The sequence below is a fragment of the Shewanella sp. YLB-07 genome (assembly GCF_009377275.1).
This window is the reverse complement of record NZ_VOQB01000024.1, coordinates 1-57671: the sequence shown is the minus strand read 5'-3', so window position 1 is coordinate 57671 and position 57671 is coordinate 1. Positions and strand designations below refer to the sequence as shown.

Genomic DNA, 57671 nt, shown 5'->3' with positions numbered 1-57671 from the left:
GGTCAAATCTAAACCTCTAAACATTTGACGCATACCACCATGGTGAGCCATACGATCGCTCTTCATATGATGCTGACCGTCATGTTGTCCATCTTCCGCGTATACAGCCGATGTCATAAGAGCCGTGCTTGCTACAATTGCGAGTAAACCTGCTTTAAATGTATTCATTTTCATTTCACTGACCTCTATCTGTGGGTGAGTTATCTCACGTCATTCAACACAATCTAGTTTAACGAGTTCAATGTAAGTCAGGGTTTATGCAAGGTAAATCACTGTAAATTTACTGAGTAATTATATTTCAATCTCGACTCAATCGACCTCTAATGCGATCTTTACTTAGACTTACATTGATAAACTGCAATTGACATCTAAAAAGGTATACTCCTCTTGTTAGCATATTGATTTAAGGTAAAGACACATATGAACCATCTGTTACTGATAGACGATGACTTGGGCTTGTCGGAGTTATTAGCACAACTTCTGGAATTGGAAGGCTTCGAGCTAACACTTGCCCATGATGGACAATCAGGCTTAGAACTTGCTCTGGATAAAGATTACGACCTGATTCTTCTCGATGTCATGTTGCCAAAGCTAAATGGTTTCGAGGTGTTGAAATCTCTCCGAGCTAACAAGCAGACACCTGTGCTAATGCTCACCGCTCGCGGTGACGAGATTGATAGAGTTGTTGGACTCGAGATAGGAGCCGACGACTATTTGCCTAAACCTTTCAATGATAGAGAGCTAGTCGCACGAATCAAGGCGATTATTCGTCGTAGCCATATTTTACCCAACGACAAGCAACCCAGTGTTTATGAATATGGCGATATCACGCTAGACCCGAGCCGTCAGGAAGTTTATTGTCAGGAGCAGCTACTCATACTTACCGGAACTGAGTTTGGTTTATTATTTGAAATGGTACAAAATGCAGGTGACTTGATAAGTAAAGATAGCTTGAGTGAGAAAGTACTCAATAAGAAGCTGATGCCATTCGACAGAAGCTTAGATATGCACCTTTCTAATCTACGTAAGAAGCTACCAGAACGTATGGATGGTAGACCCAGAGTCAAGACTATTCGCGGCAAAGGTTACATCTGGCTACCCTAATGACAGTGAGTAGACTCCCAAACCGCATATTTATTAAATTATTACTCGGCTTCTGGCTCTGCAGCTCCTTGATCATAGCCATTGTGGGTCTGCTACCTCTATTACAGCAAAACCATGACAGGGCACCGCTTCCCCCTCATCTTGCAAAGATGCTCGTCAGGGTTGCCGAACGGGTCAGTATACGTTTGGAAGACGGTCCCCAATCGATTAACAGCAGTCGATTTAAACGGCTCACTCATATCAGAGATAGAAACGACAAGCCTGTCCGTTTTTATATTGTCGATCATCAGGGCAGAGTCATTAACTCACACAAGGTATCTCGGGGTTTACGCCGCTTCATGCTGATGGCAGATGAGGCCGAACGGCCTATGACACATCAATTTAAGAGAGAATTGATTTTTGGCCCCTATGAGTTCGATGTCAAAGGAGAAAAATACTCAATTTATGGCAGACTAGCCGATCATCATCCACGCCCTTGGTTTTTCTTCTTCGCCGAAAATAAACTACTGACATTAAGTCTAGCCATCATACTCTCCGGCCTCTTATGTGGCCTGCTCGCCTGGCACCTGGGAAAACCGCTGCGAACATTGAGATTAAGCGCCGATGCACTTGCGGCCGGAGATTTAACCAGCCGTGTAGATAAGGCAACCACTAATCGCAAAGATGAGATTGGTCAGCTAGCTCTGGCATTTAACGGTATGGCAAATTCAGTTGAGAATATGGTTAAAAGCCAACAAAGGCTCATTAGTGATATCTCCCATGAGCTAAGAACACCACTGACCCGGTTACAATTAGCCTTAGCCTTGGCCCGTAAGAAGGGACAGGAATCAGCCGAAACGGAACGTATCGGCTATGAAGCAGAACAGCTAGAACAGATGATCGCTGAGTTGCTTGAGCTTTCTCGAGTAAAGCTCAACATTCACGATACTAAGCATCTAGTGTCGCTCAATGAAACCTTGAGTCAGGTACTCGATGATGCAGATTTTGAAGCTTCTCAGCAGGGCAAGCAACTCTTGATAGATATTGATGACGCTATCTCTATGCCAACAAGCCCTAGACCACTGGCTAGAGCAATTGAAAACTTGCTCAGAAATGCGATTCGCTATGCCGAGCAGCAGATCAATATCACGGCTCAAGCATCCGACACAGAAGTCACAATTATTATCTGCGACGACGGACCTGGCATCGAAAATGAACAAGATCTACATGCTATCTTCGACCCATTCTATCGACCTCAAACGGCTCGGGAGAGAGAGTCTGGCGGCTGGGGGCTAGGGCTGGCAATTACTAAGGCTGCTATTGATGCTCACCAGGGAGAAATAGTTGCAGATAACCTTACTCCCCATGGTCTTAGAGTCACTATCAAACTACCCAGCTAGCCATATTGAGTACATAAATAGTGAGACTAAGGATCATAATGGATGCTCACCAAGGAAAGGTAACCGCTGAGAACATTTTTCCCAGCGGCCTCAAAGTCAGCATTAAGCTACCGACATAAACATTTTTTGTTGATCATGCACTCGGTTATTGGCTGACAGCCAAGCTGAAAATTCAAGTTTAGTGGGGATACGTTTATCTGAGTGTCCCATCAGATGGGTTAGTGCGTAACTGAATTGATAGTACATCTGCACATCACCACTATGCTTATTAGCATCGTCGCTATTTATCATGGCGCCGCGTAAATAGTTGACCACGAGTTCAGCCCTGTCGAAACCGGCAACATCACCAACTTGGCTAATCAGGGCTTTATTCCACTGCTCATACTGAGAGTGAAGCTTCTCGAAGCGATGGCGGTAATACTCAGTCGCTTGCACTAAAATCTCAGCATTTGGCATCACACGCTCGATGACAAAACGTTGATTAAATAAAGTATCTCGCAGGCGCCAGCAGTGGTGAAATAAGATTCGCTTTAAAGGCTCGTTATAATTTAACTCATCTTCTTTAGCTTGAGTCAGCCAGCGGCTGTAATCGGCACACGCTACCGCGGCAATAAGATCGGCTTCTGAGGGGAAGTGGTTATAGATGGTTCCTTTAGAGATCTGGCTTGCCTTCACCAGATGTGAGCGACACAGATCGAATGTCTTATGCCCTTGCAGGCACCGTTGAGCGACCTCTATCAAGTAATTGCCACGCTGCTCCCAGTTACTCATCATCAACCTCATCACACTTCCAGTAAACAATCTAATTTCAACTTCACAATCATAAGGTAACAAGCTTCAATACAATTCGATATTGAGTAATACTGGTAGCACCATTTACTATTTCGATATCAACACACGGCCATGCTTAAGATTGAATTATTAGAAGGTTTTATCGCTGTCGCCGAGTGCGGAAATTTATCCAAGGCGGCGGAGAAGATCTGTCGGACTCAATCAACCCTGAGCCTGCAAATTAAAAAGCTGGAGGAGAGTGTGGGCCGGCCATTATTACTGAGGGATAATAAAGGTGTCACGCTGACAGAGTCAGGGGAAACCCTGCTTAACTACGCGTATAAGATGATGCAGCTAAATTCTCAAGCGCTCAATGAACTCAAAGATTGTCAAAACAAGGAAGTTATTCGCTTCGGTGTTCCTACCGATTACATTAATCGTTACCTCGATAGCTGCCTACTTGAGTTTATTCGCGAATTCACCTGCATCGAATTAGTCATAGATACCGATGTGAGTGGCAATCTCTATAACCGTCTGCATCAGGGCGAGTTCGATGTTATCGTCGCGACTCACTGGCAAGCACCAGCAGCAGGACATGGTGAACTACTGTTTGAACGCCGCTTTCACTGGGCAGCGGCCAAAGGCGGCAATGCCCACAAGCGCGATACCGTACCTATGGCACTCTACCCTGAAAACTGCCCTATTCGAGCCCAGGTCTTTGCCAACCACCAGATATCGATGCGTCCAATTAATGTTCTGCTTTCCACTCCCTCGCCAACGGCTCTGTGCATGGCAGTTGAGAACGATTTAGCCATTGCACCTATCGCAGAGTTTCGCATCAACGATAAGATGGAGATCCTCGATCCTATCGAACACAACCTGCCACCTTTGCCGGTATTTAATGAGTCCCTGTATCTCAATCCAGATACACAAACTAAAGCGACTAACCAGTTAATCACCTTGATTAAGGCAAACACTGAAAAGTACCAGAAATAACTCGTTCTTCAATTCTCACCCACAAAAAAGGAGGCTTTAAGCCTCCTTGAATTTTTCTTGAGAATCGTTGCTTCAGCAATAAATCACTTAACCCCAACATTCTAATTTTATATAGTTAAAGTGTATATTTAACCGAGAACGTCACTCGATTTAACTCACCGTCATCACCATTTTGCTTCGTGTTTTCAGCGTACATATACTCAACACCGACGGTCAAAGGCTTAACCGGTGAGTAGAGTAAATTCACATAACCAGAATACGATTCTTCATTCACTTCGCCACCCGTTAACGCGACATCATTATCGGCTTTAAAACCTGAAATAGTTAAACTTGAGCGCCACTTATCATTCCACCAATGACGATATGAAGCAAAACCACCGTAGGAACTAATGGCTTCAATATCACCCTCACTATTTAATACACCGGCATTGGCATAATTGAGCGCCATATAGCGGCCCATACCTTCACCCAGCGTAGCTGAAAGTTTGATATCGTCACTACCAACCGGAATGACACCGGTAAAACTGACACCGTAACCCATCTCCTGAGTATCCAGATCACCCAGCTCAATGTTTAGCTGTCTAGCTAAACCGGCAACGGTGAACTTAGCACCACCTTCCGTTTTAAAATTATAACGCGCAACGAAATCTGGCACCATGCCACTGCCGCTGGTAATACGAGGACCACCACCATATGGAGTCACAGTAGTCTCAGGATTCTCTAGTGCAAACTGGAAGCCTCCATTGGTATAACGAACCATAGATTGACGAACAAACGGCGTGCCTTCAGCCGCGCCGACAAAATCTAAGTTCTCAGGAAGCGCGCCAGGGTTTTGGAACGTACTCCAGGTCTGGCCCAGGGTCCAATTATCAAAACTGACGATGGCATGACGAATACGAGGAGAGTAACTATTTGAAATACGCTCATTACCATCTGCATGGGTCATGAAATCAAGTTCGATAAATCCACTTAACTTATGACCATCAAGATTTGTACTGGTTTTGAAGTTAAAACGTGACTCGCGAGCCTGAAAGTCGACAACTTGCTCGCCATTACCCTCTGCGCCATAAATAGCACCTGGCACATAAAACTGTCTGGAAATGGCCCCTGAACCCGGGGCACCATTGCTGTAATCACTGAACATGACGTCCGTTTTTACATACCCACCAAATTTGAATTCTGTATCTCCAGTTTGTGCAGTCGCACATGGAGTACTTAAGGCAACAACTACAGCTGTTCCAATTAAACTAAGTCTTCTTTTTTTTTGATTAATGAGAGTTTTCATCGACATATTTCTTCCTGAAAATATACTATTTTTCATCACATCACCGTTATATTCTTATTGTTAAAATGACCTTCCCTGAAAAGAAGTTAATTAAGGGAAGCTGTTTCACATGAGTGCCGCTCAACACTAATAACCGCATGAAGTCAGCTCTTAGGTTTATTGGCAAATCTAATTACCTAAGCCAAAGTCATTTCTTGCAAGGAACAAGCGACCAAGCGCTTGTCATTGTGAAAAAGCCAACCATATTCAGAAAACACAAACTAAATATGGCTGGTCGCTTCGGTTCAGACCGAAGGTGGGAAACTAACTAAACTTCAGCACACTACTCTTTATGCTTATCAAACTTAAAAGTATGACAATTGCTGCACATAGGCTTCTTAGGCTTATGTTCGCCATGACATTCCTGACAAGGAAGATCCTTACCATAGTGCAGATTATTATGTGGATTCTGCCACCGATCCTCTTCGCTACGTGCAGTCTGCTCGGCTAGGTCATCAATATCATGACACTGCAGGCAGGCTTGATCTGATGGAAATTGCTTGATGCCATTGTCATGACATGTCTTACAATCCTTACCAATCACCTCTTTATGATGGTCACGCATCTCTACCGCTTGAGCCGATAAACTCACTAAGCCAGTTAAGACCAGTGCGAGTACAATATTTAGTTTTTTCATTATTGATTCCTCTTATTACAGGTCTAATTAGGCTTTCATCATGCTGCGTGCAGCTGTCATACCCATCACCATACACTCTGGAATTGAGCAGCTACCGAGACGGCTTACCCCATGGATCCCGCCACAAACTTCACCCGCAGCATATAGACCTGAGATAGGTTTTCCCGTGAAGCTATCTTTAACCTCAGCTTCAGTATTCACCTGTACACCACCTTGGCAGTAATGCACTTTCGGCCATAAACGAACCACGGTAAATGGTGCTTGGATATACTTGTCCTTCGCCTTAGTCATGTTCTTACCGAACTGCGTATCTTCGCCGGACTTAACGTAGCTGTTGTACTCTTCGATCTGCGCCTTAAGCGGCTTCAGTGGTACTTCGAAGTGCTTGGCTAATTCTTCAATCGTGTCAAACTTCCAACCTACATTGTACTTAATCACTTTCTTGGTATTAGGATGCTTCTTTGAATCCTTATAGCTGGTGATCAAGATAGGAGGTAGCGCCTCACCTTTCTCATCTCGACAGCCCAACTCGGCATCGGCGCGAGTCTTACGGTCAGCAATTTCATTCATGAAACGCTTACCGGTCAGACGGTTGATCGCCATTGAATGAGGGAAATTATAGATAGAGTAGTTAGACACATAACCGAACCCACCTTCATCTGGTGATGCCCAAGGGCCTGATTGGATATGAGCCAAATGCACTGGGATTGCACCTAAACGGAACATCTCATACATACCTTCACCAGTCGCACCTGGTGCGTTAGTGCAACCCACTTCAGAAGTTAATGTCGGGTCTTGCGCCATACGCAGATCAATATTCTGAGCGAAACCACCAGTCGCCATGATCACACCGCGCTTTGCTCGGATCTTAATGACTTTACCTGGCTGATCTTCACCGAAATGGTAGTTTTCACGCATTTTAACGCCAAGAATTTCGCCTTTCTCCCCCACTAAGAAACCTTCGAACTTAGAGCGATTATGGGTCTTAACACCGATCTTTTTACACTCTTTATAGAGAGGTTGGGTGATACCGGCGCCACAGCTCACAGTAGTCTGGTAAGTACGGGCAACCGAATGACCACCTAACTGCTGTAAGTATGGATGAAACTCGGAGCCCGCATCCATAGTCATCTGTAGCGCTTCAACTGCATGCTCAGCCACATGTCTTAGTAGCGCCTCATCGGCAACACCACGGCCCGACTTCATCTGATCAGCAACCATTCTTTCTACTGAGTCCTGCACACCTTCTTTCTTCTGCATAGGCGTACCTGGAGCTGCAAAAAGGCCACCATTGATAGCTGAGTTACCACCGAAATATGACATCTTCTCGAAGATATGAACGTCTTTTGCACCTTTACGTGTGGCTTCGATTGCTGCAGCTAAGCCAGCAAAACCAGAACCAATAATTAGCACCTCAACTTCTTTATCCCATTTAACTCCGTCCGCTTTTTCAGAAATGGCCATTGCTGGTGCTGCTATTGCCACGCCGGCAGCAGCTCCCATTCCTTTTATGAAATTACGGCGTCCAAGCAGATTGTTATTGCTCATCTGTCATCACCCTTTATAGTTTTTTTCGACAAGATGATCATAAAGGTGGAATCAGTTCCAAAACGGGAGTTACAAAACAGTGTGCCAAAACATTTTGATAACATTGTGAAAGTTCAGACTAGGTTCAAATTCACGTAAAATTACAACTTTAGAGGTATTTTGGACTCGATTCCAAAGTCAGATAAAGAGCTCGAAAGGTAAGGAAAACCAAGCGTGGGGCACACCATGGTGTTAGTGTTATGAGAAGAAATACCTAAATAAGTGTGTATGGAACTAGAAGATATCTACCGGCAGGATCTAAGTTTGCTAATCGCATTACAGATCTTGGTTGAAGAGTGTAGTGTTACTCAAGCCGCTAAGCGCTTACATCTGAGCCAATCTGCCACCAGCAGAATTTTAGCTCGTCTGCGAGAAATGCTTAATGACCCTCTCTTTACCCGTGTAGGACAAAAATTAGTACCCACTCAATTCGCCCTAGATTGTTATTCACAGTTACAACAACCTACAGGGCAATTGATTGAGCTACTGACTCCCAAAGAATTTAACCCAAGTGAATGTCAGCAAAAATTCACCATCGCCGCCACAGACTATGCGATGCAGGCCCTAGTGCCTTTCGTACTACCAGAAATCTACAGTAAAGCCCCCAATATCAAACTCGAGGTCATACCGGTTCAACATAGGGAATTACAATCACAATTAAGCCAGCAAGGAGCTGACCTGGCTATCTGTCGGGCAATCGGTCAAACCCTCCAGCTCAGTCAAGAATTTCTCGGTAAAGTCGGCGTAAGCTGCCTATTATCGCCCGAGCATCCTTTGGCTGATTCAACCCTCACATTAGCAGATTACCTGCACTTCCCCCACGCGACCATAGCCATCAGCGATGGTGTGAAGGCCCTGGTTGATTCGGCTATTGTGGCACATCCCGATCGTAATGAGCTACTAAGAACCTCTCATCTAGACAGCGCGCTAGCTTTATTAAAATTTCATCCTTTGATCATCACCTTACCTGAGGGTATGGCTGAGCTTGCAGCATCGAAGCATAGACTCAGGCTTAAACCACTTCCTTTTGAGATCCCAGCATTAGACTACAACCTATTTTGGCATTCCAAATCTGAGCGGGATAAAGCCCACAAGTGGTTAAGGCAAGAGATAACGGTTTTAATTCGTCAGTTGCTTAAGCAATAATCCAGACAATAAAAAGCCCAGCAAAATCTGGGCTTAGATAGAAAAGCGACGGAGCAATAACGTTAAACTTTAACCAGTACTCGGCCAGTGACTTGGCCTTTAACTATCTTATCGGCATAGGTTGCGACCTCATCGAGTTCAATGGTCTGAGCCGCTTGCTGATAGTAACTTTCCGGTAATAGCTCTATGACTCGCTCCCAAGCTGCTTGGCGCTTTTCCAAGGGACATGAAACCGAATCGATACCGAGTAGGCTTACACCACGTAAGATAAATGGCATAACCGTTGTAGGCAGTGCAAAACCGCCTGCAAGACCACAAATAGCTGCGGCGCCGCCATAGTTCATCTGGGCCAGCGCCGCTGCCAGCACTTTATTGCCTACTGTATCGACAATGCCTGCCCAGCGCTGCTTCTCTAATGGTCTAGAATCTTGCTCTAGCTCGCTACGTTCGATCACTTCACTGGCTCCGAGTGAAATCAACAACTCGCTGTTTTGCTCGACTCGTCCAGAGCTCGCCACAACCTTATAGCCCAGTCTCGCAAGTAAAGATATAGCTACTGAGCCCACGCCACCGCTAGCACCTGTCACAAGAATCTCACCAGATTCAGGTGTGATCTTGGCATCTTGTAATGCCTGCACACATAACATGGCGGTTAAACCCGCCGTGCCGATCATCATGGCCTTCTTGGCATTACAAGCTTGTGGCATAGGGACTAACCAGTCGCCTTTAACACGAGCCTTTTCTGCCATGCCGCCCCAGTGATTCTCACCAACTCCCCAGCCAGTCAAGATAACCTCATCACCCTTTTTATAACGCGGATCGGCTGATTCACTCACCACACCGGCAAAGTCGATACCAGGGACCATAGGGAAATTACGAATAATACGGCCAATTCCAGTTACAGCCAGTCCATCTTTATAGTTCAACGATGAATAAGCGACATCGACTAACACCTCACCTTCGGGGAGATCAGACTCTTGGAGCTGAGTGATGTTTGCTAGAGTACTTTTGCCTTCCTGAGTTAAAACCAGTGCTTTGAACATGATGAACTCCTCTGAAATAATACTGCTAGCATAAAGCAAAAGTCATCATGCTTAAATTGCATTATTTGCATATGTTACATGCATGGAAGACATAGATATCAATTCCAAACCTTACCAAACAGAGTGCAACCGAGTGACAAACCAGAAGAGCGATTTGTCACTCTGATTCAAACTCCAACTTAGTTGTTTAAACTTATATTCAATAGCATTAAACAGAGTCTTTGATCGCTTTGAGTTTGTCGGCTTGGCCCCAGTAACGGGCAAACTCTTCCAGACTCATACCCGACTTATTGATTAGGCTCTCATCACATTCGTAAGAATAAAGCAGACTGACAATACGAAACTCAGCCTTAATCAAGGCCCCCATGATCGCTGTATTACCCCGTTTGTCTTGCACGCAAGCATTGGCCCCTCGCTGTAACAGCAAGTCGGTTACCGAATATTGTCCGGCATATGCGGCGACCATCAGAGCGGTGTAGCTCTTCTGATTAGCTTGATCTATGGGGAATCCAGCATCGATAAAGGTACTCAATACTTCAATGTCTCCCACTCTGGCCGCGGCGAAGAAGTAGTCGCTCAGCTGCTCAGGACTCGCCAGAGTCTCGGCGCCAGTGCCGACAGGTTTAGCATATATAGGCGTAGAAATGACAGCCCACAGAAACACAGATGATATGAAGCTATAGATATTCATGACGGTCCTTATTAATTTTTAGCAAAGAAATTTAAACGGTATTCATACTGACGTTGAGCCAGATATCTCTCCCATTGTGCCGGGCTAAAATGTGCCCTATCGGTTTGCCTCGAGCTCATGAGCTCACGATTCAGCGCATCGAGTCCCTGCCTGTAGCTCTGTACTTCCATAACCTGATGAGCTACTTGTTCTTGCCTGTGCAGGATAGATGTCTGTTGAATCTGGGTCAGGAACTTATCTCCCAGAGCCCGGGTCACAGACTCTCTGTCATAGGCCGAATAAGAATCGGGGATCAGAGTCAAGCCATGCCCATACTTAGCCAGATCAGACTCAAGGGCCATGCTGGCTAAATCATCATGCTGTTCCCTTAATAACTGCTCGTATGCGTCGATGAAGCCGGATGCATCTTCCTGCTCGCTTAATTGCTGACTCTTTAAAGTGAATTGGTATTGTGCATATTCATCCTTAAACACCAGCTCGGCATCGTCACCCCAGACTTGCCGATCGATATATTTGACCTTGGCTATTTTTTGCTCCAAGGAGATATCCTGGGACACTAGCTCCAGCCCCAATAGCTCCTCTCTGGCCTGCTCATTCTGTAAAAAGTGCTCCAGCAGCACATAACGTTCTTGGCTCAGATATCGCTTCTGCTCAAGCAAGTCCTGATCACAGTTATCTTTTGCCACACAATCCCGCCAGAATCGGGCTAAAAGAGTCACTAGATCCCTGCCGGCACTTTTCTCGATCTCCCTGCTGCCCTGCTTGTCCAACTGCAGTCCACTCGCAGACAAGAACTCTGATCCCATGGCTGCAGGGAACTCCTGTACTTGAGTCGAGGTTAACTTTGTATCTGTAATGCTTGAGTCTGTGGCAACTGGAACGAGTGGCAGCCCAACCTCCCCTGCAACAATCAGATAAACCGCGCCGCCCCCCAGAGTGGCGATGAGTAAGATTCCGATATATTTAGTGTTCAACATATTCAGTTAGCCTGCTAATACAAGACTGTGGTCACAGGAAAATGGTCCGACAAGTTCCAATGCTTCCACAATCGGGGATCTGTGGTTCTCGGCACTAATACCCGATTAGTATTATTCGGCTTGGTTAGATATTCATTGCTGACCACTATGTAATCCAGATATTCGACATTTTCACCACCCGAAGCTGGCGCACCGGCGAATTTATTGACTCTTGGATCGAAGGTCGACTCAGTATATCCAGCATACGCCGGCGCCGAAGCGTCTAAGTTGGCCAGCATATTGGCGTAGTCATCCTCAAACTTCCGCTTATTGACATTAAAATCACCACCATAGACAACCATTTCATTGGCAGGAATATTCATCGAAGAAGCAAACTCGCGTATCTGCCTGAACTGACGTTGGCGATAATCACGGGCCGTATCTGTATCGAATGAGGCTGTATGAGTGGCGAACAAGTGATAGGCCTTACCTCCCTTTATCACCTCGGCGTAATTGACCCCCTTATCGGTAAAGCAATCAGTGCCGGTGCAATCGGGGAACACGTACTGACTCTGGTTGACTATGGGGAAGCGACTGACTAAGACCACTCCACCATCATAGATGTTAACCCCGGGCTTATTGAGCATCTCGGTCTGGAAGGGATATTCCTCGGCCAACTGACGCAAGAAGTCTCCCCGCCCAGATGCAAACACCTCCTGTAGCATCAAGACATCATAGCCTCGCATATACTCGGGTAATATGGCTAAGCGGTCTTGGATATGAGAAGCAATAACAGGTAAGGCCCAGATGTTATAGGTCATCACCTTGAGCAAGTCTTCATTGTCATCCTTTTGCTCGTCTATTTTCCCCGGGGTGAGAGCATAATAAATATCATCATATCGTGCGGTGTTGTCCGCCTTGAATGACAACTCTGAAAGTCCTGAATATGGACTGAATGTCTGATACCGATAAATATCGCGATTGTCTTGCCATTGCAGATCTAAATCGTCAGCGCTGGCACCATGCTTCATGGTCGAATTATACCAGTGACCCTCGACTCTCTGATGCAAGGAAACAGACTCCCCCAGCTGATTAGTGAGCCGGGTTTCAAAATTGTAGTCTCGCCCCGACTTAATCCCTTCCCAACGATTAAAACTCAGCACGACTTTGGTCTCCCAAGGGCCTAAACTGTCCGTGTGTTGTTGCCATTCATTGCCTTTCTCCAGTCTACCCGAGCCGGTATGGATAACATCCACCGACATTATTTGATTTGAGTTATTGGTAACATAAATGTCACTGTCGGCAAGCGCTGGTAAAACCCATAAAACGGATATGCCAAGGGCCAGAATGGATTTTTCTAATGGGTTCATATCATTTCCTTCGATTAGAATGCATTAAATCAAATTCCCCCGAAACAAGGCGATATCGCCTAACGCTAACTCCGAAGGCTTGATGCAGAGATCTCGATATTATGTTGCTATTTTCCGGCACTATTTCGCCATAAGATCATGACTGAATAATTACACTAATATGAAACCTCGCACGGTTTCCGCTAATTTACACCTACCCATTAGAGTTAAATAGCAAAAGCCACCACCTAAACAGATAAATAATCTAAGAGCGTGAGCTCGGTTATATCGAGTCCCCCACCAAATACATACGGGTAAAATTCGGGAAATGCCCGCAAGACGCACTCTCTAAACAGGGCAGAAAAGAGCTTAATATACGTCTTGCGGGACTTAATGGATCACAGCTTGGTACGAGTTAAGTCATGGCTACATCTTGGCGCTTTGCTTCACGTCACTAAGGTTACCGTCTACCGCTTTAGTTAACCTTTGACCAAAGTCTTTGTCGGCGCGATAAAAATGACTCAGCATCTGTGTCTTCACGTTAATGTCACTGACCTTACCTAAGTCACCAGCTAGGTTAGTGATCAAATCGGTTTTATCCTGCCTGCTTAAGCTACGGTAGAGCACCCCAGCCTGAGAGAAATTATCCTGTTTAGTGATGGCATTCTGCTGCACATACCCAGTAAGTTGAGTGTTTACCGCCTTATACTGTTTATCTTCGGCTAGATCTAAGTGTGCACTCGGTTGATAATTGATATCGGAACGAGTATTAGCGTAGTTTGCAGCGCCTTCCTGATTGTGATTTATCACCTTCACTTTTGCTCTGTTGATAGGCAGCATGGAATGATTCGCCCCTAGACGATACATCTGAGTATCGGCATAAGAGAATATTCGCCCCTGAAGCAGGCGATCTTCCGATGGCTCGATTCCGGCAATCAAGTTTGCAGGTGAAAATGCCGCTTGCTCAGTTTCCTGAAAGAAATTATCCGGCATTCTATTCAACGTCATGGTACCCACCTTAGTCTCGGGAATATCCAACCACATCTTAGTCGCATCTAATGGGTTATAATCAAAGTCACCTAACTGCTTTGACGATAGCACTTTCACATAGAGATCCCACTTAGGGAAATTGCCTTGACCTATCTCTCGATAGAGGTCATCAGTCATATGGTTAAAGTTTTTACCTTGTACTTCAGCGACTTCATTAGGACGAAGTCCTTTTACACCTTGCTGACTCTGCCAATGAAACTTGACGTAATTAACTTTATTGTCTTCAGTCACCCATTTATAGGCATGAACACCCCATCCATCCATTTCACGATAGCTTTTTGGCGTGCCTAAATTGGTATAAACCCAGGTCAACATGTGAGTCGAGCCCGCTTCGTGACTAAAGAAATCGAAGAATCGATTGGGATCTTGAATATTGGTCACTGGAGATGGCTTAAGAGAGTGCACCATATCTGGGAACTTAATCGCGTCTCGAATGAAGAACACAGGCAGATTATTCCCTACCAGATCCCAGTTGCCCTCATCGGTATAAAATTTTGTCGCAAAACCGCGAGGATCTCTTAAGGTTTCAGGAGACCCTTTCGAATGAATGACCGAAGAGAAACGCACGAAAACAGGCGTCACCTTGCCTTTCTCCGCGAAGGGAGTCGCACGAGTCAGTTCACTGAAATCGCCACTGGCAACAAATTCGCCATGTGCTCCGGCGCCACGTGGGTGTACCACACGCTCTGGGATTCGCTCTCGGGCAAACCTTTGTAGTTTCTGTATTAGCTGAACATCTTGCAACAACACACTGCCATTGCTACCGGCTGTAATAGAATTTTGATTATCACCAACACCTGCGCCGTTATCTCGAGTGATAGTCTCGGCCTGAACGCTTAGCGTCAAACCCATAGATATAAATAAAAGGCTTTTGGAAATATGCATATCAGTTCCTCCATATGCATTATCTAAAGCTCTTTTCTGCCTACAAACAGTATATTCAAAAAATGAATTAAAAGAAGAGATCTAAATCGATTAAGGTAATCACTAAATTCTATTAGCAATTATTTAACTCTTAATACCCAATAGTTTTAACTTGCGATAAAGAGTATTACGACTGATCCCCAGATGCTTAGCACACAGGCTGACATTGCCCTGAGACAGAGCATAGGAGGCAATAATGTTGCTATTAACCACGCTTGCTAATTCATTATTCTGGGGCACTGTGACCAGTCCTGTACTCACCTTTTCCTTAGCTAGAGTTTGCTGTAAGTTATCCGGCAGATGCCCCCAGTTAAGCTCCTGCTCGCCTTCTGACATCAGACACACGACCTGCATCAAGTTATCCAGCTCACGCAAATTTCCCGGCCAGTGATAGCCAAGCAACTTTGCCAATAGTGATACCTCTATTAGCTGAAGTGACACACGATATTTTCTGTGGAGTTTATGAATGATGCGCTCGATATCACTGCGCTGCCGCAGTGATGGTAAGGTCACCTGCAAACCATTGAGCCTGTAGAAGAGATCTTGCCTAAACCGACCATCTTTCACCAACTGTTCGAGATCTGTGTGGGTAGCCGCCACGACCTGAATATCCACCTTGTAGCTGCGGTTGCTACCGACAGGGGTGACCTCCCTCTCCTGTAATACCCGCAATAACCGGCTTTGGGTCGCCAGCGGCATCTCACCTATTTCGTCCAAAAATAGGAAACCACCATCGGCTTGACGAATTTTACCTAAGTATCCGCTCCTACTGGCGCCGGTAAAAGCCCCGGCTTGATAACCAAATAGCTCAGACTCGACTAAATCTGCGGGTAAGGAGGCGCAGTTGACTGCAACAAATGCATGGCCGCAACGCTTACTTTGGCTATGTAACTTAGTCACGAACTGCTCTTTTCCCACACCCGTTTCACCTAATACCAGCAGGGGAATGCACTTGCCTACGACCTTATTGGCTTGCTGCCAGGCACGCTCTAATTTAGGGTCTTTAAATCGCACCGCGACTTTATGACCTAGTACCTGAGTCTGATTGGGTTTTATGGCCTGAGTTTTAAGATGCAGGTCTCTATGTTGAGATATGGCTTCACTTTGGGGCCACTGGCTACCAATATAACGCTCGATGTCCTCACCTACACCCGGCGTATTCAACAATTTCTTCGCCATGGCATTAGTGCCTAAGATCTTACCTTCGCTATCGGCGATGACGATACCTTGCCAGCCCGAGTCGAGCAGCGTTGCTTGCTCGGCCAAGTCGATTCGATAGTGACTATGTGGCAGATGACAGAGTAAAGCCGTTTCAACTTGTTGAGCCAGACTGGACACTAATAGTAGGGTTTGCTGAGTATGTCGCTGCTGCTCCGTGGTGATATCTATGGCAGCGATCATCTCACCGGCAGGAGAAAATATCGGACTGGCGGTGCAGCTCATAAATCTATGCTGCTTAATAAAGTGCTGCTCACCAATGACAGATATGGTTTGTTTCGCCTTTAGTGCAGTACCAATTGCATTAGTGCCTTTATGCTGCTCCAGCCAATTAACCCCGACATCCAGTGCAATATTAGCTAGCTTATCTGAATACTTGCTCACTCCCCAATGACACAGCACATAGCCTTCGCAATCAGACAAAATCAGCCGGCTCGAAGTGTGTGACATGAGTTGACTAAATAACGGCAGCGCATGGTTTTCTACCAGCTCTATAAGCTGTTTATGATGAAAATTCCGATCTTCCAGTGCGCCTCTATCTAGTCTCATCTCCTCAGGAAGACAGGCTTCAGTAAGCCCTGCACCTTGGCTGCGTAGCCAGGAATCTGATAGCCAATGCTGCATGTTCTCTTGCTGAGCGCCGAGTTTTAGTGTCATAGCAGTGTTCCATTTTGGCACACTCATGGTGTGCACTTATGCCACAGTGCGGCCGCTATACCAGTGCAACTTCTTGCTGGTTTTCGCACATAAAGACATCAAAAATTAGTTTTTCATCATACTGTTACCTCACAGATATCACAACTCCGGCCAGCTTGGCCCAATGATTGCGATATCCCCCAGGAAAGTAGCACTTAGGTAGAGAAAACTCTTTGCACTTAAAAACAATAAGATACAACAGATGTATCGGCTAATGACTCAGTAAGAGTTAACTAACAAGACAAATTAAAGGACAAATAGCATGAACTACGCACAACCAGGAAGCGACGGCGCCAAGATCAATTTCAAAGACAAGTATGACAACTATATCGGCGGCCAATGGGTAGCCCCGGTCGGCGGCGAATACTTCCAGAACAGCTCACCCGTTAATGGCAAGGTGTTCTGTCAGGTCGCTCGCTCGGACGAGAGAGATATCGAACTCGCACTGGACGCTGCACACCAAGCCAGAGAGTCCTGGGGGAAGACCTCAGTCACAGACAGATCCAATCTGCTACTCAAGATTGCCGACCGTATCGAGCAGAACATCGAATATCTGGCTATCGCCGAAACCTGGGAAAATGGTAAGGCGGTGCGTGAGACTCTCGCCGCAGATCTCCCCTTAGTTGTCGATCACTTTCGTTATTTCGCTGGCTGCATCCGCGCCCAGGAGGGTAGTGCTGCCGATATCGATGCCAATACGGTCAGCTATCACTTCCCTGAGCCATTAGGTGTCGTCGGTCAGATCATCCCCTGGAATTTCCCCATGTTAATGGCGGCCTGGAAAGTCGCCCCGGCACTAGCGGCGGGTAACTGTATCGTCCTCAAGCCTGCGGAGCAGACGCCGGTATCTATCCTGGTACTGGTCGAGCTTATCGAAGATCTGCTACCTGCTGGCATACTCAATATCGTCAATGGTTTTGGCACAGAGGCTGGACAGGCATTGGCCACCAGCAAGCGTATTGCCAAGCTGGCCTTCACAGGTTCGACAAATATCGGTCAACATATTCTTAAGTGCGCCGCCGACTCACTGATCCCCTCGACGGTAGAGCTGGGCGGTAAGTCACCCAATGTCTTCTTCGCCGATGTGATGGATCATGAAGATGAGTATCTAGACAAGGCAATCGAAGGCATGTTGCTGGCCTTCTTCAATCAGGGCGAAGTCTGTACCTGCCCATCTAGGGTACTCATCGATGAGTCTATCTACGACAAGTTTATGACCAAGGTTATCGAACGCGCTAAGACCATCAAGCAAGGCGATCCTCTGGATACCGAGACTCAAGTCGGCGCACAGGCATCCCAAGAGCAATTCGATAAGATCTTGAGTTACTTAGCCATAGGTAAAGAGGAAGGGGCCGAGCTATTGTTAGGCGGCGATATCTGCAAACTCGAAGGCGGTCAGAGTGGCGGTTTTTACATCAAGCCGACTATCCTCAAGGGCACCAACGATATGCGCATCTTCCAGGAGGAGATATTCGGCCCGGTGATCTCAGTGACCACCTTTAAAGATGAAGCCGAGGCACTGGCCATCGCCAACGATACCGAATACGGTCTCGGCGCCGGAGTCTGGACTCGTGATATGAACAAGGCACAGCGTATGGGACGGGGGATCCAAGCGGGGCGCGTGTGGATTAACTGCTATCACGCCTATCCGGCACATGCCGCATTCGGGGGCTATAAACGCTCGGGGATCGGACGTGAGACCCATAAGATGATGTTAGATCATTATCAAAACACCAAGAACTTGCTTATCAGCTACGACATCAATCCTTTGGGATTCTTCTAAGGGGAGTCGACTCCCCTGAGGCAGACTGTCTCAGGGGAAAACTGTGACTTGAGGCATCGATTTTCCATTTTGGAAACAGACGCTGCAGGGTTTTTCACTGTTGGCCAATGAGCTTAGGGAGTAATTTAGTCAGTATCATTCATATATGGATAATGCAGATGACTTCCCAAGACACATTCAGTCGTATAGTGACCGACACCAGCCTAACGCCAAAACAGAAATCGAATTATCTGGCCCTGGAGGCCGAAGCCAGCCTGCCATATCCTCAAGTCTCGAGCGCCGTCAGACAGGCGATGGACTCGGGGATCATCTGCGACATGTTCGAGGGCCATGCCCCCTTTAAGCCTCGCTATGTACTGCCCGACTACGCTAAGTACCTGGCTCAAGGCTCAAAATACCTGGAGCTGGAGCCGGCACGTAATCTTGATGAGGCCATCAATGCCTTAACCATCATCTATCACCATGTGCCTTCGGTGACCAACATCCCAGTCTACTTGGGTCAATTAGATGAGTTGCTGATGCCCTATGTGGCCAAGCTGGATGATGAAACTATCTATAACAAGCTGAGGCTATTCTGGATCATGCTGGATCGCACCTTGCCCGATGCTTTTATGCATGTGAACATAGGCCCGTCAGATAACATCATCTGCCGCACTATTTTGCGTGTTGACGCCGAACTGAAGCAGGTCGCTCCCAACCTCACCTTTATGTACGATCCAGACACCACACCCGATAAGCTGCTGCAGCAGGCAACCGACAACATCTGCGAGTGCAGCAAGCCCCATATCGCCAATTACCCGATACATGCTCAGACTTTTGACGACTCAGGTTTCGGCATAGTCAGCTGCTACAACTCACTGCCGCTGACGGGTGGGGCCAACACTCTGGTTCGTCTCAACCTCAAGCAAGTGGCAATGCTCGCCATAGACACTCAGGACTTCTTCACCAATACCTTGCCCTATTATAGCCAACTCATGTATGAATTGATCCAGGCCAGAAGTCGCTATCTCCATGAAGAGTCACACTTCTTCACCAGCTTCCTGGTCGAAGAGGGCCTGATCCTGGAGACGAGATTTGCTCCCATGTTCGGTATCTATGGCATGGCGGAGGCAGTGAACTGCCTGCTGGGTGAGACCAAGGCATCATCTAAATCATACGGTCACTGTGAGACCGCCAATGAACTTGGCTATCGCATATCTGCGGCACTGGACAAAATAGTAAAATCGACACCTGTAACCTACGGATACCGTGGCCGAGCGCTGCTGCACGCTCAGGGCGGTATCAGTCTGGATAAGGACGTCACCCCAGGAGTGCGCATACCCTATGGCACCGAGCCGGACCCTGTTACCCATATTCAGGCCTTGGCCGAGCATCACCAGTATTACTCATCCGGGATCAGCGAGATACTGACTATCGATGAGACGGTGAAATCGAATCCACAAGCCATGTACCAGCTATGCAAGGGAGCCTTGAGTCTGGGACTGCGTGAGTTCACCGCTAATGTGGCCTCTAATGATTTGGTCAGGGTAACAGGCTACATGATCAAGCTGTCAGATATCGCCGCCTTTAAGCAAGGAGGTTCGCGTACCAATACCACGGGCCTAGGTGCAGAAGCAGCGGCCAATACCGGCATCTTAGATCGTAAGCCCAGAGTCACCAGTCATGAGCAAGCGCCTTGCTACGAGTCCTAGAGCAAGCCTGTGGGGATCCTGTCCAGCAGATAAAAAATGAGAGAAGCGCAACCGTCTCTAAGATATTGAACTTCTCCTGTGTCGACGGCCCCGGCAATAGACTGGTCATCTTCCTCCAGGGGTGTAATTTTGACTGCAAGTCCTGCCACAACCCTCACACCATAGGTAATTGTGATAGTTGTGGCCTATGCATCCCCTCCTGTCCAGCTCAGGCCCTGTCATTGCGTGAGAGCTATGGAGCAAGCGTTATTCATTGGGACAAAGATCTGTGCATCGAATGCGATGCATGTCTGGAGGCATGCCCGAAACAGGCAAGCTCTAAGACCTGCCAATACACAGTGACCCAGCTCTTGACTGTTATTCGAAAAAATAGCCCTTTTATCACAGGAGTCACAGTCTCCGGCGGCGAAGCCAGTCTGCAACTCATGTTCATTGTAGGCCTGTTTTCAGCCTTAAGATCCAGCCCAGAGCTGCAACACCTTAGCTGTATGTTGGACACCAACGGCAGCCTAAGTGAGTCGGGCTGGCACAAGCTATTACCTTATTTGGATGGCGCCATGGTCGATCTTAAAGCCTGGCAGACAGAAACCCATAAATGGCTGACGGGCCGGGATAACCACAGGGTGTTTCGCTCTATTGAGCTACTGGCCAGCTGGGGTAAGTTATATGAAGTCAGGCTACTACACATTCCGGGAAAATCTGACTTCGACTCAGAAATAACGGCCCTGGCTGGGTATCTGCGGCGGCTGCCGAGTTCGACTAAGATCAGACTCAATGCCTTTAGGCATCATGGTGTAAAGGGAGAGGCACTAGAATGGCAAACCTGCAGTGAAGCGGATATGACGGCTCTGGCCGAGGGACTCACTCGACTCGGAATAACCTCTTTAGTCTTACCTTCCGCCTACCTATGAGTTTTTTATTTAGCTATCCCTAGTCATTCCTTAGTCTAAATTTGTTATTCTGTCTCGCTGCACACCAATATCTGCTCATAGAGCCAACGTTGGGCGGGATCTTTCATAGCCGCACTATGCCACACCAGACTATAGGCCACTTCGCCATAATCGAAGGGCAGGGTTCGGTTAACTAGCCCCTTGGCCTGTAGCGCCATCTCGGCCCAGCGACGAGAGCAGGTAAAGAGCAGTTCTGAATGGTGACACATCAAGGCTGCGCTACCAAAGTCTGGCAGTGAGATACTGACTTTTCTGCGGCATTGCAGCTGTGCCAGCTGCATCTCAAAGAAGGGAATATTCAGATCGCCGTCGGTGATGCCGATATGACCGTAACTGAGATAGTCATCCAGACTCAACTCTCCTCGCCCCCTCTCTGCTAAGAAATGATCTGGATTCATCAGACATACCATCTCATCCTGAAACAAGGTTTTCCACACCAGCTCATGCCTTGGGACTGGCGGCTGACTGAGATCGTGGGGCAAGATGATAAAATCCAGCGAGCCTGCGATCAGACCATCGAAACCGACACTGTCCTTGGTACTGATATCCAGCCTGATATTGGGTGCCAAGGCAAGCACATGGGCACTCAATTTAGCCGCCAGCAGTTCGAAGGTACTCTCACGCATGGCCAGTGAAAAGCGCGTCTCACAGCTGGAAGGATCGAATTGGTCTTGGCTCAACAGCTGCTCCATATCATAGATCATCTGCTGTACACTCGGTCCCAACCTACGCGCCAGAGGTGTCGCCACCAGCTTGTTACCATGGCGATAGAAAAGATCGTCCCCCAAATTACCGCGCAGCTGACTTAAGGTTTTACTGACGGATGAAGGGCTTAGACAGAGTCGCTCCGCGGCAGCTGTGACACTCAAGGTATCTAACATCACATGTAAAGTAATCAGATGTTTCATGCTGATACGGGATAATTTGACCAGATCCATACACTTCCTCACACCCACGATGCATTGTTTTAATGCTGATTTTTCACTCCAGAATATAAACAGAAACCAGGCCTGGCGTATACTCTAGCGACCGAGAAACAAGACGGAGCTCACCCACTGCGGGGATTTTTTCTTGCCTGCTTTATGTCATAATCTCACTTCATTATTATTTAGGCAGATCAGCATGTTTCATATCGCACTCTATGAGCCCGAAATCGCTCCCAATACAGGTAACATCATACGCCTGTGCGCCAACAATGGTTGCCAGCTACATTTAATTGAACCATTAGGATTCGATCTCGAAGAGAAGAAACTACGCCGTGCGGGATTAGATTATGCCGATCTCACCTGCATCACCCGCTATAAAGACTATGCAAGCTTCCTCGTAGCAATGAAAGGAAGGCGCATCATGGCCTGCACGACTAAAGGGAGTCGCCCTCATAGCGAACTCAGCTTCGAGAAGGGAGATGTACTCTTATTTGGGCCGGAAACACGCGGACTTCCCATAGAAATCATCGAATCTTTGCCAACGAGCCAGAGACTCAAGATCCCCATGGCGGGAACAAGCAGAAGCCTTAACCTCTCCAATGCCGTCGCCATCATCAGCTATGAAGCCTGGCGTCAAATCGGCTTCGAAGGGGCGTTATAAGCCTTGTGACAAAGTATGCGAGTTCCAGCTAATAGAAATTATCTAGCTCGTAACATAGAGTCTAATTTTCTTCTTGCAGGGATACTCGCACCATCTCGATGCCTCGATAGAAGAGATAACGATCGGTATCGTCATCCAGATATTGAACATTCTGCAACCAGAGCCAGCCATTATCTTTAGGCTCAAACCTGAGTTGGATCAATGCGGGGCGTTTATTCAACTCCCCCTCTCCCAACAAGGTATAGCTGCCATATTGGCGGTATAGGCTAAAGCTTTGAGACTTGTCCTCATTGACTCCATCGAAGTAAATGAGAAAAGTAGACTCACCTCTGCGCCTGAACCACCAGGTTTCACTGAAATTATGATTTGCATTACGACTGACTGAGACTAATAACTGTTGTTGATCTGCAGAACAGATAGCCTGAACTGAAGTCTGCATAGGCTGTTGCTTCAGTTTCGCTGCACTGCCCTGCCAATGACCCGCAAGTGCCGTGCAAAAATCACCGAAATGAGCCTTCTCTGCCCAGGATGAAATAGGCATAAATACCCACAAGGCTATCGCACATGAAACGATACTCTTTCTAAAATAACTCGATATCATCTTTGAGGGTAACTTGATGCTGATCCTTATAAAGCTTCAAGGCTTCGTGTACCGGGACTCCTTGCAGTACAAGATTGAACATTTTTCTCTCACAATCAAGTGAATAACTCCCCTCTATCTCTTCTTGGAGCTTTTTCCACGACTCGGGGGAAATCCTTTGCTTCTGGCTGCTAAGCACCTCTTCCATCAATGCCAGCCCCATGATCACGTGTTGCAAACGTTGGGAAACACGATCGTAGAACTGGAACGCGACGACCCCTTCGTTAACGGCTGTTGCTAGGTTTTCACCATGAGATAATACTTCAAACGGCGTGCCTTCGACTTGAGTCAGGTAGCTATTCATCCCTTCCAGATGCATGGCCATATCGGTGAACAAGGCACCTAATGAGGTCACATTATGCTCGCCATCGCTCAAAGATAGTTCTATCTGCGCCATAGCCAACAACAGCACCTTGGTGGTCTCTTGAATATGACACCAATCGACATCGGCATCACTTAAAGGCAGTTCCATCTTAAGCTTGCTAGTCCCTGCATTACTTATTGCCATCTCGACCCTCCTGGTCTTAATACCTTATAAGCATCAAGTGTAGGACAGAGCAAACAAAGCTGCAGCAAGAAACGCTTTAGGACTCTAGCCCTAAAGCTTATTAGACTAACTTGCTATCCTCCAAAACCAACGGCTTTGATGTCTAAGCTGGTAACTTCGCCATACTCGGCCGCAATAAGCGCTATCTTCTCGGCATTACCTATGATGACAAACTGCAGATTCTGCTGCGGGAAGTAAGTGCTGACCAATCTCTGAGTCTCGGCCAAAGTTAAACCGTCCACTTTAGCTTGAAAATCATTGATAAAGCCATCATCGAAGCCATAGAGGTACATATCGGATAGCAAACCTGCAAGCTGGCCACTGGTTTCAAACTTAGGCGGAAATTGGCCTTTGACATAGGCCTTGGCAGAATCTAGCGTTAGTTGGTCTATGCCCGTTTCCCACAGCCTGGCATAAGTTTTCAATGCCAGATCGATAGTCTCTTTGGTCGTAGAAGTCTTGGTAAAGGTACTAATTCTAAATACACCGCCCTGAGAGTAAGCAACAAATCCAGAGCGAGCGCCATAGGTCAGTCCGGCATTAACCCTTAACTCATCATTGAGCCAAGAGGTAAAACGGCCACCTAAGATAGTATTGACCACTTTCAAGCCCACATAGTCTGGGTTATCCCGTGAGATACCCTTACCGCCAATCAGAAAGGTGGTTTCTATGGCATCACTCTTATCGACTAATAAGACGTTCGCAGACGAAAGCTCAGGCTGGTGCGCCTTCAGATTTAGTGCCACGACTTTTTCGCCATTCTGCCACTGACCGAACAGCTGACTAAGTTCGGCTTTCATCTGTTCAGCATCGAAGTCACCAACCACACTGATGGCCGTGTTCCTCGGCTGGTAATAGCTCTTATGAAATGCTCTCAGCTGTGAAATATTTAGCTCGGCTAAAGACTCGCTGGTGCCAGAGGTAGCATTACCGTATGGGTGTGCACCGAAGACGAGTTTGTCGAAATAGCGACTGATCACAGATCGGGGGCTCTCTTTAGCCTGAGACAATCCGGCAATCTCACGTTGACGCAATTTATCGAATTCGTTGGCATCAAAGTTTGGTGATAAAAGCAGACTCTTGATGAGAGGCAACATAGTATCGCTATCTTTAGCCATGAAGTCGGCACCGATATAGCTACCCTCTTTGCCCGCATCGGCATAGATAGAGGCACCAAGGAAATCTACCATCTGCTCTATCTCGGCCTTAGATTTTCCAGCGGCGCCCAGTAACAGGCTTTGAGCCGTCATTGCAGCCACACCTGAAGTCGTATCATTTACCGAACCAGCCCGCACCACAGCACTGACAGTCACCAAAGGCACTTCTCTTTGAGGCATCAGATATATAGTCAGACCATTATCCAGGACCAAGTATTCATAGGCTGGCATGCTGAAACTGCCAGTATCGACGCTGGTACTGGTCTGAGTTGAAGCACAAGCCGAAAGTGCTAATACACTGCCCAGAGTGATAGCTGTTATCAGCTTATTTGAACGCTTAGTGAGATGAGTTAACGTATTCATTCATCTGTCTCCTCTGTTGCTGCCAGCACGGCGACACTACGGTTTGCACGACGTAGATAAGTTTGTGCCACACGCTGAAGATCTGCAGGTGTAACCTTGTTGTAAGCTTCAGGAGCATTAAACAGTTTGTCGAAACTACCAAAATACAGCTCGTAGGTACCAACCGTGTTGGCCTTACCATTGATAGTCTCCATGGAGCGATAGAAATTCATCAACTTGATATTTTTGACCTTCTCCAACTCCTTCTCGGTCACACCTTCACGGGCAATGCGATTGATCTCGCTAATCATGCCTTTCTCAAGTTCGACGGCAGTGATTCCTGGGTTGGCGACACCCATCACATAAAAGAGATTTGGATCGATTGTCATCGGCAGGTAAGTTTCAACTTCGATGGCAACTTGCTTCTCCACTAAGGATTGATACAGACGAGAGCTATTACCCTCACTAAGCACTGAGGAGAGCAAGTCCAGCGCATAGTAGTCTTCATGTGATGTCGAAGGCACATGGTAGGCAAGCATGACATTAGGTGTGCTTACCGAAGCCTTTTGAATATAAGTTCGACGCTCACCTTTTTGCAGAGGCTCAACCGTTTTCACTTCTCTTGGAGACGCCTGCGCCGGAATAGGAGCGAAATATTTATTGGCTAACGCTTTTACTTCGTTGAACTTCACATCTCCAGCAATGACAACCACAGCATTATTGGGCGCATAATAGGTCTTGTGATACTGCACCAAATCGTCCAAGGTCCAGGCTGTAATGTCTGACTCATGACCAATCACAGACCAGCTGTATGGATGAGCCCTAAATGCAATGCCTTTTAGCTCTTCCTGCAGAGTACGCCAGTTTGAATTTTCCAAACCAGTTGTACGCTCAGAGGCCACAACACCACGCTCGCTCTCCACCATTTTGGCATCGATATCCAGGTGCCCGATACGATCGGCTTCCAGATCGAAGATGGTCTCTAATGCATTGGCAGGAAACCAATCTGTGTAGACAGTCAGATTTTCTGTGGTATAGGCGTTGTTAGCTCCACCAGCCGCTTCCATTGTACGGTCAAACATCTTAGGGCCGTACTTCTTAGCACCATTAAACATCATATGCTCGAAGAAATGAGAGATCCCTGTGATACCCGGCACTTCATTACGAGACCCTACTTTCCAAAACAGATACATGTTGGCATTTGGAATCGATGAATCTTCCAACACCATAATTTTCATGCCGTTATCCAGAGTAAAACTCTTAATATCTTCGGCTTGGGTCGCTTGCACTGTTGTTGAGACCAAGGCCCCTAACATCAGTACCAGCCCTAAGATTTTGCGAATCATTTTTCGCTCCCTTTTTTTATGTTTAATCGAACGGTTCGACTCTCTGATGCATCCCATAAAGCCAGTTATTTATCCCGACTCGATATGAATGACACGTTTGGTCGAACATATAATGCTAAAAATCGTTAAAATTCAACTGTGACCGAGTAAATAAACAGAAACAAATTGTAAATAACATACTACAAAAAATAACAATGACCTGAATCTTATCTAAGTGATGTCACTGCTAACTGAGTCAATGCTTCCACACCTATGACAAACGCACTCTCGTCGACATAAAAACGCGGAGAATGATTACTTGGAGCAATCTTATAATCTGTCCCTGCAGGTGTTACCCCGAGGAAAAAGAACATGCCAGGTGTTTCTAACGCATAATAGGAAAAGTCTTCAGCCCCAGTGATCAAACCCGGTTCTATCAACATTTTCTCCCCGACCACGCCAAGTAAAACAGGCTCCATCTTCTGCACTAGCTCAGGGTCATTGACTGTGACGGGATAGCCTTGCTGTATCACTGTCCTAGCGCTAGCCCCCATACTCTCGGCTATCAATGAGGCAGTATTTGCTAAACGCTTCTTTATATCGGCTCTCATATCTTGATCGAAGGTTCTTATGGTACCGATGAGCTCCACCTTATCGGGGATGATATTCGAACGAATGCCACCATTTATTGCACCAAAGCTCACGACAGCTGGTGCAGCTGTCACATCCACTTGTCGACTTATGATAGTCTGTACACCATTAATGATCTGCGCCGCTGCCACAATTGGATCTACTCCATTCCAGGGACGGGAGCCGTGAGTTTGCTTGCCGCTAACGGTGATAGTAAAAGAATCTTCACTAGCCATTGCTGGCCCGGATCGCAAACCTATCATGCCAGTAGGCATGCTGGAGGTGACATGTAGACCGAATATCTGTTCAGGCTTCCTCTCTGAAAATAATCCTTCTTTCAGCATAAGTTCGGCCCCCCCCTCTTCACCGCTTGGTGCTCCTTCCTCAGCAGGCTGAAAGATGAACATCACATCACCATGTAAGTGCTCTTTGACCTTAACCAGACTCTGAGCCACCCCCATTAAGATAGCGACGTGAGTGTCATGGCCACAGGCATGCATCACCCCTACTTTCTGTCCGCGATAGGTATCTATCGCCTTAGATGCAAAAGAAAGATCTACCTCCTCTTTCACAGGCAGAGCATCCATATCTGCGCGAAGCGCAATCAGAGGACCTGAGTTACCTCCTTTAAGAATGCCAACAACGCCTGTATGAGCGATATCGGTTCTAACATCTAATCCTAAGGAGATTAAGTGCTTCTCAATTATCTTACTGGTTCGAAACTCCCGATTTGAGAGCTCTGGGTACTGATGAAGATCTCGTCGCCAAGATATCACTTCACTCTCAACCTCTTGAGCCAAACTCTTGGTATCTATCAGCTCCTTTGCATGAACAACTGATAAAACCGAGCACGTAAAAAATGCAGCTAATGAAAACCTAACGAACAAAATAAAATTTTTAATTCTTAGCATATTATTCCCCTATCTACGCCTTATTTTTCTTCCTGAAATCTCCCTGTATAAGAAACTAAAAACGCTGTAATTTCAAGCGAACAGGCGTGACCACACCCTTACACTTCTAATTTTTATTGGTTCTAAAAATGGTTTTATAGCCAAAAAAAAACATCAATTCAAAGTTATACGCTATGGTTTAAATAGAAAAATGGAGAGTAACAAGTGCCTCAATCACAAGCTTACGAATTTTCTTATCTAGATAATATTGCCTGTAATACTGAGGTGCATATTCAGATCCTAACCCCAACTCAGCCTATACGATTACGAACTAGGCTTGTCGGTGTAGATCCACATGTATCCATAATATTGGCCCTTGGCTCTGACAAGCTTTGGCAACAGGCTAGTGACTTTATTGTTCAAGATCAGGGAGTCATCATACGCATTGTCAAAACTGATGAACCCGATGCTAATGTGATTGCCTTTAAAACCTGTATCCAAAAACTCATCAACGGTTCAGGACGATGGTTGCTTGTAGACTATCCTAAGGAGATACAAAAAGTAGCGCTTAGACAACACTCTAGAATCTCTATAAATGTTGAATCGTTACTCAGGCCTGCATCTAGTGAAGCAAGCGGAAATAGCGCTGAGGCTAAGCCTCTGGCACATGGAAATTTAAGCGATATATCAATCAAGGGTGGGGCCTTTGTCTGCAAAAATAATGACACAATAGAAAAGGAAGGCAACTACCTGCTTCAGGTTAAAATCATGCCAGACATGGAAACTTTATCCATGTCGATCACAGTTAAGAATGCAATTGGAATCGAACATGACAAAGAACAGCTCCAATATGGGTTTATCATAAACAGCCCCCAGAGTGAGGCTGAGATTTTTGTACAAAAAGTGATTCTCAATCACTTGCTAAAACAGTCTGAATAAGTACATTTTACTCAGCTAGCTTTAAAAAGGTTTTGGTATTTTCCGTTCTTTTGAGGCCGCTTCCCTCGCCTCTCTAAGGTATTTTCCCTCGCGAGACTCGCGCTCAACAAATTGCTTTTTCGCCTTAACTCTCTGTTCGGCTTCCCAGTCATTTGGTTGCATTTTTTTGTAGATTTTTTTCTCTCGCGCTTGTGTTTCGCCCGCTGCATCCCTGGCTTTTTGTAACTGTTCGAGCTCCAATTTTTGGGACTGTTCACGTGCCGCATCGGCTTTTTGAGACAAACTTTGAGTGTCTGATGCCATGGAGAAAGTTGAGGGAAATAAACAAGCCGCCCCAAATACACAGGCTTTCAGACTGAAACGGTAACTTCTATTAGATATCATTCACTCCTCCTTGAGAGCATATAAATCAGGCATATCGGTATTATCATTTTGCTGAACATAAGCTTGATGGCTTTCATACCAAAACGCAATAAATTACCCCCTAGATAGAGGCTTGGAAAACAGATAGCCCGGTTGAAAGCGAACTCCTTATCGACATTTATTCTGGCTTGGCGCAGGTTTTTAAGGGGAAGTCTCTCGGTTACCTCTATTGTAGGCAGCTCACAACAGAGCAATGGATCTAGGGCGTCGAATCTTTATGCCGAATAAGAAATAAACTAGCCCCTAAATGATCGAAAATAAACTCCTCTAAGCTCTCCCCCAAGAGCAGAGTACGATTTAAACTGTATCTTAACCTTAAGTCCTAGCAAAAAATGCAGGGGGAAATCATCTAAATATCGGTTATATATTATAAAAATGCATTTCAAGTTTGAGTAACTGAGGAAATAAGGTTATTTTTAATCCTGCTGTAATCTTGTGCTAATAGATACAATGCATTTTTAACTGAATTAACACCTAAACGATAAACAGGGATATGGGACAAGGGAGTAAAGGAATGGACCAATGGCCTCATCTATTATCTAAGCTAACTTCAGATAGGCCAAGCTTATCCGTGAAGCTTGAGTCTTGGCTACAGCAAGCTGATTCATCTCCATTAGCCATAATCAAAGGTTATCGCTTTATCGCGGCTAATCTGGCCACGCTTAAGTATTTTCAAACTCAAGCTGACAACTTCGTCAATGCTACTCCTTATGACTTTTCGCCTCGAATTCAATCTTCCGGACGAAATAGTGTCGAATATTCTCAGGAGATGATCCGCCAAGCCATCGCAGGTGATGTCATCGAATTTGACTGGCTTCATCTGAGCCAACAAGGAACAGAGCTGCCAACCAGAGTCGCTCTCTTCCCATTTGACTTAGGGGGCGAAACAGTTGTCTTGGCACAGTTCATTGCAACCAACAGACGTAACAGAGCCAGGACAATTACAGGAAATGGCTTCGACGCCTTACCCAAAGAGCTGATGTCTATCACCTTGGAAGACAGCGCCGAAGCTGTTTATATCACCAATGAAAAACACCAAATCATTGCCGTTAATAAAGCCATGTGTCGCATCTGTGGCTATAGCGCAGATCAACTGCTACTGAAGAATACAGAACTCATCGTTATGCGGAAACATACGCCAGCCGAAGAGGAGAAATACAACAACACCTTAGAAGAGCGTGGCAGCTGGCAGGGGGAAGTCTGGAAACAAAGATCCGATGGTTCAGAGTTTCCGGCATGGAAGAGTTGCCGGAAAATATCCGCAGATGGAAACATCTATTATGTCACCATCTTCAGTGACATCAGTGCCAAGAAAAAATTGGAAGCTAAGCTAACCGAGCAAGCTATGTATGATGCACTCACAGGCTTACCCAATCGATTTCACTTAAAATTATTGCTCAATCAAGCCCTGCAAGAGATCAAAGACAATCCAAATGAAATCGGCGCCTTGATGTTTCTCGACCTCAACGGTTTCAAGAACATCAATGATTGTTTTGGTCATGCCACCGGAGACAAAGTATTACAACTGGTCTCGGCCAGGTTAGAGGCAAGCTGTATAGATAAGGCCGAAATAGCTCGTCTGGGCGGTGATGAATTCACCTTAGTCATACAGGGTTGTCAAGATAGAGGTGAGATTGAAGCATTTTCAAAGCAGATAATGACGCTGTTCGATGCCCCGTTCGAAATTAACGATCAGAAGTTTTATCTGGGCACCAGCATAGGCATAGCCCTGTTTCCAGAGCACAGCGATCAAGCCTCCAAGCTACTCAGTCTAGCCGATACAGCTATGTACAGTGCCAAGAAAAGCCCACAACACGTGCTGTTTTATGATGCTTGGATGCATGAAGAAGCAGAGAAAAAACTCATCCTACTCAGCGAGCTACGGCATGCTCACAGCCTAAAACAGTTTAAGTTAGCCTATCAGGTGATCGTTAATTTAGAGTGCAATACCGTTATCGGTGCCGAAGCACTACTGCGCTGGCAAAAGAGTAATGGTGAAGTTATCAAAGCCTGCGACTTTGTGCCATTACTGGAAGAAACCGGCCTACTGGTCACCATAGGCCAATGGGTACTCAAGCAAGCTTGTCAGCAAATAGCAGAGTGGCGTAAACAGCACGCTCCCGACCTCAAGGTCTGTGTCAATGTCTCACCCATGCAACTGGAACACCCAGACTTTGTCGAGCACGTCAGCCAAGCCTTAACAATAAGCTCGCTGCCCGCAGAGGCTCTGGTACTAGAGATCACTGAATCGGCACTTTTGAGACAACCAGAGAGAGTTCAGAACACTCTCTGCCTATTAAAAAATCTAGGTGTTAGCATTGCAATCGATGACTTTGGTGCAGGTCTATCCTCCCTCAGCAAACTCGGCAGCCTACCGATCGACAGCTTGAAAATAGATGCAGGATTTGCACGTAGGCTCAGTGAACCACAAGGGAAACAGCTTTGTCAGGCGATGATCCAGCTAGCTCAAGCCCTAGATATCAGTTTTGTGGTGGAAGGCATAGAAACCAAGCAACAGAAAGAGATATTGGAACAGATGGGAAAAGGCTTCGGTCAGGGATATTTTTTTGGTCACCCTAAGACAGCTGATACCTTTACCTCTGATAATTTTTCATAGGCCAAGACTGTTATAAAAAGATGCTGTCGGCCCTAACAAATAAAGAAGCTTATTATATCAATCGGTATTACTCGTAACGCTTTCGCACACTCGCAGGCATAGAGTTAAGGCGTTGATTCACCATGGCACTCAATGCACGCGTTAAAGGAGTCACACTTAATTTGGGCTCTATGGCCTTGAGCACCATGGCCGTCGCCTCCAATGTCGAGAGGCTATCACTGCGGCTCGCCTTACGAATGGTATAATTCGATCCTGACTGCAGATCCAGATGCAAGGAAGGGTACTTAAGTAACCAAGGATTAAGCTGCAATAACTTATAGGCCTTCCTCCAAGTGCCATCGAGCAGCAGCAAGATAACCTCATCATCGAATCTCTCCTCCTCGGCATTCTTGCTCTTATCGGAGGGGTAAACAAGATAGACAGGCTTAGTACAGGCATCGAGATATTGGCGCAGTTGCGAAAAATCATCAGGCCCCTCACCAACTAAGACTTGCGTCTCCGGGATAACCAGAGATAACAAGCGCACGCTATTCTTGGCATGACCCACTTCACTTGGATCTTGCAACACAACCAACTCAGTCGAGGCATGCATCGGCTCGATACTCTCGCAGAGACAAGCCTTCAAGGGGTAATGACATTTAGGGCAAATAGGGCGGGCCACTGGGCTCTCTTATTTCAATTAATATATAGAAACACTAGTGTAACCGACATGAGATATAAACTGTATCTTGAACCCGATACAAATCCCCTCCTATGCCATCCATGGCATGCTTGGATAACAGTTTTAAAGAAAGGTCCATGTACAAAAAAAAGCCCGTCTCCTGTGGTTAGCAGTCGGCGGGCAAAGGGTGTTGCTTGATACAAGTTCGTTCCTAATTCCTAGAACCTAGACACTTCTCCTAGTGCGCATGCTGCTCCTGATGCCAATGATCTAAACGCGGTATGGCCAACATAACTAATAACATAATAGCTAACCCCCCCATCACCAGCGCAACTGCATAGGGAGCCGTCAGATCCGTTTGTTGTACAAGTCCGGCCAATAGAGAGGCGCCACTCATCTGAATGAATCCAAGCATGGCCGTTGCTGTTCCGGCTCGCTCGCCGAATGCCGACAGAGCCATGCTCGTTGCAGGGCCAAGCAGTAGGGCAAAACCGATACAGAGCAGCATCATAGGCAGCATAAAGCTAAATGCCGCTGCCAGCCCTGCTTGTGGCCCCCAGATCTGAACCAGAACCTGCGACACTGCCGATAGCAACATGATTCTCAGTGCCAGGATAACAGTAGGACGATTGCCTAACTTATTTATCACCATAGGAGCCAGGAAACAGGCAGCTATATTGACGGCAGCATTGAGACCAAACAGCCCGCTGAAGGCCAGCTCTGACATGCCCAAGTGCTCGATTAACCAAACTGGCGCATAGGAAACATAACTCAAAATCGCCGCCATTCCAGCCATGCAACATAATGCATAGAACATGAAATGGGGCTCACTCAGTACAGGCTTGTAACGTGACCAACGGTAAAGAGGGCCTGTGGTAACAGTATTAGCTGGTCGGGTTTCCGGTAGACGGTATCCTACGACTAACATCATCACTATGGCGTAGAGCGTCATAAAGATGAAGGTCGAGCGCCAGCCAAACTGCAACGCCAACAAACCACCCAGAGTCGGAGCCAATGCAGGGATCACGCAGATAACACCATTGAGATAGCTATAATATCGCGCACCTTCTTTAGGGGTGAAGCAATCTCGCACCGCACTGAAGACCACGATCGATGTTGAACAGGCCGCTAGCCCCTGTAGTACTCTGGCCAACTGCAACCAATGAAACTCCATGGCCATGGCCGCAAATATGCTGCTAGCTATGTAGAGTAAAATACCGAAGATAGCTATAGGACGACGTCCATAACGATCCGCTAGTGGGCCAATGAGAATTTGCCCCACCCCCATAGCGAATAGGAACAGCACTAAGGTCGATTGAATTTCACTCGATGAAACAGAAAACTCGGCAGCCATCGCCGGCATAGAGGGTAGATAGATATCTATGGCTAATGGACTTAGTACCACCATAGACATGAGTATGGGTAACAGATTTCGACGCATTATTTTTCTCAAGATGTAGCATTATTCTATGGCCAAATTTTAGCTCAGTGATGTTATGAACAGAAATGGTATAATTTCAGAACTGAATTTCCTTTAAGGAATAACTAATGAATCTGGATAACCTGGCGAGAATCGATCTCAATCTGCTGGTCATATTGCAGGTACTGCTGGAAGAACAAAGTGTCACCCGCGCAGCCAGTCGTCTGCACTTGAGTCAATCGGCTCTCAGTAAGAGCCTTAATCGCCTACGCGATACTCTAGGAGATCCCCTGTTTCATCGCACCGCCCATGGATTAAAGCCCACGGCCCATGCCTTACAGTTGGGCCAGAAATTACCAGATATGCTTCAGGGTCTATACCAGCTGACACAACCTCCTAGTTTCACTCCAGCAAGCAGCAATCGTCAATTCTCTTTCGCTATGGTTGAGAGTGCCTATGAAACCTTATTACCCTATTTTATCGGCCCATTACTCAATAATGCGCCAAACCTGAAACTCGATACCTATGTATGGATGGAGCAATCCATGCAGGCCTTACAGAAGGGACAGATCGATTTCGGCATATCAGGCAGAGACCTACATCCACAATCAGATTTTCAAATTGACAGGCTTCCCCACGGAATATCTCACCAGACCCTGTTTACCGATAAGCAGATCTGTTTGGTCAGAGAAAATCATCCAATAATTTCTGCGGTAAAAACAGGCCAATGGGATATACACATCTATCTGGAAATGTCACATGTACAGGTGCGCTGTGAAGGCAATGACTGGTGGGCCCTTGACTATCATCTGGCAAACTTAGGCCATAGACGTAAACTTAGTACTACGGTACCGGACTTTTATGGTGCGGCAAGTGTGTGCGCTCATAGCGATCTGATATTCACCTTGCCATCTAGCTTTGCCCGCCATGCCGGAAAGCTGTATCCATTGGTCGAGCTGCCACTGCCATTCGAATTTATTCCATTGGCCTATGTTCTGCTTTGGAATTCTCGAAATAACGAGGAACCCGGTCATAAATGGATAAGGGAAACCATATGTAAGAGTGTCGCCGAAGCTTTCGATAACGAAACTTGTGATAATTAGCCCGCTATTCAGCTTAGATTAATCCAAACTGGTTTATCATTGTGACTCTTGAGGTGTTATCGCCTTTACAGACAATCTGTTACATATTCACAGCCAGATTAACTGAATTTAACGTGATCTTAGGTTATTAAATATGCAAACTGGACACAGTTAATTTTTGGAGTTTTTATGATCTATAGTCAATTTCAGCAATCACCTTTCCAGACAAGATTCTCCGGAGCCAAAGGTTGGATGGCGTTTGCTATCGGTATTGCAGTCATCACCCTAGCGCTCATCGCTCTGCCATTCCTGCTATTGTTCGGCGCTATTAGCTTTATCTTGTTAAGCCTGTTTGGTCGTCTATTTCTTAAGAGACAGCTAGCTAAGTTTAAACAGCAGCAAGCCCAGGGAGCTTATACAGATAAGCAGCAACAAAGTAATTTCTCTACCGCTAGCGAACAGCAGAACCAGCAAATATTTACCGATAAGGCCTTTGCGGATAAACGTCATCAAGCTGAGCCGCACCAAGGACGTACCTACGAGCACGACCCAAGCTAGCAGGCGTCACCTTTCAGGCGCTGACACAGGAAAGCGCTAAGCGTTATACTTTAAATTGTGAAGCTGTCAGAGGCCGCTTTAACAGCGCCTCGAAACGCTTCCAATGCTCATGTTTTCTCGTCTCGCCATCTTTTTCTACCCATCGGGCTACACTCTCCTCTCCATGATTATAATTAATCACATAGGCTCGATTAGAGAGATAGAACTTCACCCTTTGCTTAGCTCTTGACTGAGTATACAAACCATATTTTATCAAGAGGTTTTGAGCATCCTCTTCCAAGATATGACCATCGGTCAACTGCTCACAGACCAAATTATCCAAATAGGCGAGTTTCTTATAACACGCCAACACCTTGTGGTATTTCTCAATATCCCCCTCGATACCTGCTAATGGCATCAAGGTCTCATATTCAAAATCGATCACCTCTTGCTTAGACATGATAAGGCTCAGGCCATAATTAGCACTGCCTTCCGAAAGAAAAGAGATAGGACTATAGAGAGGATAAACTGCATATTCGATCCATTGCTCGGTTCTGACCAGATCTCTCTCCTGCAACAGGTTGAATACATGGTGACCAGGATAGCCTTCATGGCTGGCAAGCTCCAGACACCGCTCAATATAAAGAGGCTGATCTTGGTTAAGCTGAATGAGACTCTTATAGTTACCTTGATACCAGTTATAGGCGGTCCAGATCTTATCGGTGACAAACTCGATACTGAAATTTTCATCATGGGGCAGCTCTATATGCACCCCAGTGAGCGCTCTGGCTTTATCTACCGCAGCCTCGAATACCGCAGGGATCTTGCTCTGAGGCACTATAAATTCCGCTCTAAACTGCTCGAAACGCTCGGCTAACTCTCCTTCGCCCGGTAACAGCTTATCGATCTCATCTTGTATCGACTCGAATGAACATAAGCCAAATTTTTGCGACTGAGTATCGTATAAACCTTCAGACTCAACATCGAAGCTACCTCTATCCCCTTGCAGATGGCTCAAGTAGTAAACCACAGATGATACTTGCTTGTTTAAGAAGCTATGCCTGGAGATGAGTTTAGCGTCAATATCCGATAGACTGAGAGAGTTCAGGCACTTTAGCTGTGCTTTTGCCATTTTCTGCAGCTCTGTCAGATTGAGTTTTTTACACTCCAATCGCCAAATTTCTGGGCCGTAGAAGGCATCGACATAGAAGGGATCATGCAGGCCGATAGCGAGTACCAACTTGACATAACACTCGGCAATATCATTGAGCTTCCGGTTCAATTGTTGATCATCCATAAGATCACCTTCCCAGTCTTGTCTTTCGTCCGCACGTGTCAGCAATTAAGTATCCTCTCAGCCTGAATAACATAAATGTAACACACTGCATATTGTATGCAAATATTGAGTGCGCAGAATTTCAATTTTAGTTTTCTAAATAGTAGAATAAGAGGGGTTGACCAGATGGACTTATATCTACCGCTATAGATAGGTATTAATCAGAAAGCAGTTCTTTTGCTCTCTCTAGGGCAGCTAACTCTTCTGTCTTAGTTGCAACACAGAGCACATTTTCAACCTGCTGCAGCAGAGAGTGCCATAATGGCTCTATGACGGAGAGTTCCTCGTTACTTGCCCGCTCTTTGGCTAACTTGAGCAGAGCCGCAGAGCCTACTACATCAATTTTATCAAGCATGCCGTCGGCTAAGGCTATGCTGAGTTCAATCATGGCGGGGACACTATGACCGTACTTGATCACTTCTCTGAGATAAGACTCGGCCAAAGCCAGCTCAACACTTGTAGAACCATCATCATTGAGCAAGGCCTGGGCACGAGAGAACATGGCATCGAGCTGCCCTTGTTCTGCCGCCTCTTTCATCCAGTGCTCACTGGCCAATAGATCGATTTCTGTGCCTTCCCCTTTTGCCAACATCAAGGCAAGATTGTATTGAGCATGGGGAAAGCCAGCCTTAGCGGCTTGGGAGATAAAGTCATTAGCCTGGACAAGATCACCTTGCTGATAAAACAACACACCTAAGTTCGCCATCGCCTCCGCTTGCTCCAGCTCGGCAGCACCCTGCAGATGTTCTTGAGCTTTATCGAGATCGATAGTGACGGTTTCACTACCTACCAGATAGAAGTAACCTAACAAGGCCATAGCATTGGCAACACCAGCCTGGGCAGACAAAGCGATAGCCCTCTCCCCTGCAACGACGTCGGACTCACCTTTGTAACCGTGAATTAAGGCGACGCCATGCTCGTGCATAGCATTCATATTCCGATCGGCAGCCAGAGAAAACCAATATTGGGCCTTGGCTAAAGTGTCTCTGGAAAGGTTTGATTGGGCAGCCTCTTCATCATCGAGAGCCTCGAGTGCCAGCTCTTGTTCTTGCTGCATAAGAGCACGAGTTTTGAGTGACATTCCTACAAGATATTGGGCTTCTGCTTCGCCTTGCATCACGGCTCTATAACAGAGATCCCGCCCCACCAATAAATCGAATGGCTCAAATTTATACTTAGGCAGTGACTTACCCGTGACTTGCTTAAACAAAGATTCGATGAGTTTTAATAGCTTCTCTATCGATTTTTCACTGAGCTGCTGTAATTGTTCGGCAGTCAGGTGATATTTTTCCGGATGGGCTCCACGATTACCATCCCCTCGTAAACGATGCAGGGCTCTGGTAATACGTACATCGATGACGCGCTGATTATTAAGAGTTTCTATTCTGTCGTATAGATTTGGACCCGCGAACTTGACTCCTTTGGACTCAGCCAGCAAATCCGTTAATTTATGGGTAAGACTACGAAGCAGCAGTAATGCCTGGGTAGGCACATCTTTTACATAGCTCTTAGCGATGCAGTAGTCATGACCTAATTCGGCAGAAAATTGAGTAACTAAGTCCACATCAGTAAGCACAACAGATACTCCGTATTTCCCATTCCTAAATGCTAAGCACTAAATTTTCCTATGACTTAAGCTTCTTCATCTACCTTGTTAGGGCGTGAAACCATGTACAAACGGAAAAGTGCCACATTGACGAATAAGCCGATAAACGCGACAAACACTTCGACGATCAGCTGGACTGGGAAACCTAATGATTGCACCAGAGCAGAAATTGAACCACCCACGAGAGACAAAGGAATGTACAACATGAGTACCATCAGAGTCTTGAATGCTATCGGGCTACTAAATTTAAAACTAGCCTTAATCGCTTCGAATGGCGTTAACCGCTCGACGACAACCATAAAGTTCACATAGGCGAGTCTGGCAAAGATATAAATACTCATGGTGAGTCCGATTAGCCATAAAGGGCCGAAGGCTGCAAAAATCATCACAGGAGCGAGAATCGCTAAGCCTGAAAATACACCGGCGAGTAACAGGCCTGGAACGAAGTTCAAACTGGTCTTCAATATCAGCGCAGTACTGGCTTCATGGCCTTGTGAGCGGATCTCTAAGAAGAGAGTCAAGGCCGCAATCAATAAAGAAAACACCAGTAACAGGGCCATCATGGCCGCCATGTGAGAGGCACCAAACTGAGGGTTCTCTAGATCGGCACCTCTGATCTCCATGCCCAGCCACAGCTGAATACCAACCTGAATAAATAAAATAGGCACAGTCAATGCGGCTAACTGGCTAATATGGTTACGAAAGAAGTTGTAGGCTTCAGTTAATATCGCAGACAATGACATGGGTGTTTCCAATAGATAATTAAAAAAGCAGAGTAAGGTCGCTAGGATACCGAAAATTGATAGTTATTGCACCGATGAAATATCACAATACAAAGCTGAAACAGTAAAATAGATGCAATAATATTGTTAAAAAAGATAGAATGGTCACAACAATCTAATTAATTCACCATTGGAATAAAAAATGAAACTATCAGCTGTGATCGGCCTAGTACTCGCTAGCACGACTTTAAGCGCACCAGCGGCTGCAGGTTGGTTTGATGACCTCTTTGCAGCAGAAGAAGCAAAACCACAGGTCGTACAAACGCAAAACAGCGACCTAGTGGGCAGTGTCATGTCTCAGCTCGGACTCAATCAGTCTCAGGCTGAAGGCGGATTAGGCAGCCTACTTTCTCTGGCAAAATCCACACTCGGTGGTGATGACTTTGGCTCTATTGCCAATGCTATTCCTGGTATAGAAAGCCTATTATCAGCGGCTCCAGCCCTAGATAACGAATCAGGTATGTCAGGTTTACTGGCAAAAGCGGGTGATCTGGGTAGCTCGCTTCAAGGCGGTGCTCAAGTTTACGATGCCTTCGAAAAACTTGGGATTTCAAAAGAACTCGCGGCCCCTATGGTCGATATCGTTAAAGGCTACCTAGATAGCAATGCCGGAGAGGGTACAACAGATATGCTTATGAAAGGCCTAGGTGCCATTCTTTAAGTTTACCTCTTAGAGCTGAAAAGATAGATGAAGTAATATTCATTATTGTATCTGGTTTACAAGTGAACTCTTATTTCATCTTCTACTCTAACCCTTTATGCTGAACTCACTTCAAATCGACAGGGTCTTTCATGTTAGCCAAATTAAAACAATTTCTAACGTCGCACTCACAAGCCGTCACACCGGAAGAGAAAGCCCGCCAATTAAATTTAGCCGCCGTGAGCTTACTGCTCGAAGTCATCTATGCCGATGAGACCTTGAGTGAAGAGGAAGCACAACTGCTGCCACAACTCATGACTAAGGCCCTATCTCTGACTCAGGCAGAGACTGAAGCGCTAATCGATGAAGCTAAGAAGATACAAGGCGACTCGATCTCCCTCTATGAGTTTACCAAGGAGATAAATGAGCAGTGCGACGTAGAGCAAAAACAAAAGTTGATATTGGCCATGTGGAAATTAGCCTATGCCGATGGTCAACTGTGCCAATACGAAGATCAGATAATTCGTAGGACAGCTGACCTGCTCTACCTTAAACACAGCGAACTTATACAGATGCGCAATTTAGCGATGGACAGTTAGGCTTTATCTTAGAAAAGCAAAGAAGCTCGCTCTTGGGGAGCTGAGCCCCAGAGCTGACAGTCAAATCGATTCATTACAGATGAGATTATTAGGTTAATTGCTTGGCAATATCGAAGCCCTTACCTCTCAAGCCAAGTATCTTATCCTGTAGCCCTCCCACCTCCATTTTCAAACCTACAGCCGTTGCTTGCTGAGATAACCAACTGGTTCTCTCATTTTCATCGACCCGATCCCACTCATCTAAGATTGTATGAGAAAGTGCTAATAACGCTGCCTGCTTAGAGAAGGGCTCGGCTTTATAGGGGTGATTTTGATACTTTATTCCTTCGACAAGTTCGGGAGAAAATTTCCAGTTCTTTGCCAATAATGCAGCCACTTCTGCCGACTCGTACCCCAAAATATCTTGCTCAATGAGTGATTTTTTGTCCCCATTAGTGGCAAGTTCACGAATTTTCGCCGATTTATCAGGCTCAATGGTGGCAATGAGCAGTTCGCCAATATCGTGTAATATGCCACAGGTAAATGCCATATCCGGGGCAGCACCACATCGCTTGGCCATCTCCTGTCCATACAGAGAAACTTCAAAGGTTTGCCCCCAAAACTCCCCCAGCTCGATACCGGCGATAGTGGGTACCGCGCCAATTACCGCCGAAGCTATCACTAAAGTTCTTAGGGTTTGCATCCCCAAACGAACCACAGCTTCATCGATCGAACCAACCTCCCTGCTACGACCATAGTGGGCCGAATTGACTAAACGTAAGATTCGGGCACTGACCAGAGGATCATGAGAGATTTTCTCTGTTATTTCCGCCACCGAAGCAGCATCATTATTAACCAGGTCGAGCAGTTCACTGACCGCCTTAGGTAAGCGTGGTAGCTCATCGATATGACTTAGTAATGCAGCTGAATCCATTCTGTTCCTCCACAAATTCTTTAACTTAGAGTTAAAAATATAGGACAGAAAATCCAAATATGCTCAGGTTTATCTCTCACCGAATCCCGTTTACTTATCGCTAGCCCGGAGCCTTATACAATAAGCTAGCCTAAGCAGTTTGCAGCAGTTGTTTACGTGAAAGATGTTTCTTCTGCCACCATAATATAGGTGCGACCACTAAGATCATGATCACCGCATATAACATGCTCGAGCCCAAGGCAAAAGCAAGCATGATACAGAACAGACTCCCTACCGCCACTAAGGGTAAGTAACGCTTGCTCAGAAGCTTAGCCGCAGCAAGCATAGACATCAGATAGATGATAACAAACACCCCATTGCTCCATGCGATCAGATGTTCAAGTTCCTGATCCAAAACATAAGTTAAGACAATGACCAACGCCATGGTGAGCAACACGGCGGACAGCGCCCTAACCGGAACTTGATGGCGGTTGATTGAAGCAAAATAACCAGGAAGTATCCCCTCCCGGCTAAAGCTCCACAACAAGCGCGAAACACTGGCGGTATACACATTTACAGTCGCTAAACCACCGGCGATTCCTAAGACACCAATCACTTGAGCACCATAACCACCAAGCAAGCTATCGAAACTTGTTACCATGGCTAAGCCTGCCCCTGCGCCGGTATCAACTTGAGTCATTAGCAAGAGTCCGGTACACGCGAGATAAACGACTCCCACTAAGACAGTGCCTATCATCATGGCTGGGATCATGTCTTTCTTGGGATCTTTAAAGTCATTGGCCAAATGAGTCATGGCCTCCACCCCTAAAAAGCTCCAGAAAGCGATACCCGCAGCCGCCATGATTAAGCCGGCATCACTCGATGTTCCAGCAGATATAGACTCCAGCTTATGCAGATTCAATCCCCCCGCGCCAAACATCAAGACCACGACACTGACAATGGCGATTGTCAGTACAAATTGCAGCTTAGCAGAAACATGTATGCCTCTGAAATTAAGCAAAAACAGCACAACTAGCAAGCCCAACTGCATCGCGACCTCACTCCAGCCAGATACGGGCACCATGGTCTCGACAAATTGAAATGTCATTAAGATAGCTGCGGCGGCACCGAGTGGCACCACCAAGAGAAAAATAAGTCCTATGGTTCGACCCGCCGTTCGACCGAATGCCTTCTCGACAAAATATGCAGGTCCGGCTGCATGGGGAAAAGCCCCGGCTAATCGACCAAAAACCAGTGTGACGGGGATAATTGCAAGGGTTAGCAAAAGCCATGCGATTAAGGCGTCATTACCTGCCGTCGCTATCGTCATCTGAGGTAAGACAAATACTCCTGTCCCCAATAACGTGGTTGCCATCAAACCCGCCCCCTGCCAACGGCCAATTGTTCCCTTTATCTGATCCATCTACCCTGCCCTTATACTGCTATAGCCGCCCTATACCCAAGAATGTAATATCACTTAGATAACCATCAAAACGTTGGCATAGGGCTCATATTATTATGGAGTTAAATTTAGCTTAAATACCTTACAGGCTCCCATTAGTATGGGAATCTTCACCATTAGTATAAACTTAACTCTCGATACAAACTGTCGTATTCAATAAGCGGATCTGACTCATACACCGTCATAATGTCGGTAATAGTCAGGATTTCAGACAAATAGTTGGCAACAAGTAACATTGAACATAGGTAATCAGGAGTATTAGGTGGATCAATTAGACAAATTCGACAAAGCTATCATCGCCGCGCTAAGGTTAAACGCCAGACAGAGCATTTCCTACATCTCCGAGGCGGTGAATTTGTCTCGTTCGGCCGTCTCCGAGCGAATCAAGAAGCTCGAGAGCACAGGTATCATACGTGGCTATCAGGTGCTACTTAGCGAGTCTCAAAAAGAGGGAGTATCAGCTTACTTCGAGATCCAGCACAAATGTCCGCGTTGTGCCGATGTGGTTCATGTTTTCCAGGCTATTCCTGAGGTCGTTACCTGCCGAGGCATCACAGGAGATATGGATCTCTTGGTCTATGTTCAGGCTGCTTCGATGAAACGTCTCCATGAAATCAGAGAACATATCGATGCCCAGACCGATATCATCAAAATAAAAACCCATGTGGTCATGAGTGAATGGATCGATAACCGGAGGTAATGGATTTGTAGACCACAATATTGGCTCACTGTTTGATTGAGGTATAGCTATCCCAATAGCAAAGTAATATAGCCATGATTAACCTAAATTGTAGCCCCCATATTTCTTTGATCACCTCTTCTATCAAGATACAGAGAATCTAGCTGTTTAGCTGACAGCAACAATCTTTCCGCCATAATACAAACAATTGAATTACAAATGTTTTTTTTAGCTGATTCAGCATATCGTCTGCTTATCTGAGTAATAAGGTGCTCTGCCTGAGAAAGCCCACCGTGCTCCAGCTCCTTTATAAACAACAGCAAATAACAATCAAAGAGAATTAAGAAGACAGATTCAGCATTTAGGTTATTTTTTACTGCCTGAATTTTTTCTCTGTCATCAATCAGAGCAGCCATAACATGGGTCAGCGTCTCTATATTCGTCGCCCCGCTAAACATGTCTCTTAGCTGATTATCTTTAACAAAATACTCTCTAAGCTGTTTTGCAAACTCGGCCTTTTCCCATTGCGCACCTACTGCATATATAACCCCCATAAAGACTCCTTACTTAAATAAGCGAGCAGATACAGGGATAATATTTAGCTCTGTACTCAATACCGATTGAAAATCTAGCGCCAATAATGCAATGGCTTGGTAATAATCTGTTTCTGCGTGCTCAAGAGCTAACTCTAAACAGCGTCCGGACCAAAGCAACATATGTTGCTGCATCAAGATCACCATAGTTTCATACACAGCTTTATTATTTGAATCTGCGACTAGCTGACCTAACAGCTGATCAAGTACTGCATAAAACAGTGCAATATGATCCAGTGGCTGGTTTTGCGCTAGATCAAAGCTAATCCCATTGTGTTTATAAAACGCCATCAAGGCGACCGTTGATTTATCATTCAGTAACTGCTCTTCGCCCAGATATACTGAGCCCCATGGCATAGCTGTCGGCTCTCCTGGACCAAAAAACAGCTGACCATAATCAAGCTTTAACTCATTTATCTGTTCTGAGTTCCACTTTGCCAAAAAGCTATCAAGCAGCACTTTGCCTTGCTGATTTTCTGCCGAGTTAGTTAGGCTAGGCCAGGTGTCACCAAGTTCATTTTCAGCAAAACCGTCAATCGAAACTTCACTGGGGTAATCCAACAGAACATTATGCAGCACTCGTGCTATAGCCTGCAGATCTGAATAAGTATTTACGCTATCTGATATCACAATTACATCTCATTAAAAATGGCGCCACATGGGCGCCATAAACAATTAAACTTCCGATAAATTTAATATTTGCCCTTCACCGCTGCCAGCCGGGCGGCCATTGACGTTTGCCTTGATAATCAAGTTAGGTGAAGTGATTGAAGGTGAGGGTAGCGGTGCAATATGGCCGTCTCCATCGCCATACTTAGCCCGAAGGTTATCCATAGTATCGAAGTCCAAAGCTCGTAGCGGACAAGACTCGACACATACGGGCTTACGACCGTCGGCGATTCGCTCAAAGCAACCATCACACTTAGTCATCACCTTGCGATCGCGATCAATTTGCGGTGCATCGTACGGGCAAGCACGCGCACAGCTCTCACAACCGATACACAGCTCAGACGCCACGTGAACCAGACCATCTTCACGACGTTTATGCATAGCACCGGTAGGACAAGCTTTAACACATACTGGCTCGGAGCAGTGGTTACAGCCAATAGACATATAATAAGCAAATACATTTTGCTCAAAACAGCCATTGTTACCCTTAGTCCATTCTCCGCCACCGTACTCATACACGCGGCGCCAGGTTACGCCCTCGAGTGCAGGTAAGGTATTACCCTCTGGGTTACTATTATTACGAATTTCGTTACTTTGGCGGTCTTTGCAAGACACGTGACATGCCTTACAGCCAGTACACTTAGTGCTGTCTACATAAAAACCATATTGAGTTGGTTGAGTCATAATTAACGAGTCTCTTAAATCTTTCTAATTGCAACACGGTTAGTGTGCTGTGGATTGCCTTTAGCAACAGGGCTTGGCTGATAGCGGGTTAGCGTATTGATCGCACCGCCTTCATCTATGATGTGACCCGTGCTACCAACCGTATTACCAGGCTTAAACCAAGCACCTTGACCTAGCGCGAACACACCAGGTGCGACACGTGGAGTGATGCGAACCTTAACGGCAATCGAACCACGCTCGTTATACATCTCAATCTTGTCGCCAGCGCTTAAACCGTTCTCTGCTGCATCCATCGGGTTCACCCAAACCGCATCTTCAACCGCTTCACGTAACCAAGGCACGTTGTGGTAGCTAGAGTGGGTGCGGCCCTTAGTGTGGTAACCCGCTAACTGAATTGGGTAATCGATGTTAGTGTCTTCATCTTCATACCCATCCCAAGTCACCGTGTACTGAGGAATTGCTGTGATAGTGTCCCCCTTAACTTGGGTCGGGTTGTCGACACTATTTTCTTGATCCCAGTTAGCCGCCCGCCATGCGAGCTCGGCTGAGTAGATCTCAATCTTGCCACTTGGCGTCGACAGTGCTTTACCGCCCTTGATATAACCTTCCAAGGCAACATGCTTGTCGTTCATGTTTTTACGGAAGAAACCGACCTTTTGCGCGTCTTTATAAGTCGCCGGGAAGGCTGGCACGACGCCAAGGTTTTTACTGCTGTCTTTGGTCTTCTGATATAACTCTTCGAGCCATTGCTCTTCAGTTTTACCTTCGGTGAATTCAGCCTCACAACCCATGTACTTAGCGATGAGCGCTGCCGCTTCATACATAGACTTACAGTCCCACATAGGCTCAATCGCCGACTTCATCGCTGTGATGTAACCCAGCGCACCTGAGGCGTAGCTGTCGTTAACTAGGTCATTTGACTCTAACCAGCTGGTATCGGGCAGAATGATATCGGCAAACTTAGCCCCAGGAGTCATCCAACAATCACAGCTGACAATCAGCTCAACACCCGTTTCATCTTCTAAAATCTTAGCGGTGTTGTTGATCTCGGCGTGCTGGTTCAGCAGCGAGCTGTCTGAGGCTGAGATAATGACCTTGATATTGGTGCCAAGTGGCGTATCCAGGCCGTCAGTTCCGCGAACGCCGTGGCTGCGCGCAGTCATGGTTTCGCCGTTATGAATCGCTTCAGACCAGGTAAAGAATGAGATACTCTCTTTAACCGGGTTGCTACCCGTTGGAATACCGGCACGGTACATACCACTCATGTATGGCAGTTCACCGTTCGATGCGCCTAAGGTGCCCAACTTACCCGTTAATACAGACAGCATGTACAGAGCGCGCATGCTTTGCTCACCATTGGCCTGACGGTTAACACCGGCGCCCACGACTATGTATGGCGCCTTAGCGTTTTGTAGATCGGTGGCAATTTGCTCAAGCTGCGCAGCCGGAATACCAGTGATTTTTTCGGCCCACTCGGGCGTCTTCAACGGCTGTTCGGCGTAAATACCTTGGCTTAAGATATAATCACGGTAGTTTTCTTCAGGCTTCATCACCTTCGCGTATTCTTGCTTGGTGGCATCACCACTCGTAGCAAAAAGTTCTTGTTGCGCAGTGATAGAAGCAGCGTCGAAACCGACGGCATATTGGTTAATAAAGCTGAGTGAGTTCTGATCGACCCAACCCGAGCTAATCATTTGATAAGCAATGGCTTCAGCAAAAGCTGCGTCGGTACCCGGACGGATGGGCAACCACTTAGACTCCTTACCTAACATAGAGTCGGTGTAGCGAGGGTCAATCATCACCACTTTCAGACCGTTACTTTTTTGCAGCGCTTTTAAGTAGTCATAGCCTTCGCCACTGCCGCTTTGGCGGACCTCGCTTGGGTTATAAGCCACACCTAACAGAAGGTCACTGTTTGCCAGAGTCACCGTCGATGAACCTGAAGTACTACCGGTACCGAAGGTATGCTTAGCCGCTTCCATCTGCTGCGCCCAGGAGTAGTTACCATAGGCATTCAGGCAGCCACCGCTTAAGTTAAATAAACGGTTAAAACAGGCATTAGAAGCGAAGCCATAGTAAGCCCCCGAGCCATAGCTACGGAAGATGGCTTTATTGCCATGCTCAGCAATCACCGACGTTAGCTTAGTGCCTATGGTTTTTGCCGCTTCATCCCAGCTGATAGGCACAAATTTACCTTCACCACGCTTACCAACACGCTTCATCGGTGTTTTTAAGCGATCGACGGCATAGGTGCGCTGGCGCAATGAACGACCACGGGCACAGGCGCGCACTTGATAAATATCATCGCCATCGACCACATCGTGATCGGTTTCAACGCGAGTAATAACACCATCACGGCTAAACACTTTAACCGGGCAGTTAGAGCCACAGTTAACCAGACAGGCTGACCAGGTAATTTGCTCGTCGCCTACTGGTGGCTTTGGCGGCACAACATTGGCATCGTCTGAACTGGTTTTACAACCCGTTACGCTTGCTGCACAGCCCATGGCTGCACTCATTTTTAAGAAACTTCTACGTTCCATTAATATTTCCTCTTGCGATTTTCCGCACTGCGCCTTAGCGCAACAAATAGCTAAACGACAACATCACTTGGTGTGCGTTATAGTCATGGTTAAGCTCACCTAACGTGGTTAGCCCCGGCACAGCATTCGTCGCGACTTGAGCCGCATCTGTGTCGTAATATCGTTCGTATTGATAACTCAGCTTCAATGCCATCTGTTTGCTCAAGGCATAATCGGCATACATGCGCACGCTGTGGTTATAAGAAAAGTAATCACCATATGGCTGGCTACTATTGGCCGTGACTAGGGTGCCCCCGACCGAGGTGTCACTGATTGAATTACTAAACAAGTAATCACCACCTAAGGTGAGCTTGTCCTGCATCAAGCCGCCATAGCTAAAACCGGCACCGATATTGATAAACTCATCTTCTATATCGGCGTTCCAGTCCGGGCTCGAAAAGCTCTGACTACCAGCTTGTTCCGAGTTGATCCACTGCTGACCGGCAAAACCGTAAGCCGACAGATGCTTGCTAAACTGCAGACTCAGATTGACGTCATAGCCAAAGTCTTCCGATTCAGTCAGACCGATCTCGGTAGCGTCATAATCGTCTTTAGCGTAACGCCCTGTAACCTCGATGCTCACCCAGGATAAAGGTGAGTGATTAATCTTAAGCTCAACGGCATTACGCTTTCGGTCTGCAAGATAGTACTTGCGCATCAAGGCGTTCTCTTCGGATGAGGTGATCTGGTTAACTTCATAATCCGAGCCACCGCGATTACCATGGCTGGCTTTCAGGTTGATGTTAAACTGGTCGAAGGCGCTGACATTAAATTTGGCCCACAGGCTATCTTCATTGGTCTGTTCACGCTCGCTATAGCTACGCTCGACCTCTTTTCTGTCATAACCCGCTTGTAGACGGTAACCACTGGCTAAACGATAGCTGGCATTGATCTTATAGGTGTTGCGTTCGATGTCCTGAGGCACATTTTGTTTAAACGCGCCGCTTAAGCCGTTGTAACTGTACTGAGTAAACTCCCACACTGAGCTCTTGTTATCGCGTTTGCTGTAATCGACGCGAGCGCCTAATCGCAAGCGATTGCTCAACATAGAGGTCACCGTAAAACGACCATCCAAGGTATCAATCTGCCCATCCCAACTTTGCAGTGGATTACCACTCACCTGGATAAGCGCATCATCCTGGATCATCCGTCCTGTCACCAAACGACCACTCATCACAGTGCGATTAAGCTGATACTGGCCTGAGAGTGAAACCTGATGAGCCTGATTATCCGGGGTTGTCGAATAGACATCATTCATATGAGGCAGACTGAGATCTGTGATGTTATTGCTGTAATAACTACCGAAATAGCTCAACTCAGTTAACCAGTTATCACCGGCTAACGATGCTCCTGCATCGAGCTGCTTAGTGGTGGCATCGACAGGCAAACCAAAATTGACCGGACTCGGGGCTACCAAGCTGCTCGATTGATGACCCGTTTTATCTTCCTGACTATAGCGGATGAAGGTGTTATAAATTCCCTCTCCATAATTGAAGCCTATCGTCGACTTCTCGCGCTTTAGCGCTAGATCAAATTCATTGGTATAGGCGCTGGGTGTTAACATCCCATCGTTATGCCAAAGCTGACTCTGTGCATCGCCCGCCTGATAACTCTTAAGCGATTGATAATCCAACTCCAGTTCATAGAGACCTGATTTACCCACCTTGATATTGACAAAGCCATTGTCCATGCCTAACTGATGCGCTTGCATTTGAGCCTGATACCCGGTCTCATTTTGGTAGCGAATGTCACCACTTACCGCAGCGATGGCACCATCTTCAGCGGTTCCCAGAGCATTGCCGGCATGGATATCGTCTACTGAGTTATAACCCGCAGAGACCGTGACTTCACCGCGGTAGCCATTGGTTGAGACGCAGCGTTTGCACTGGTACTTATCCATATTGATCGAGTCAATATTGGCGTTACCAACACCGAAGTTTGTGGCCATCGCCGAGCTTGAGACGGCCAAGAGCGACACAGTGATGATATTGAGTTTAAATCTCATAATATTGCTCCCTATTAGCGCTGCAGCAAGCTGCCTGACGGATGGTTAGAACCATGGATCTTGCTGTGACAATTCAAGCAACTCTTACCACCACCGAAGGCATCCATTCCTGGTTCCTGCACAACTCGACTGGCATGACCATCGGGGGCATGACACTGTTGACAGAGTTGAGGCGCACGACTCTTCAGCATGCCTTCATTAACGCTGCCATGAGGGTTGTGACAGGTGACACAGTTCTCGGTAACCGGTGCGTGCTCCCACAACACAGGGCCACGCTTTTCACTGTGACATGAATAGCAGGTGTCATTAATCGTCGGTTTATTCAGGGCGCTTTCACTCATAGAACCATGAGGTGAATGGCAATCGATACAGGTCATCTGGTCCCATTTCATCGGGTGAGATGAGCGCTTATTCATATCGGCTTTCTCTTTGGTATGGCACGAAGTGCAAGTGTCATTAACACTGAGCTTATCTAAAGCAGGGTCTTTGGCGCTGTGCAGAGTATGGCAGTCGGAACATGCCACTTCTTCGAGGTTATGGGTACTGCTGTGCCAGGCCATCTGTTTAGGATCGTTATGGCACCCCTGACAAACACTGTTTTGAGCAGAGGCCGACAGTTTACTGTCTTTACCGAAGGCGATCATCGGCTCCTTGCCACCTTTGTTATGCTTTCCTTGAGGACCATGACAAGCTTCACATTGTAAGCCAGCCATTGGTGACTGCTTATTGTTCATCATGCCGTGGGTACCATCGAAAATCGCCATTACGGCTTCATTTTTTCGGTGACACATCAAGCAGGAATCGGCGCCTTTCGATGAATATTCACCAGCCGAGAATTTTTCTGCTAATTTGTGCTCAAGTTGTTCACTAGGGAGATGATTCCAGGGGGTGGCATTTGCACTAAGAGATAAGCACATAAGTGTGACTATCCCAATTAATACCTTATTCAAGAGATGAGAGATCATTAATCGAACCTTACATAATTAACACAATGATTAACTCACCATTTGAACAGGAGTTAACCAGTTAAGATTGTCAATATTCTAAGGTAAACAAGTACTAATTCTTGATTGTTAAACAGGTCAGAAACAAATTTGAGATAGGCTCAATGAATAAACGAAAAATGTGAACTCGAACAAGATTCAATTAATAATGAATCTTATTCACCACATAGTACAATTATACGTAAACCAATGAATCTTAAGGTTATGAATAAAATTCAAACGAGACAGTACCTAGCTAATGTTAATACTTGAGGTTCAAGATGTTAAACCTAAATTACCACTTAAGGGATACCAAATGATGAAGTTCAAATTTTTAATAATTAGTTATAAATTAAGATTTTTATAACTATACATGTGATTAGGCACCCGAGGTCTTAATAGCTTCATCAACTATGATAATAAGCACACCAGCAGGAAAACTTATTTTGACCTAGCTCTAAACCCCAAGAGTTTAGAGCTAATTAAATACATAATCTCAACATCTCTGACGTAGAAAAAATTGAGAGGGTAATGCACCTGTTAAGCTGTTATCAGGGCTAATTATTTTCCTTTAAAGTGAATAGGGGTACACTATGGGTACTAAATTCCAGGTAATTATCCATGCAGATCGAAAAGACAGCTGAACTGAACTTGTTATGGGGCACTCTTATACTTGAGGAGCTTGCGCGCCTTGGCGTGCAACATGTGTGCATGGCGCCGGGCTCACGCTCGACGCCGTTAACCTTGGCCGCCGCTAAACAGACAAAGTTGAAACAACATCTGCATTTTGACGAGCGCGGCCTGGGATTTTTGGCTTTAGGTTTAGCGAAAGCGAGTCTAGCCCCCGTCGCTATCATCACCACATCGGGCACGGCTGTTGCTAACCTTTACCCTGCGATAATTGAAGCCTGGTTGACCCATGTCCCTCTCATTGTTCTGTCCGGGGATAGGCCACCGGAACTCATCGACTGCGGCGCCAACCAAGCCATAGTACAGCCGGCTATTTTTTCTCAATACGCTAAACAGGTAAACCTACCCACACCGGGTCTCGCTATTCGCCCCGAATCCCTGCTGGCAACATTAGATGAAGCCATTAGTAATCAGACTCAACCTGTACACATCAACTGCATGTATCGAGAACCCTTGTACCCTTCCACCATGAGTGCCAACTTCACCGAATATCTGAGCACCTTAGGCACCTGGCAACATACCAGTCAGCCCTATGTTCAATATGGCAAGGCAAAACTGCAGAGCATACCAAGCCAGGACTCACTGGCACGCTTCGTTCATGGCAAAGGAGTGATCATTGCCGGAACCTTGTCTCCCAAAGAGTCCCCGGAAGCCTTGATCTTGTTATCACAAAAGCTCGGCTGGCCGTTACTCACTGATGCTCAATCTCAGCTCAGACAACACCCAGGTGTTATTGGCAATATAGATCAACTCCTACATCAGCCCAAGGCCAGAGCACTCCTGCAACAGGCCGAGCGAGTCTTAGTCTTCGGTGGTCGTCTTATATCGAAGCGATTAATCAGTTATCTTGCCGAGCAAAAATGGAAGAGTTACTGGCAAGTGCTGCCGACACAAATAAGGCTAGATCCCAGCCATAGCGCAAAACAGGTTTGGCTGTGTGATCTGCAAACATTTGCCTCACTAGCCTGGCCCAGATCTTCACAGGTCAATTGGGCTCTGCAGCTGACTCAAGTCAATGACTACCTGGAAACCCTGTTCCAACACCAGATAGACAATGGTGAATTCGGCGAGGCCATGGTGGTTCGTACCATCGCCAGGTCGCAGAAACCATCACAGCAACTATTTATTGGCAACAGCTTACCCGTGCGCCTCTATGATATGTTTGCCCCTATGACCCCTGAGTACGGCTCTACTTACACTAACCGCGGTGCATCGGGCATAGATGGGCTATTAGCGACGGCTTGTGGTATTGCCAAGCATAGCAAGACACCAACCACCTTAGTCATTGGGGATATATCCCAGCTACACGATCTAAACTCCCTTGCCATAGCACGCACCATGAAAGCACCTTTTGTCGTGGTGATCTTAAACAACGATGGCGGCAACATCTTTAACTTATTACCCGTCCCTGACGAGAAGTTAAGAAACGATTATTACCGCCTCTCCCACGGGTTGGAGTTTGGTTATGCTGCCGCCATGTTTGGCATCGCCTACAACCAGGTGGATGATATAGAGGGCTTCAATGCAGCCTATCAGGATGCCATTGAATTCGATGGTCCCTCTGTTATCGAAGTGACCGTGGAACAAGAGCAGGCCAGCGAACAGATAACTACAATCGCTTCCTGGGTAAAGCAGAGCTAATGTTAACCTTAACGTGCAATGGTGATAACGTTAAACCGGCTCTGGTCATGATCCATGGCTTCTTGGGAAGTAGAGTCGATTGGACACCTCTGCTACCTGAGCTGAGCAAACATTTTTATTGCATCTGCATCGACTTACCAGGACACGGAGACAGCCCAGAACTATCACTCGACACACCCGGATTGTATCAGGTGGCCACAGCAGTTCATCAATCTATTTCGGCTCTGCACATAGACAAATACCATCTACTGGGCTACTCACTCGGCGGCCGTATCTCCTTGCATATCGCCCGGCTATACAGAGATCAGGTCCTTAGCTTACATATCGAGTCCGCTCACCCGGGACTCAACAGCAGCGATAGAGAGGCCAGACTCACAAACGATAAAATGTGGAACTCCAGACTCGCCAGCCTGAATTTGAATGAGTTCCTTAATGCCTGGTACCAGCAGGGGGTGTTTTCCGAGCTGTCTGTGGTAGCACGACAAGCCTTGGTCAAAAAGCGCAGCAATAATAGTGCTCAGGCGCTGCAGTCGATCTACCTAGCGACATCACTCGCCGCTCAGGAAGATCTAACTCAGTTACCCAATCAGATTTCGGCTCCCTGCCATTACTACGTCGGCAAGGATGACAGTAAGTTTTTGGCCCTGGCACTGCACTGGCAAAGTCAGTCAAGGTTAACCGTGCATCAATTCGAGCGAGCCGGACACAATGTTCACTTGGCTGCTGCGGATAAATTTTGTCAGCAATTGATATTACAACTCATAGAGACCCCTCAATGATCATCTCCTCTGCTCAACTATATTCTTACCAAATCCCCCTGGATAAACTGCTTCCTGTCGGGAAACAACGTATCGAACTGCGCAGCGGACTGGTTCTCAGACTCCAAGTGAATGAGAACTCAGAAGCCGAGGGAACATCTGGAGTACGCACCGAATTGGTTGAGATAAGCCCTTTGTCGGGTCTGGATATCGATAGCCGTCCCTTAATGGGTTTCAGCCAGGAAAGCTCGCAAGAGGTCAGCCAACTGCTGGAAGAACGTCTCGAGTCGCTCATAGGTAAACCAGTCATCCAGCTGTTAGACCTCGCCGAAGAGACTCAATACCCATCAGTCGCGTTCGGCTTGAGCCTGCTCTATTGCAAGCTTATCGGCCAGCTCGATGACACTGAGCAGTCACTTCTGGAGACTAGAGTCGTTCCGCTTATCTATCGCGGGCAAGATGAGTCCGTTAGCACTTTACACGACCGAGTACGCGCCCTACCTAGGGACACGCATTCGGTTAAGATAAAAGTCGCCCAGACCTCACTGGAAGAGGAGATTCAATTAGTGCATCAGGTACTCGCCATAAGACCCGATCTAAAACTTAGACTCGATGCCAACCGAGGCTTCAGCTTAGAGCAGGCCATCGAGTTTGCCGCTTGTCTGCCTATCGACGCCGTCGAGTACATAGAAGAGCCTTGCATCGATCATAATGACAACCCAAACTTCTATCGAGCCGTCGCTATGCCCTGGGCATTAGATGAAACCCTTAACGATCCTAAATTCAAGTTTGTGATGCAAGCGGGCCTCACGGCCTTAGTCATCAAGCCTATGCTCATCGGCACCTTAGAGAAGATACAAAATTTACAACATGAAGCCGACCAGTATGGCGTGCGCACCATATTAAGCTCCAGTCTGGAGGCCAGCCTAGGTATTGAAGCTTTAGCGAGATTAAACCAGATAATGTCGCCGGATGAGATCCCCGGGCTAGATACCTTAGGTGCATTTAGCGCCGATCTGATCTTCGACTCGGGCAAGGCTAAATGCCTGAGCTGTGATGAACTCACCTTGATCAAATCAGTCTAGGAAAGGAGGTCCCTTGCAACGAGTCCCTGTTATCTCTCCCCTACATCAGACGGCGAAAACTCATCCACATTCGATAGCGATAAGCTGGCGCAGCAAGGGAGTCAACACGGCGCTCAGCTATTCAGATCTGAGCCTGAGGGTCATGGTCCTGGGAGAGCAACTGCTATCCTCAGGCTTAACAAGAGGAGACCGGCTCGCCTGCATTGACCGTAATTCCCCCGAATTAGTCATGCTCTATTGGGCCTGTATCGACCAAGGGATACTCTTCTGTCCACTCTCACCACGGTTTCCCCCGGCACAGATAACCGAGCTAGTCGAGAGGTTCGCATTGAGCCATATCTGGGCGGGAGAGCAGCACCGTGACTCGCTGACTCAGGCCTTAAGCCATAAAGCCATCTCCCTAAACTTTAGCCTGACAAGCCAATTCCATCCGATCCCATCTCAACCGGTCAGGGTCGATACCAAGCTAGCTGCCAACATCATTCTCACATCTGGCAGCAGTGGTACACCTAAGGCCGCGTTGCACAGTCTCAATAACCATATTGCAAACGCAGAGGGTTCCCGCAGCTTCATCCCTCTCGAGCCCGTCGATAGCTGGCTACTCACCTTGCCAGTGTTTCATATTGGTGGTCTGGCAATCATCAACCGCTGCGCCTTAGCCGGCGCGGCGGTCGTATTGCAAGATAGAGACTCCAGACTAGCGGAGCAATTAACCAGAGATAAGATCACTCACCTTTCATTGGTGGCGACTCAGCTGGTTAGGCTGTTGAATCAAGATGCCAGCAGCCTTCAACAAGTGAAGGCGCTGCTGCTCGGCGGCGGGGCAATATCTCCAGCTCTCTTAGCCCAATTGGAAACGCTAAAAATACGCAGCTTCACCAGTTATGGTATGACAGAGATGGGCTCGCAGATCACCACAGGTATTGCCAATGAAGACGGCAGTTGTGGCCGTCTATTACCGGGCCGAGAGCTTAAGATCCAAGACAACAAGATCTATGTCCGGGGCGAAACACTCTTCCTGGGCTATCTCAAGCCTCAATCTCTTACCCATTCTCTTACAGAAAGTGAGAAACAGATAACATTGACAGTGGACCCAGATGGCTGGTTCTTTACCAAGGACAGGGGCTATTGGAACGAGGACGGAAATCTGTGCATCTTAGGTCGCTGCGACAACATGTTTATCTGTGGTGGTGAGAATATCCAACCCGAAGAGATAGAGACGATACTCAAGCAACACCCAGAGATTGAAGAGGCTATCGTATTTCCCCTGTTTGATGACGAGTTTGGCAACTTGCCCGCAGCGATAATCAAGGGAGATATCCCACAGCAAAGTGAACTAGATGCCTTAGTCTGCAGCCAAGCCGCACGCTTTAAACGCCCTCGAAATTACTATCCTTGGCCTGAGGTAGAGCAGACCAGTTTAAAGGTATCGCGCAAGCAGATAATTGAGGCGGTTTTAGGAGCTAAAATCTAAGATGCTTCTAACAGCTAAGATGACGGCCTGTGGCCTATCGCTTCGCGGACGGCTGTGCCTCTCAGCCCTTTCCTGTAGGAGGGTCTTCAGGCCCGAGGCTTCATGATGTGTTCTCTCCCGGCTAAAGCCGGTCCTACAACGAACACAAGCGGCCCGATCCCTACAGCTCAGCCCTATCTGACCGCCATGAATGGCGGAAATGCCGGTTATGCAGGGAGCAATAACTGGCGCAGTCCCACCAGCGAAGCGTCATCTAAGCTCCACCAGCGCAGCGTCATCTCAGCACCACCAGCGTAGCGTCATCTCAGCACCACCAGCGTAGCGTCATCTCAGCACCACCAGCGTAGCGTCATCTCAGCACCACCAGCGTAGCGTCATCTCAGCACCACCAGCGAAGCGTCATCTCAGCACCACCAGCG

The 57671-nt window shown here is 46.7% G+C and carries 51 protein-coding genes (1 of these 51 running past the window's edge); 20 read left to right on the top strand and 31 right to left on the bottom strand.

Annotation, left to right across the window (positions count from 1 at the left end; translation table 11 throughout):
* Positions 1-168, bottom strand: partial view of a Spy/CpxP family protein refolding chaperone gene (locus FS373_RS30405; protein WP_407695622.1) — the 5' portion only. Its footprint begins 315 nt before the window's first position; only the first 168 of its 483 coding nucleotides appear in the window; the start codon lies at positions 166-168; its stop codon lies beyond the left edge, outside the window.
* Between the two features lie 252 nt (positions 169-420).
* On the opposite strand from FS373_RS30405, the gene FS373_RS30400 reads away from it, so the two are divergent.
* The gene (locus FS373_RS30400) at positions 421-1104 is read left to right on the top strand and encodes a response regulator (protein ID WP_144044533.1); all 684 of its coding nucleotides are present in this window, start codon (positions 421-423) and stop codon (positions 1102-1104) included.
* Positions 1104-2483, top strand: coding sequence for an ATP-binding protein (locus FS373_RS30395; RefSeq protein ID WP_144044532.1), 1380 nt, complete (start codon positions 1104-1106; stop codon positions 2481-2483). Before FS373_RS30400 ends, FS373_RS30395 begins: the two co-directional genes overlap by 1 nt.
* 102 nt (positions 2484-2585) lie before the next feature.
* Here the strand turns inward: FS373_RS30395 and FS373_RS30390 are convergent, their stop codons facing one another.
* On the bottom strand, positions 2586-3254 hold the full coding sequence (locus FS373_RS30390) for a TetR/AcrR family transcriptional regulator (protein WP_144048775.1): 669 nt from the start codon (positions 3252-3254) through the stop codon (positions 2586-2588).
* A gap of 132 nt (positions 3255-3386) precedes the next feature.
* Here FS373_RS30390 and FS373_RS30385 point away from each other — a divergent pair, with 132 nt between their 5' ends.
* Entirely contained in the window at positions 3387-4250 is an 864-nt protein-coding gene (locus FS373_RS30385; protein ID WP_144044531.1) for a LysR family transcriptional regulator, read from the top strand.
* A gap of 115 nt (positions 4251-4365) precedes the next feature.
* Here FS373_RS30385 and FS373_RS30380 read toward each other — a convergent pair whose 3' ends face one another.
* From FS373_RS30380 to FS373_RS30370, 3 genes are all read right to left on the bottom strand, one after another.
* Positions 4366-5541: a DcaP family trimeric outer membrane transporter gene (locus tag FS373_RS30380; protein WP_407695621.1), complete on the bottom strand. Its 1176-nt coding sequence runs from the start codon at positions 5539-5541 to the stop codon at positions 4366-4368.
* A gap of 316 nt (positions 5542-5857) precedes the next feature.
* On the bottom strand, positions 5858-6211 hold the full coding sequence (locus tag FS373_RS30375) for a cytochrome c3 family protein (protein ID WP_144044530.1): 354 nt from the start codon (positions 6209-6211) through the stop codon (positions 5858-5860).
* 27 nt (positions 6212-6238) lie between these two features.
* Entirely contained in the window at positions 6239-7759 is a 1521-nt protein-coding gene (locus FS373_RS30370; RefSeq protein WP_144044529.1) for a flavocytochrome c, read from the bottom strand.
* Between the two features lie 267 nt (positions 7760-8026).
* Between FS373_RS30370 and FS373_RS30365 the strand changes: the two genes are divergently transcribed.
* Positions 8027-8944 (top strand): LysR family transcriptional regulator, encoded by a 918-nt coding sequence (locus tag FS373_RS30365; protein ID WP_144044528.1) that lies wholly within the window; start codon positions 8027-8029, stop codon positions 8942-8944.
* 62 nt (positions 8945-9006) lie between these two features.
* On the opposite strand, the gene FS373_RS30360 is transcribed toward FS373_RS30365, so the two are convergent.
* The 6 genes from FS373_RS30360 to FS373_RS30335 form a co-directional block, all read right to left on the bottom strand.
* Entirely contained in the window at positions 9007-9987 is a 981-nt protein-coding gene (locus FS373_RS30360; protein WP_152831429.1) for an MDR family oxidoreductase, read from the bottom strand.
* Between the two features lie 208 nt (positions 9988-10195).
* On the bottom strand, positions 10196-10678 hold the full coding sequence (locus tag FS373_RS30355; protein WP_144044526.1) for an ankyrin repeat domain-containing protein: 483 nt from the start codon (positions 10676-10678) through the stop codon (positions 10196-10198).
* A gap of 11 nt (positions 10679-10689) precedes the next feature.
* Positions 10690-11655 carry a hypothetical protein gene (locus tag FS373_RS30350; protein WP_144044525.1) on the bottom strand — a complete coding sequence of 322 codons (966 nt, stop codon included), beginning with the start codon at positions 11653-11655 and terminating at the stop codon, positions 10690-10692.
* Between the two features lie 14 nt (positions 11656-11669).
* Positions 11670-13004 (bottom strand): sphingomyelin phosphodiesterase, encoded by a 1335-nt coding sequence (locus tag FS373_RS30345; protein ID WP_152831427.1) that lies wholly within the window; start codon positions 13002-13004, stop codon positions 11670-11672.
* A 405-nt stretch (positions 13005-13409) separates the two neighbouring features.
* Complete coding sequence (locus tag FS373_RS30340) at positions 13410-14918, bottom strand: catalase (RefSeq protein ID WP_144044523.1); 1509 nt, start codon at positions 14916-14918, stop codon at positions 13410-13412.
* 123 nt (positions 14919-15041) lie between these two features.
* Complete coding sequence (locus tag FS373_RS30335) at positions 15042-16832, bottom strand: sigma-54-dependent Fis family transcriptional regulator (RefSeq protein WP_144044522.1); 1791 nt, start codon at positions 16830-16832, stop codon at positions 15042-15044.
* Between the two features lie 301 nt (positions 16833-17133).
* Between FS373_RS30335 and FS373_RS30330 the strand changes: the two genes are divergently transcribed.
* From FS373_RS30330 to FS373_RS30320, 3 genes are all read left to right on the top strand, one after another.
* Positions 17134-18654 (top strand): aldehyde dehydrogenase family protein, encoded by a 1521-nt coding sequence (locus FS373_RS30330; protein ID WP_144044521.1) that lies wholly within the window; start codon positions 17134-17136, stop codon positions 18652-18654.
* Between the two features lie 158 nt (positions 18655-18812).
* Positions 18813-20345 carry a YjjI family glycine radical enzyme gene (locus FS373_RS30325; protein ID WP_152831425.1) on the top strand — a complete coding sequence of 511 codons (1533 nt, stop codon included), beginning with the start codon at positions 18813-18815 and terminating at the stop codon, positions 20343-20345.
* Complete coding sequence (locus FS373_RS30320; protein WP_152831423.1) at positions 20330-21256, top strand: YjjW family glycine radical enzyme activase; 927 nt, start codon at positions 20330-20332, stop codon at positions 21254-21256. The genes FS373_RS30325 and FS373_RS30320 overlap by 16 nt, the downstream gene beginning before the upstream one ends.
* Before the next feature lie 44 nt (positions 21257-21300).
* Here the strand turns inward: FS373_RS30320 and FS373_RS30315 are convergent, their stop codons facing one another.
* Positions 21301-22233, bottom strand: a complete 933-nt coding sequence (locus FS373_RS30315; protein WP_152831421.1) for a LysR family transcriptional regulator — start codon at positions 22231-22233, stop codon at positions 21301-21303.
* A 184-nt stretch (positions 22234-22417) separates the two neighbouring features.
* Here FS373_RS30315 and FS373_RS30310 point away from each other — a divergent pair, with 184 nt between their 5' ends.
* On the top strand, positions 22418-22882 hold the full coding sequence (locus tag FS373_RS30310; RefSeq protein ID WP_152831420.1) for a tRNA (cytidine(34)-2'-O)-methyltransferase: 465 nt from the start codon (positions 22418-22420) through the stop codon (positions 22880-22882).
* Between the two features lie 61 nt (positions 22883-22943).
* Here the strand turns inward: FS373_RS30310 and FS373_RS30305 are convergent, their stop codons facing one another.
* From FS373_RS30305 to FS373_RS30285, 5 genes are all read right to left on the bottom strand, one after another.
* A complete protein-coding gene (locus FS373_RS30305) occupies positions 22944-23423 on the bottom strand; it encodes a hypothetical protein (protein WP_227993415.1) in 480 nt (159 codons plus the stop codon).
* Positions 23424-23463: 40 nt separating this feature from the next.
* The gene (locus tag FS373_RS30300) at positions 23464-24030 is read right to left on the bottom strand and encodes a hypothetical protein (protein ID WP_144044515.1); all 567 of its coding nucleotides are present in this window, start codon (positions 24028-24030) and stop codon (positions 23464-23466) included.
* Between the two features lie 113 nt (positions 24031-24143).
* Positions 24144-25589 (bottom strand): M16 family metallopeptidase, encoded by a 1446-nt coding sequence (locus FS373_RS30295; protein ID WP_144044514.1) that lies wholly within the window; start codon positions 25587-25589, stop codon positions 24144-24146.
* Entirely contained in the window at positions 25586-26914 is a 1329-nt protein-coding gene (locus tag FS373_RS30290; RefSeq protein WP_144044513.1) for a M16 family metallopeptidase, read from the bottom strand. The genes FS373_RS30295 and FS373_RS30290 overlap by 4 nt, the downstream gene beginning before the upstream one ends.
* 206 nt (positions 26915-27120) lie before the next feature.
* Positions 27121-28434, bottom strand: coding sequence for an amidohydrolase (locus FS373_RS30285; RefSeq protein WP_152831418.1), 1314 nt, complete (start codon positions 28432-28434; stop codon positions 27121-27123).
* 204 nt (positions 28435-28638) lie between these two features.
* On the opposite strand from FS373_RS30285, the gene FS373_RS30280 reads away from it, so the two are divergent.
* Positions 28639-29352: a flagellar brake domain-containing protein gene (locus FS373_RS30280; protein WP_144044512.1), complete on the top strand. Its 714-nt coding sequence runs from the start codon at positions 28639-28641 to the stop codon at positions 29350-29352.
* Positions 29353-29373: 21 nt separating this feature from the next.
* On the opposite strand, the gene FS373_RS30275 is transcribed toward FS373_RS30280, so the two are convergent.
* Entirely contained in the window at positions 29374-29655 is a 282-nt protein-coding gene (locus FS373_RS30275; protein WP_227993422.1) for a hypothetical protein, read from the bottom strand.
* A gap of 634 nt (positions 29656-30289) precedes the next feature.
* On the opposite strand from FS373_RS30275, the gene FS373_RS30270 reads away from it, so the two are divergent.
* On the top strand, positions 30290-32392 hold the full coding sequence (locus tag FS373_RS30270; protein WP_152831416.1) for a putative bifunctional diguanylate cyclase/phosphodiesterase: 2103 nt from the start codon (positions 30290-30292) through the stop codon (positions 32390-32392).
* Positions 32393-32459: 67 nt separating this feature from the next.
* Here the strand turns inward: FS373_RS30270 and FS373_RS30265 are convergent, their stop codons facing one another.
* Together FS373_RS30265 and FS373_RS30260 are read right to left on the bottom strand one after the other, a co-directional pair.
* Complete coding sequence (locus FS373_RS30265; protein WP_144044509.1) at positions 32460-33053, bottom strand: tRNA-uridine aminocarboxypropyltransferase; 594 nt, start codon at positions 33051-33053, stop codon at positions 32460-32462.
* Positions 33054-33291: 238 nt separating this feature from the next.
* Positions 33292-34494, bottom strand: coding sequence for a multidrug effflux MFS transporter (locus FS373_RS30260; RefSeq protein WP_152831414.1), 1203 nt, complete (start codon positions 34492-34494; stop codon positions 33292-33294).
* Positions 34495-34601: 107 nt separating this feature from the next.
* Between FS373_RS30260 and FS373_RS30255 the strand changes: the two genes are divergently transcribed.
* Complete coding sequence (locus FS373_RS30255) at positions 34602-35576, top strand: LysR family transcriptional regulator (protein ID WP_144044508.1); 975 nt, start codon at positions 34602-34604, stop codon at positions 35574-35576.
* A gap of 168 nt (positions 35577-35744) precedes the next feature.
* Positions 35745-36113 (top strand): hypothetical protein, encoded by a 369-nt coding sequence (locus FS373_RS30250; RefSeq protein WP_144044507.1) that lies wholly within the window; start codon positions 35745-35747, stop codon positions 36111-36113.
* 43 nt (positions 36114-36156) lie between these two features.
* Here FS373_RS30250 and FS373_RS30245 read toward each other — a convergent pair whose 3' ends face one another.
* The 3 genes from FS373_RS30245 to FS373_RS30235 all read right to left on the bottom strand — a co-directional run bounded on the left by FS373_RS30245 (position 36157) and on the right by FS373_RS30235 (position 39777).
* On the bottom strand, positions 36157-37434 hold the full coding sequence (locus FS373_RS30245; RefSeq protein WP_227993413.1) for a hypothetical protein: 1278 nt from the start codon (positions 37432-37434) through the stop codon (positions 36157-36159).
* A 151-nt stretch (positions 37435-37585) separates the two neighbouring features.
* Positions 37586-39004 (bottom strand): DUF4145 domain-containing protein, encoded by a 1419-nt coding sequence (locus FS373_RS30240; RefSeq protein WP_144044506.1) that lies wholly within the window; start codon positions 39002-39004, stop codon positions 37586-37588.
* A gap of 56 nt (positions 39005-39060) precedes the next feature.
* Positions 39061-39777, bottom strand: coding sequence for a hypothetical protein (locus FS373_RS30235; protein ID WP_144044505.1), 717 nt, complete (start codon positions 39775-39777; stop codon positions 39061-39063).
* Between the two features lie 181 nt (positions 39778-39958).
* Here FS373_RS30235 and FS373_RS30230 point away from each other — a divergent pair, with 181 nt between their 5' ends.
* Both FS373_RS30230 and FS373_RS30225 read left to right on the top strand, forming a co-directional pair.
* A complete protein-coding gene (locus FS373_RS30230; protein WP_144044504.1) occupies positions 39959-40477 on the top strand; it encodes a DUF2780 domain-containing protein in 519 nt (172 codons plus the stop codon).
* Positions 40478-40608: 131 nt separating this feature from the next.
* Positions 40609-41055 carry a TerB family tellurite resistance protein gene (locus tag FS373_RS30225; RefSeq protein WP_144044503.1) on the top strand — a complete coding sequence of 149 codons (447 nt, stop codon included), beginning with the start codon at positions 40609-40611 and terminating at the stop codon, positions 41053-41055.
* 88 nt (positions 41056-41143) lie between these two features.
* Here the strand turns inward: FS373_RS30225 and FS373_RS30220 are convergent, their stop codons facing one another.
* Entirely contained in the window at positions 41144-41968 is an 825-nt protein-coding gene (locus tag FS373_RS30220; protein ID WP_144044502.1) for an HDOD domain-containing protein, read from the bottom strand.
* A gap of 130 nt (positions 41969-42098) precedes the next feature.
* A complete protein-coding gene (yjeH, locus tag FS373_RS30215; protein ID WP_152831412.1) occupies positions 42099-43370 on the bottom strand; it encodes an L-methionine/branched-chain amino acid transporter in 1272 nt (423 codons plus the stop codon).
* Between the two features lie 301 nt (positions 43371-43671).
* Between yjeH and FS373_RS30210 the strand changes: the two genes are divergently transcribed.
* Entirely contained in the window at positions 43672-44109 is a 438-nt protein-coding gene (locus FS373_RS30210; protein WP_144044501.1) for an Lrp/AsnC family transcriptional regulator, read from the top strand.
* An 83-nt stretch (positions 44110-44192) separates the two neighbouring features.
* On the opposite strand, the gene FS373_RS30205 is transcribed toward FS373_RS30210, so the two are convergent.
* From FS373_RS30205 to FS373_RS30180, 6 genes are read right to left on the bottom strand one after another with little or no spacing between them, the layout of a single operon-like run.
* Entirely contained in the window at positions 44193-44642 is a 450-nt protein-coding gene (locus FS373_RS30205) for a hypothetical protein (RefSeq protein ID WP_144044500.1), read from the bottom strand.
* Between the two features lie 9 nt (positions 44643-44651).
* On the bottom strand, positions 44652-45311 hold the full coding sequence (locus tag FS373_RS30200) for a molecular chaperone TorD family protein (protein ID WP_322619587.1): 660 nt from the start codon (positions 45309-45311) through the stop codon (positions 44652-44654).
* 45 nt (positions 45312-45356) lie between these two features.
* Positions 45357-46034 (bottom strand): DMSO/selenate family reductase complex B subunit, encoded by a 678-nt coding sequence (locus FS373_RS30195; RefSeq protein WP_144044498.1) that lies wholly within the window; start codon positions 46032-46034, stop codon positions 45357-45359.
* Between the two features lie 14 nt (positions 46035-46048).
* Positions 46049-48577 carry a DMSO/selenate family reductase complex A subunit gene (locus FS373_RS30190; protein ID WP_144044497.1) on the bottom strand — a complete coding sequence of 843 codons (2529 nt, stop codon included), beginning with the start codon at positions 48575-48577 and terminating at the stop codon, positions 46049-46051.
* Positions 48578-48611: 34 nt separating this feature from the next.
* Positions 48612-50621 carry an MtrB/PioB family decaheme-associated outer membrane protein gene (locus FS373_RS30185; RefSeq protein ID WP_144044496.1) on the bottom strand — a complete coding sequence of 670 codons (2010 nt, stop codon included), beginning with the start codon at positions 50619-50621 and terminating at the stop codon, positions 48612-48614.
* 14 nt (positions 50622-50635) lie between these two features.
* Positions 50636-51586 (bottom strand): DmsE family decaheme c-type cytochrome, encoded by a 951-nt coding sequence (locus tag FS373_RS30180; RefSeq protein ID WP_152831410.1) that lies wholly within the window; start codon positions 51584-51586, stop codon positions 50636-50638.
* A gap of 639 nt (positions 51587-52225) precedes the next feature.
* On the opposite strand from FS373_RS30180, the gene menD reads away from it, so the two are divergent.
* From menD to FS373_RS30155, 5 genes are all read left to right on the top strand, one after another.
* Positions 52226-53935 (top strand): 2-succinyl-5-enolpyruvyl-6-hydroxy-3-cyclohexene-1-carboxylic-acid synthase, encoded by a 1710-nt coding sequence (gene menD, locus FS373_RS30175; protein ID WP_152831409.1) that lies wholly within the window; start codon positions 52226-52228, stop codon positions 53933-53935.
* Positions 53935-54714 (top strand): 2-succinyl-6-hydroxy-2,4-cyclohexadiene-1-carboxylate synthase, encoded by a 780-nt coding sequence (menH, locus tag FS373_RS30170; RefSeq protein WP_152831407.1) that lies wholly within the window; start codon positions 53935-53937, stop codon positions 54712-54714. The genes menD and menH overlap by 1 nt, the downstream gene beginning before the upstream one ends.
* Positions 54711-55778 carry an o-succinylbenzoate synthase gene (gene menC, locus FS373_RS30165; RefSeq protein ID WP_144044493.1) on the top strand — a complete coding sequence of 356 codons (1068 nt, stop codon included), beginning with the start codon at positions 54711-54713 and terminating at the stop codon, positions 55776-55778. The genes menH and menC overlap by 4 nt, the downstream gene beginning before the upstream one ends.
* 13 nt (positions 55779-55791) lie before the next feature.
* Positions 55792-57252, top strand: a complete 1461-nt coding sequence (gene menE / locus FS373_RS30160) for an o-succinylbenzoate--CoA ligase (protein ID WP_152831405.1) — start codon at positions 55792-55794, stop codon at positions 57250-57252.
* Between the two features lie 102 nt (positions 57253-57354).
* Positions 57355-57549: a hypothetical protein gene (locus FS373_RS30155; RefSeq protein WP_152831403.1), complete on the top strand. Its 195-nt coding sequence runs from the start codon at positions 57355-57357 to the stop codon at positions 57547-57549.
* Positions 57550-57671 lie beyond the last annotated feature (122 nt).

Coding starts and splice junctions, on each gene's coding strand:
- FS373_RS30260 (WP_152831414.1), bottom strand. CDS start 34,494: ATGCGTCGAAATCTGTTACCCATACTCATGTCTATGGTGGTACTAAGT.
- FS373_RS30205 (WP_144044500.1), bottom strand. CDS start 44,642: ATGGGGGTTATATATGCAGTAGGTGCGCAATGGGAAAAGGCCGAGTTT.
- FS373_RS30330 (WP_144044521.1), top strand. CDS start 17,134: ATGAACTACGCACAACCAGGAAGCGACGGCGCCAAGATCAATTTCAAA.
- FS373_RS30375 (WP_144044530.1), bottom strand. CDS start 6,211: ATGAAAAAACTAAATATTGTACTCGCACTGGTCTTAACTGGCTTAGTG.
- FS373_RS30350 (WP_144044525.1), bottom strand. CDS start 11,655: ATGTTGAACACTAAATATATCGGAATCTTACTCATCGCCACTCTGGGG.
- FS373_RS30355 (WP_144044526.1), bottom strand. CDS start 10,678: ATGAATATCTATAGCTTCATATCATCTGTGTTTCTGTGGGCTGTCATT.
- FS373_RS30270 (WP_152831416.1), top strand. CDS start 30,290: ATGGACCAATGGCCTCATCTATTATCTAAGCTAACTTCAGATAGGCCA.
- yjeH (WP_152831412.1), bottom strand. CDS start 43,370: ATGGATCAGATAAAGGGAACAATTGGCCGTTGGCAGGGGGCGGGTTTG.
- FS373_RS30395 (WP_144044532.1), top strand. CDS start 1,104: ATGACAGTGAGTAGACTCCCAAACCGCATATTTATTAAATTATTACTC.
- FS373_RS30325 (WP_152831425.1), top strand. CDS start 18,813: ATGACTTCCCAAGACACATTCAGTCGTATAGTGACCGACACCAGCCTA.
- FS373_RS30360 (WP_152831429.1), bottom strand. CDS start 9,987: ATGTTCAAAGCACTGGTTTTAACTCAGGAAGGCAAAAGTACTCTAGCA.
- FS373_RS30290 (WP_144044513.1), bottom strand. CDS start 26,914: ATGATTCGCAAAATCTTAGGGCTGGTACTGATGTTAGGGGCCTTGGTC.
- FS373_RS30390 (WP_144048775.1), bottom strand. CDS start 3,254: ATGAGTAACTGGGAGCAGCGTGGCAATTACTTGATAGAGGTCGCTCAA.
- FS373_RS30185 (WP_144044496.1), bottom strand. CDS start 50,621: ATGAGATTTAAACTCAATATCATCACTGTGTCGCTCTTGGCCGTCTCA.
- FS373_RS30315 (WP_152831421.1), bottom strand. CDS start 22,233: ATGGATCTGGTCAAATTATCCCGTATCAGCATGAAACATCTGATTACT.
- FS373_RS30155 (WP_152831403.1), top strand. CDS start 57,355: ATGATGTGTTCTCTCCCGGCTAAAGCCGGTCCTACAACGAACACAAGC.
- FS373_RS30310 (WP_152831420.1), top strand. CDS start 22,418: ATGTTTCATATCGCACTCTATGAGCCCGAAATCGCTCCCAATACAGGT.
- FS373_RS30385 (WP_144044531.1), top strand. CDS start 3,387: ATGCTTAAGATTGAATTATTAGAAGGTTTTATCGCTGTCGCCGAGTGC.
- FS373_RS30230 (WP_144044504.1), top strand. CDS start 39,959: ATGAAACTATCAGCTGTGATCGGCCTAGTACTCGCTAGCACGACTTTA.
- FS373_RS30235 (WP_144044505.1), bottom strand. CDS start 39,777: ATGTCATTGTCTGCGATATTAACTGAAGCCTACAACTTCTTTCGTAAC.
- FS373_RS30180 (WP_152831410.1), bottom strand. CDS start 51,586: ATGATCTCTCATCTCTTGAATAAGGTATTAATTGGGATAGTCACACTT.
- FS373_RS30295 (WP_144044514.1), bottom strand. CDS start 25,589: ATGAATACGTTAACTCATCTCACTAAGCGTTCAAATAAGCTGATAACA.
- FS373_RS30335 (WP_144044522.1), bottom strand. CDS start 16,832: ATGACACTAAAACTCGGCGCTCAGCAAGAGAACATGCAGCATTGGCTA.
- menD (WP_152831409.1), top strand. CDS start 52,226: ATGCAGATCGAAAAGACAGCTGAACTGAACTTGTTATGGGGCACTCTT.
- FS373_RS30195 (WP_144044498.1), bottom strand. CDS start 46,034: ATGACTCAACCAACTCAATATGGTTTTTATGTAGACAGCACTAAGTGT.
- FS373_RS30365 (WP_144044528.1), top strand. CDS start 8,027: ATGGAACTAGAAGATATCTACCGGCAGGATCTAAGTTTGCTAATCGCA.
- FS373_RS30275 (WP_227993422.1), bottom strand. CDS start 29,655: ATGGCATCAGACACTCAAAGTTTGTCTCAAAAAGCCGATGCGGCACGT.
- FS373_RS30305 (WP_227993415.1), bottom strand. CDS start 23,423: ATGCCTATTTCATCCTGGGCAGAGAAGGCTCATTTCGGTGATTTTTGC.
- menH (WP_152831407.1), top strand. CDS start 53,935: ATGTTAACCTTAACGTGCAATGGTGATAACGTTAAACCGGCTCTGGTC.
- FS373_RS30345 (WP_152831427.1), bottom strand. CDS start 13,004: ATGAACCCATTAGAAAAATCCATTCTGGCCCTTGGCATATCCGTTTTA.
- FS373_RS30220 (WP_144044502.1), bottom strand. CDS start 41,968: ATGGATTCAGCTGCATTACTAAGTCATATCGATGAGCTACCACGCTTA.
- FS373_RS30380 (WP_407695621.1), bottom strand. CDS start 5,541: ATGTCGATGAAAACTCTCATTAATCAAAAAAAAAGAAGACTTAGTTTA.
- FS373_RS30340 (WP_144044523.1), bottom strand. CDS start 14,918: ATGCATATTTCCAAAAGCCTTTTATTTATATCTATGGGTTTGACGCTA.
- FS373_RS30400 (WP_144044533.1), top strand. CDS start 421: ATGAACCATCTGTTACTGATAGACGATGACTTGGGCTTGTCGGAGTTA.
- FS373_RS30225 (WP_144044503.1), top strand. CDS start 40,609: ATGTTAGCCAAATTAAAACAATTTCTAACGTCGCACTCACAAGCCGTC.
- FS373_RS30300 (WP_144044515.1), bottom strand. CDS start 24,030: ATGGCAATAAGTAATGCAGGGACTAGCAAGCTTAAGATGGAACTGCCT.
- FS373_RS30255 (WP_144044508.1), top strand. CDS start 34,602: ATGAATCTGGATAACCTGGCGAGAATCGATCTCAATCTGCTGGTCATA.
- FS373_RS30370 (WP_144044529.1), bottom strand. CDS start 7,759: ATGAGCAATAACAATCTGCTTGGACGCCGTAATTTCATAAAAGGAATG.
- menC (WP_144044493.1), top strand. CDS start 54,711: ATGATCATCTCCTCTGCTCAACTATATTCTTACCAAATCCCCCTGGAT.
- FS373_RS30285 (WP_152831418.1), bottom strand. CDS start 28,434: ATGCTAAGAATTAAAAATTTTATTTTGTTCGTTAGGTTTTCATTAGCT.
- FS373_RS30250 (WP_144044507.1), top strand. CDS start 35,745: ATGATCTATAGTCAATTTCAGCAATCACCTTTCCAGACAAGATTCTCC.
- FS373_RS30190 (WP_144044497.1), bottom strand. CDS start 48,577: ATGGAACGTAGAAGTTTCTTAAAAATGAGTGCAGCCATGGGCTGTGCA.